The sequence below is a fragment of the Pseudoalteromonas sp. BSi20480 genome (assembly GCF_000241365.1).
GTDB classification, from domain to species: Bacteria; Pseudomonadota; Gammaproteobacteria; order Enterobacterales; family Alteromonadaceae; genus Pseudoalteromonas; species Pseudoalteromonas marina.
Genome location: NZ_BADX01000012.1, coordinates 1 through 57,671, shown reverse-complemented (window position 1 = coordinate 57,671; position 57,671 = coordinate 1). Strand labels below are relative to the sequence as shown.

51 protein-coding genes and 4 tRNA genes (1 of these 55 running past the window's edge) are annotated in these 57,671 nt (G+C 40.9%); 16 read left to right on the top strand and 39 right to left on the bottom strand.

Annotated features, from left to right (window positions below):
* Window positions 1–430, top strand: partial view of a GGDEF domain-containing protein gene (locus P20480_RS16230; RefSeq protein WP_006793611.1) — the 3' portion only. 467 nt of this gene lie to the left of the window's left edge; only the last 430 of its 897 coding nucleotides appear in the window; its start codon lies beyond the left edge, outside the window; the stop codon is at window positions 428–430.
* Window positions 431–496: 66 nt separating this feature from the next.
* Here P20480_RS16230 and P20480_RS16235 read toward each other — a convergent pair whose 3' ends face one another.
* The 6 genes from P20480_RS16235 to lpxB all read right to left on the bottom strand — a co-directional run bounded on the left by P20480_RS16235 (window position 497) and on the right by lpxB (window position 8,457).
* Window positions 497–844 carry a hypothetical protein gene (locus P20480_RS16235; RefSeq protein WP_008126693.1) on the bottom strand — a complete coding sequence of 116 codons (348 nt, stop codon included), beginning with the start codon at window positions 842–844 and terminating at the stop codon, window positions 497–499.
* On the bottom strand, window positions 845–2,149 hold the full coding sequence (gene tilS, locus P20480_RS16240; RefSeq protein WP_008126690.1) for a tRNA lysidine(34) synthetase TilS: 1,305 nt from the start codon (window positions 2,147–2,149) through the stop codon (window positions 845–847).
* Between the two features lie 91 nt (window positions 2,150–2,240).
* Window positions 2,241–3,197, bottom strand: a complete 957-nt coding sequence (gene accA, locus P20480_RS16245) for an acetyl-CoA carboxylase carboxyl transferase subunit alpha (RefSeq protein WP_006793614.1) — start codon at window positions 3,195–3,197, stop codon at window positions 2,241–2,243.
* 16 nt (window positions 3,198–3,213) lie between these two features.
* Window positions 3,214–6,705, bottom strand: coding sequence for a DNA polymerase III subunit alpha (dnaE, locus tag P20480_RS16250; RefSeq protein WP_008126688.1), 3,492 nt, complete (start codon window positions 6,703–6,705; stop codon window positions 3,214–3,216).
* Window positions 6,705–7,310: a ribonuclease HII gene (gene rnhB / locus P20480_RS16255; RefSeq protein ID WP_006793616.1), complete on the bottom strand. Its 606-nt coding sequence runs from the start codon at window positions 7,308–7,310 to the stop codon at window positions 6,705–6,707. The genes dnaE and rnhB overlap by 1 nt, the downstream gene beginning before the upstream one ends.
* The gene (gene lpxB, locus P20480_RS16260) at window positions 7,300–8,457 is read right to left on the bottom strand and encodes a lipid-A-disaccharide synthase (RefSeq protein ID WP_006793617.1); all 1,158 of its coding nucleotides are present in this window, start codon (window positions 8,455–8,457) and stop codon (window positions 7,300–7,302) included. The genes rnhB and lpxB overlap by 11 nt, the downstream gene beginning before the upstream one ends.
* A 299-nt stretch (window positions 8,458–8,756) precedes the next feature.
* Here lpxB and P20480_RS16265 point away from each other — a divergent pair, with 299 nt between their 5' ends.
* From P20480_RS16265 to cydC, 5 genes are read left to right on the top strand one after another with little or no spacing between them, the layout of a single operon-like run.
* On the top strand, window positions 8,757–10,331 hold the full coding sequence (locus P20480_RS16265; RefSeq protein WP_008126684.1) for a cytochrome ubiquinol oxidase subunit I: 1,575 nt from the start codon (window positions 8,757–8,759) through the stop codon (window positions 10,329–10,331).
* Window positions 10,332–10,333: 2 nt separating this feature from the next.
* The gene (gene cydB / locus P20480_RS16270; RefSeq protein WP_008126682.1) at window positions 10,334–11,473 is read left to right on the top strand and encodes a cytochrome d ubiquinol oxidase subunit II; all 1,140 of its coding nucleotides are present in this window, start codon (window positions 10,334–10,336) and stop codon (window positions 11,471–11,473) included.
* Window positions 11,474–11,485: 12 nt separating this feature from the next.
* Entirely contained in the window at window positions 11,486–11,650 is a 165-nt protein-coding gene (gene cydX, locus P20480_RS16275) for a cytochrome bd-I oxidase subunit CydX (protein ID WP_006793620.1), read from the top strand.
* Entirely contained in the window at window positions 11,640–13,427 is a 1,788-nt protein-coding gene (gene cydD, locus P20480_RS16280) for a thiol reductant ABC exporter subunit CydD (RefSeq protein ID WP_008126680.1), read from the top strand. The genes cydX and cydD overlap by 11 nt, the downstream gene beginning before the upstream one ends.
* Window positions 13,420–15,162: a thiol reductant ABC exporter subunit CydC gene (gene cydC, locus P20480_RS16285; protein ID WP_008126677.1), complete on the top strand. Its 1,743-nt coding sequence runs from the start codon at window positions 13,420–13,422 to the stop codon at window positions 15,160–15,162. The genes cydD and cydC overlap by 8 nt, the downstream gene beginning before the upstream one ends.
* Here cydC and P20480_RS16290 read toward each other — a convergent pair.
* The 14 genes from P20480_RS16290 to rpsB form a co-directional block, all read right to left on the bottom strand.
* Window positions 15,145–15,537 carry a septal ring lytic transglycosylase RlpA family protein gene (locus P20480_RS16290; protein ID WP_006793623.1) on the bottom strand — a complete coding sequence of 131 codons (393 nt, stop codon included), beginning with the start codon at window positions 15,535–15,537 and terminating at the stop codon, window positions 15,145–15,147. The two genes, cydC and P20480_RS16290, sit on opposite strands and share 18 nt — an antisense overlap.
* Window positions 15,538–15,675: 138 nt before the next feature.
* Window positions 15,676–16,446 carry an acyl-ACP--UDP-N-acetylglucosamine O-acyltransferase gene (lpxA, locus tag P20480_RS16295; protein WP_008126674.1) on the bottom strand — a complete coding sequence of 257 codons (771 nt, stop codon included), beginning with the start codon at window positions 16,444–16,446 and terminating at the stop codon, window positions 15,676–15,678.
* A gap of 2 nt (window positions 16,447–16,448) precedes the next feature.
* Window positions 16,449–16,901 (bottom strand): 3-hydroxyacyl-ACP dehydratase FabZ, encoded by a 453-nt coding sequence (fabZ, locus tag P20480_RS16300; protein ID WP_006793625.1) that lies wholly within the window; start codon window positions 16,899–16,901, stop codon window positions 16,449–16,451.
* Window positions 16,902–16,928: 27 nt separating this feature from the next.
* Window positions 16,929–17,951 carry a UDP-3-O-(3-hydroxymyristoyl)glucosamine N-acyltransferase gene (gene lpxD / locus P20480_RS16305; protein ID WP_006793626.1) on the bottom strand — a complete coding sequence of 341 codons (1,023 nt, stop codon included), beginning with the start codon at window positions 17,949–17,951 and terminating at the stop codon, window positions 16,929–16,931.
* A 7-nt stretch (window positions 17,952–17,958) separates the two neighbouring features.
* A complete protein-coding gene (locus P20480_RS16310; protein ID WP_006793627.1) occupies window positions 17,959–18,477 on the bottom strand; it encodes an OmpH/Skp family outer membrane protein in 519 nt (172 codons plus the stop codon).
* A gap of 11 nt (window positions 18,478–18,488) precedes the next feature.
* The gene (gene bamA, locus P20480_RS16315) at window positions 18,489–20,960 is read right to left on the bottom strand and encodes an outer membrane protein assembly factor BamA (protein ID WP_008126671.1); all 2,472 of its coding nucleotides are present in this window, start codon (window positions 20,958–20,960) and stop codon (window positions 18,489–18,491) included.
* 96 nt (window positions 20,961–21,056) lie between these two features.
* Window positions 21,057–22,409, bottom strand: a complete 1,353-nt coding sequence (rseP, locus tag P20480_RS16320) for a sigma E protease regulator RseP (protein WP_008126669.1) — start codon at window positions 22,407–22,409, stop codon at window positions 21,057–21,059.
* A gap of 1 nt (window position 22,410) precedes the next feature.
* The gene (ispC, locus tag P20480_RS16325) at window positions 22,411–23,616 is read right to left on the bottom strand and encodes a 1-deoxy-D-xylulose-5-phosphate reductoisomerase (protein ID WP_033024913.1); all 1,206 of its coding nucleotides are present in this window, start codon (window positions 23,614–23,616) and stop codon (window positions 22,411–22,413) included.
* Entirely contained in the window at window positions 23,613–24,479 is an 867-nt protein-coding gene (locus tag P20480_RS16330; protein WP_006793631.1) for a phosphatidate cytidylyltransferase, read from the bottom strand. The genes ispC and P20480_RS16330 overlap by 4 nt, the downstream gene beginning before the upstream one ends.
* Before the next feature lie 20 nt (window positions 24,480–24,499).
* A complete protein-coding gene (locus P20480_RS16335; RefSeq protein WP_008126663.1) occupies window positions 24,500–25,279 on the bottom strand; it encodes an isoprenyl transferase in 780 nt (259 codons plus the stop codon).
* Between the two features lie 81 nt (window positions 25,280–25,360).
* On the bottom strand, window positions 25,361–25,882 hold the full coding sequence (gene frr, locus P20480_RS16340) for a ribosome recycling factor (protein ID WP_282447153.1): 522 nt from the start codon (window positions 25,880–25,882) through the stop codon (window positions 25,361–25,363).
* 49 nt (window positions 25,883–25,931) lie between these two features.
* Window positions 25,932–26,681 carry a UMP kinase gene (gene pyrH / locus P20480_RS16345; RefSeq protein WP_006793634.1) on the bottom strand — a complete coding sequence of 250 codons (750 nt, stop codon included), beginning with the start codon at window positions 26,679–26,681 and terminating at the stop codon, window positions 25,932–25,934.
* A 158-nt stretch (window positions 26,682–26,839) separates the two neighbouring features.
* On the bottom strand, window positions 26,840–27,691 hold the full coding sequence (tsf, locus tag P20480_RS16350; RefSeq protein WP_006793635.1) for a translation elongation factor Ts: 852 nt from the start codon (window positions 27,689–27,691) through the stop codon (window positions 26,840–26,842).
* Window positions 27,692–27,795: 104 nt separating this feature from the next.
* Complete coding sequence (gene rpsB / locus P20480_RS16355; protein WP_006793636.1) at window positions 27,796–28,524, bottom strand: 30S ribosomal protein S2; 729 nt, start codon at window positions 28,522–28,524, stop codon at window positions 27,796–27,798.
* A 272-nt stretch (window positions 28,525–28,796) separates the two neighbouring features.
* On the opposite strand from rpsB, the gene map reads away from it, so the two are divergent.
* From map to dapD, 3 genes are all read left to right on the top strand, one after another.
* Window positions 28,797–29,582, top strand: a complete 786-nt coding sequence (gene map / locus P20480_RS16360; RefSeq protein WP_006793637.1) for a type I methionyl aminopeptidase — start codon at window positions 28,797–28,799, stop codon at window positions 29,580–29,582.
* 62 nt (window positions 29,583–29,644) lie between these two features.
* Complete coding sequence (gene glnD, locus P20480_RS16365; RefSeq protein ID WP_008126657.1) at window positions 29,645–32,263, top strand: [protein-PII] uridylyltransferase; 2,619 nt, start codon at window positions 29,645–29,647, stop codon at window positions 32,261–32,263.
* A 10-nt stretch (window positions 32,264–32,273) separates the two neighbouring features.
* On the top strand, window positions 32,274–33,101 hold the full coding sequence (dapD, locus tag P20480_RS16370) for a 2,3,4,5-tetrahydropyridine-2,6-dicarboxylate N-succinyltransferase (RefSeq protein ID WP_008126654.1): 828 nt from the start codon (window positions 32,274–32,276) through the stop codon (window positions 33,099–33,101).
* A gap of 124 nt (window positions 33,102–33,225) precedes the next feature.
* Here dapD and P20480_RS16375 read toward each other — a convergent pair whose 3' ends face one another.
* The 9 genes from P20480_RS16375 to pspA all read right to left on the bottom strand — a co-directional run bounded on the left by P20480_RS16375 (window position 33,226) and on the right by pspA (window position 41,062).
* Window positions 33,226–34,257, bottom strand: coding sequence for a DUF2804 domain-containing protein (locus tag P20480_RS16375; RefSeq protein ID WP_008126652.1), 1,032 nt, complete (start codon window positions 34,255–34,257; stop codon window positions 33,226–33,228).
* 203 nt (window positions 34,258–34,460) lie between these two features.
* Window positions 34,461–34,805 (bottom strand): 4a-hydroxytetrahydrobiopterin dehydratase, encoded by a 345-nt coding sequence (locus tag P20480_RS16380; RefSeq protein WP_008126650.1) that lies wholly within the window; start codon window positions 34,803–34,805, stop codon window positions 34,461–34,463.
* Between the two features lie 37 nt (window positions 34,806–34,842).
* Window positions 34,843–35,640 (bottom strand): phenylalanine 4-monooxygenase, encoded by a 798-nt coding sequence (phhA, locus tag P20480_RS16385; protein WP_008126648.1) that lies wholly within the window; start codon window positions 35,638–35,640, stop codon window positions 34,843–34,845.
* Window positions 35,641–35,877: 237 nt separating this feature from the next.
* Window positions 35,878–37,059 (bottom strand): methionine gamma-lyase, encoded by a 1,182-nt coding sequence (gene megL, locus P20480_RS16390; protein ID WP_008126646.1) that lies wholly within the window; start codon window positions 37,057–37,059, stop codon window positions 35,878–35,880.
* Window positions 37,060–37,199: 140 nt separating this feature from the next.
* Window positions 37,200–38,228: a TIGR01620 family protein gene (locus tag P20480_RS16395; protein ID WP_008126644.1), complete on the bottom strand. Its 1,029-nt coding sequence runs from the start codon at window positions 38,226–38,228 to the stop codon at window positions 37,200–37,202.
* A complete protein-coding gene (locus P20480_RS16400; protein WP_008126642.1) occupies window positions 38,225–39,649 on the bottom strand; it encodes a YcjX family GTP-binding protein in 1,425 nt (474 codons plus the stop codon). The genes P20480_RS16395 and P20480_RS16400 overlap by 4 nt, the downstream gene beginning before the upstream one ends.
* 55 nt (window positions 39,650–39,704) lie before the next feature.
* Window positions 39,705–40,106: an envelope stress response membrane protein PspC gene (gene pspC / locus P20480_RS16405; protein ID WP_006793646.1), complete on the bottom strand. Its 402-nt coding sequence runs from the start codon at window positions 40,104–40,106 to the stop codon at window positions 39,705–39,707.
* Window positions 40,103–40,336, bottom strand: a complete 234-nt coding sequence (pspB, locus tag P20480_RS16410) for an envelope stress response membrane protein PspB (RefSeq protein ID WP_006793647.1) — start codon at window positions 40,334–40,336, stop codon at window positions 40,103–40,105. The genes pspC and pspB overlap by 4 nt, the downstream gene beginning before the upstream one ends.
* 66 nt (window positions 40,337–40,402) lie before the next feature.
* Window positions 40,403–41,062 (bottom strand): phage shock protein PspA, encoded by a 660-nt coding sequence (pspA, locus tag P20480_RS16415; RefSeq protein ID WP_006793648.1) that lies wholly within the window; start codon window positions 41,060–41,062, stop codon window positions 40,403–40,405.
* A 186-nt stretch (window positions 41,063–41,248) separates the two neighbouring features.
* Here pspA and pspF point away from each other — a divergent pair, with 186 nt between their 5' ends.
* The 7 genes from pspF (at window position 41,249) to P20480_RS16450 (ending at window position 48,160) form a co-directional block, all read left to right on the top strand.
* Window positions 41,249–42,313: a phage shock protein operon transcriptional activator gene (gene pspF / locus P20480_RS16420; RefSeq protein WP_008126638.1), complete on the top strand. Its 1,065-nt coding sequence runs from the start codon at window positions 41,249–41,251 to the stop codon at window positions 42,311–42,313.
* A 15-nt stretch (window positions 42,314–42,328) separates the two neighbouring features.
* Window positions 42,329–43,936 carry an ABC transporter substrate-binding protein gene (locus tag P20480_RS16425; RefSeq protein ID WP_008126635.1) on the top strand — a complete coding sequence of 536 codons (1,608 nt, stop codon included), beginning with the start codon at window positions 42,329–42,331 and terminating at the stop codon, window positions 43,934–43,936.
* Window positions 43,936–44,970 carry an ABC transporter permease gene (locus P20480_RS16430; protein WP_008126634.1) on the top strand — a complete coding sequence of 345 codons (1,035 nt, stop codon included), beginning with the start codon at window positions 43,936–43,938 and terminating at the stop codon, window positions 44,968–44,970. Before P20480_RS16425 ends, P20480_RS16430 begins: the two co-directional genes overlap by 1 nt.
* Complete coding sequence (locus P20480_RS16435) at window positions 44,957–45,850, top strand: ABC transporter permease subunit (protein WP_006793652.1); 894 nt, start codon at window positions 44,957–44,959, stop codon at window positions 45,848–45,850. The genes P20480_RS16430 and P20480_RS16435 overlap by 14 nt, the downstream gene beginning before the upstream one ends.
* Window positions 45,851–46,843 carry a peptide ABC transporter ATP-binding protein gene (locus tag P20480_RS16440; protein ID WP_006793653.1) on the top strand — a complete coding sequence of 331 codons (993 nt, stop codon included), beginning with the start codon at window positions 45,851–45,853 and terminating at the stop codon, window positions 46,841–46,843.
* Entirely contained in the window at window positions 46,843–47,604 is a 762-nt protein-coding gene (locus P20480_RS16445; RefSeq protein WP_008126631.1) for an ATP-binding cassette domain-containing protein, read from the top strand. The genes P20480_RS16440 and P20480_RS16445 overlap by 1 nt, the downstream gene beginning before the upstream one ends.
* 73 nt (window positions 47,605–47,677) lie before the next feature.
* Window positions 47,678–48,160, top strand: a complete 483-nt coding sequence (locus tag P20480_RS16450; RefSeq protein WP_008126630.1) for a VOC family protein — start codon at window positions 47,678–47,680, stop codon at window positions 48,158–48,160.
* Window positions 48,161–48,264: 104 nt separating this feature from the next.
* On the opposite strand, the gene P20480_RS16455 is transcribed toward P20480_RS16450, so the two are convergent.
* The 10 genes from P20480_RS16455 to P20480_RS16500 form a co-directional block, all read right to left on the bottom strand.
* Window positions 48,265–50,166, bottom strand: a complete 1,902-nt coding sequence (locus P20480_RS16455) for a SurA N-terminal domain-containing protein (protein ID WP_008126628.1) — start codon at window positions 50,164–50,166, stop codon at window positions 48,265–48,267.
* 171 nt (window positions 50,167–50,337) lie between these two features.
* Complete coding sequence (locus P20480_RS16460; RefSeq protein WP_286364811.1) at window positions 50,338–50,634, bottom strand: HU family DNA-binding protein; 297 nt, start codon at window positions 50,632–50,634, stop codon at window positions 50,338–50,340.
* Between the two features lie 186 nt (window positions 50,635–50,820).
* Window positions 50,821–53,181 (bottom strand): endopeptidase La, encoded by a 2,361-nt coding sequence (lon, locus tag P20480_RS16465; RefSeq protein ID WP_008126626.1) that lies wholly within the window; start codon window positions 53,179–53,181, stop codon window positions 50,821–50,823.
* Window positions 53,182–53,330: 149 nt separating this feature from the next.
* Entirely contained in the window at window positions 53,331–54,614 is a 1,284-nt protein-coding gene (gene clpX / locus P20480_RS16470; protein ID WP_006794855.1) for an ATP-dependent protease ATP-binding subunit ClpX, read from the bottom strand.
* 133 nt (window positions 54,615–54,747) lie between these two features.
* The gene (gene clpP / locus P20480_RS16475; protein WP_008126622.1) at window positions 54,748–55,365 is read right to left on the bottom strand and encodes an ATP-dependent Clp endopeptidase proteolytic subunit ClpP; all 618 of its coding nucleotides are present in this window, start codon (window positions 55,363–55,365) and stop codon (window positions 54,748–54,750) included.
* Between the two features lie 165 nt (window positions 55,366–55,530).
* Entirely contained in the window at window positions 55,531–56,835 is a 1,305-nt protein-coding gene (gene tig / locus P20480_RS16480) for a trigger factor (protein WP_008126620.1), read from the bottom strand.
* 357 nt (window positions 56,836–57,192) lie between these two features.
* Window positions 57,193–57,269: transfer RNA gene (locus P20480_RS16485), tRNA-Pro, on the bottom strand.
* A gap of 70 nt (window positions 57,270–57,339) precedes the next feature.
* Window positions 57,340–57,416 (bottom strand) — tRNA-Pro (locus P20480_RS16490).
* Between the two features lie 13 nt (window positions 57,417–57,429).
* Window positions 57,430–57,505: transfer RNA gene (locus tag P20480_RS16495), tRNA-His, on the bottom strand.
* 23 nt (window positions 57,506–57,528) lie between these two features.
* A tRNA-Arg gene (locus tag P20480_RS16500) sits at window positions 57,529–57,605 on the bottom strand.
* Window positions 57,606–57,671 lie beyond the last annotated feature (66 nt).

The window sequence follows — 57,671 nt, the reverse complement described above, 5'->3', positions numbered from 1 at the left end:
TGACATTTTATCTCAAAAGCTTGAAAATTGTCGCCGTTATCAGCGCCCTTTTAGCCTAATGTTACTTGACCTAGATAATTTTAAGCAGGTAAATGACAAATTTGGCCACAAAATTGGCGACGATACACTTAAAGAATTTGCAACTGTATTAAATTCAAGTATACGCGCTACAGATACCGTATTTAGGTTTGGTGGCGATGAATTCGCAATACTAATAGAAGACCCTGAATTCAAAACTAATCAGGTTGTATCTGAACGTATAATGCAATTTGTAAAGCAATCTAGCTTAATGTCAAAGCATGAAGTTACGGTTAGTATTGGCTATACCTTAGCAATGAGTAATGACTGCGATATAGAAATCTTTTCTCGCGCAGATAAAGGCTTGTACAAAGCAAAAGCGTCTGGCAGAAACTGCGCTAAAGCATATTGATTATAAGGCTTTTTTAAAAGGCTTAGCTTCCCCCGCTAAGCCTTTTTTATGTAAACCCTTGCCCTATTACTCAATAGACTTTGCAGGTAAAAATTTATAAATTGTCAGTGTTACACAAAAACCTAAAAAGTAACCACTCACTAAATTTATTAAGGCTGTGACGGTATCAAGAGGCGTAAATAACACTAAAACGAGTGGTAAACTCACCCCCAATATAAAAAATATGCCTCCTTTACCTAACCAATAAGCCATTAATATAACCGCTGATACAGCACCGCCCAAAATAGCACACGCTAAAGTGAGAATGTTCAAATCAAGCAACACATTAGCAACTATCGCTATTAGGGCTGTTAATAGTATGCCTAGTGGCGCTTTATTGACTAGCGATAATCCAACATGTGGCTGTTTACTCATTTATTTACACTCCCAATAAACACCATTTTCATCATAATGTTTTTCACTTATAAAATAGCCAACCACTTGTACTAGCTCGTCATTATAAAAAATAAGCGGCACTTGACTTCGAAGCCAAGGCGCTATTTTTGCGTCCTTAAACCAGTGCTTTACGCTGTTACTTCCGGGCTTTTTAAGAGGCTTTATACGGGCGCTGTTATAATTAAATCTTACTGAAACCTGCTCATTGGCATGCGGTGTTCTTATTCCTGCACCTCTTTGCTTTGTTAATACGCGGCCATCGTTGAGAGTGAGTTCATGAGTGATTAACTCATCATCATTCACAATGTTTTTTTGAGTTACAAAGTATAAATACCCTTGGTGGCGCCTAACCTGTCCATCAACTAAGTCAATTTGAATTTTAGCATCGGCCTGAGCGTTTATTGCCTGATTAATAATTTGTGACAACTGCTTTTGAGATGGCATTACTTGGGTAAATAAGCTAAGCCACGCACGAACCACATTTGTTATGCGCACGTCGCTATAATCAATTATTTGGCTAATACACAATGCTTGCTGGTCATTTAAACTTTGGCTTAGATCAATTTGAGTGTACTCATCAAGTAGCGCTTGTTGTTGCTGCAATAACTCAATGCTGCGCCCAGCACACTGTTCAAAACCTTTAAACCGCTTAGCCAGTTCAGGCACTACACGTGCACGCAAAAAGTTACGATCAAAACGCTCATCGGTATTTGAGTCATCAGTAATGTGCGCAATATTAAACGCTGTGGCAAAGTGCTCTATATCACTGCGCGTAATGTTTAAAAGCGGCCTGTAGCATATTCGCCCGCTTTGAAGTTCACGCATTGCTTGCATTGCACCTAACCCTTTTAAGCCCGAGCCACGCTTTAAACGCAGTAAAAACGTTTCTATTTGGTCGTTTAAATGCTGGCCTAATAAAATAACACTTTGCGGTGCGCTTAGTTCATCAAGTGCTTTATAACGTGCCTCACGTGCCTGCGCTTCAAGGCTTGTTCGTGTTTGCCGGCTTATTGTTACCTGCGCGGTATTAAACGGTATATCTAGCTCAACGCATAGGTTTTGGCAAAAAGCCTGCCAGTCATTAGCGTATTCGCTTAAGCCATGATTAACGTATATTGCACTTACCTTTAGCTTTGGCATTTCTTGCTTTAGCACGTGCATTACATGTAACAATACAACTGAGTCGACCCCACCCGAAAGCGCAACAGTAAAATTAAACTGTTGTTGCTTAAAAAAGTGCTCTAGAGCGTGTTTAACGTGTTGATAAATGGCTGATGATTGCATGCAATACGCTATAAAATTTGTGTTAGAAGTATTTTAAAACAAAAAGCCGCATAAGCGGCTTTTTTTAACATTTAATGTAATAGCTACTTTATTAGCAGTAACCAAACGACATTAAACGTTTGTAACGTTGATCAAGCATATCTTCAAGCGAAAGCGCTTGTAAGTCTGCTAAATCACGTTTTAAACGGGTTTTTAAGTTACGCGCCATCGCATCGTAATTACGATGTGCACCACCTAAAGGCTCATCAACTAAATTGTTGATTAAATCTAGCTCTTTAACGCGCTCAGCGGTTACGCCCATAGCCTCTGCAGCAAGTGGCGCTTTGTCTGCGCTTTTCCATAAAATTGAAGCACAGCCTTCTGGCGAAATCACCGAGTACGTGCTGTATTGCAACATATTAACTCTGTCGCCAACACCAATCGCTAATGCACCACCTGAGCCGCCCTCACCAATAACCGTACAAATAGTTGGCACTTTAAGCGCCGCCATTACTTTAAGGTTACGTGCAATTGCTTCAGACTGACCACGCTCTTCAGCTCCAACACCAGGGTATGCACCTGGCGTGTCGATAAAGGTCATAATTGGCATTTTAAAACGCTCGGCCATTTCCATTAAGCGAAGTGCTTTACGGTAGCCTTCTGGTTTTGGCATACCAAAGTTGCGTTTAATTTTTTCAGCTGTGTCGCGGCCTTTTTGTTGGCCAATAACCATAACGGGTTCGCCATCTAAACGTGCAACACCGCCTAAAATAGCCGGATCGTTAGCAAAAGTACGATCGCCTGCAAACTCGTCAAATTCCGTGAAAATGCGCTCGATATAATCTCGAGTATAAGGACGCAACGGATGACGCGCTAACTGCGATACTTGCCAAGCGCCTAAATTTGAGAAAATTTCCTCTTTTTGCTTAGCACTTTTTTCTTTTAATTTGCTGACTTCCTCTTCTAGCTCAAGGTCTAATTCGCCAGCGCGGCTTATGCTTTGTAATTCTTCAATTTTTGCTTCTAATTCTGCAATCGGAAGCTCAAAATCAAGATAATTGAGGCTCATGCTCTAAACTACCTAATCAGTTAAATTCTAGTTCTACATCTTGTGCCGCCATGAGTGATAACTTGTGAATCAAGTCGTCGCTCGGCGTGACACACCATTCGATCCCTAGGGTTAATTGCGCCAACGCATCTGGGCGTTGGTAATAAACCTTGATCGGACACGTTCCCATTTTATAAGGTTCGAGTACTTTTTGTAATTTATCGAAGAAACCTGCCTCGATTTGCACCATGTTCAGCGTCATTTTAATCGCTTTAATACGTTTTTCACGCGCTTGAGCAATGGTGTTTATTTCTCTGGCGGTCATTGTAATGCCACCGGAGAAGTTATCAAAGCTGACCTGTCCAGATATTACCAAGATATTGTTAACTTGAAGCATTTCTTGGTACATTTCAAACTGTTCTGGAAACAAGCGTACATCAATACGGGCGCTCTTGTCATCTAAAGTTATTAAGCCCCAACGGTTGCCTTTTTTATTAATTAAGGTCCGCGCTGAAATAACTAGACCAGCGGCAGTAGAGAGTACATCACGATTAGTTGGTTGTAAATCCACCAGCTTTCCGCTGGTGTAATACCTAAGCTCCTTGCGATACTGATTTATCGGATGCCCAGTTAAATAAAGGCCTAGGGTATCTTTTTCACCTTCAAGCCATTCATTGTCGGTCAGGCCCGTGGCCTTAATAAAGGCTTGCTCTACTTCGTCTGGCTCGGTAGCCAATAAACCAAATAAATCGCTTTGTCCAAGTTGCTCTGCCTTGTTGTGCTGATCGGCCGCGCGCATAGCGTCTTTTAAACTTGCCAGTAATGTTGCACGCCCTGCTTGGGTTTTCTCTGGCCCAAGCTTATCAAGTGCACCGGCATAAATTAATTTTTCGGTGACACGTTTATTGAGACGTTTTAAGTCAACGCGAGCACAAAAATCAAATAAATCCTTAAACGGGCCGCCCTTTGCGCGCGCTTCTAAAATAGCGTCTACTGGCGCTTCACCTACACCCTTAATTGCGCCAATGCCATAAACAATTTCGCCTTGCAGGTTTACCGTAAACTTAAACTCACCGGCGTTTACATCGGGCGGTAATAAGGTAAGTTTCATGTTTTCACATTCATCCACCAAAATCACTATTTTGTCGGTGTTATCCATATCGGCCGACATTACCGCAGCCATAAACTCAGCTGGGTGGTGCGTTTTCATCCACAAGGTTTGGTACGAAACCAGTGCATAAGCTGCTGAGTGAGATTTATTAAAACCATAACCTGCGAACTTTTCTACCAAGTCGAAGATTTTTATCGCCAGTTCGCCATCAATACCATTATTACGCGCGCCATCTTCAAACGTTGAACGCTGCTTTGCCATTTCTTCAGGTTTTTTCTTACCCATAGCACGGCGTAACATATCTGCACCACCCAGCGTATAGCCTGCGAGTACCTGCGCTATTTGCATTACTTGTTCTTGATACAAAATAATGCCGTAAGTGGGATCGAGTATTGGTTTTAAGCTTTCGTGTTGGTACTGCGCATCTGGGTATGAAATTTCCTCTCTACCCAGTTTTCGGTCGATAAAGTTATCTACCATGCCTGATTGCAATGGACCTGGGCGGAACAAGGCTACTAATGCAATCATATCTTCAAAGCAATCGGGCTTAAGGCGGCGTACTAAATCTTTCATGCCGCGCGATTCTAGCTGAAACACCGCGGTTGTTTCGGCGCGCAGTAATAGCTCTATGCTTTTTTTATCATCCAGTGGAATAGTGTTTATATCAACAGGGTCTTTGCCTTCGCGCTGCATACGCACGTTGGTCATATCCACTGCCCACTGCAAAATGGTCAAGGTACGTAAACCCAAGAAATCGAACTTAACAAGGCCCGCGGTTTCTACGTCGTTTTTATCAAACTGTGTTACCGGAAATTTACCTTCATCGTCACAGTAAAGTGCAGCAAAGTCGGTAATGGTGGTCGGCGATATTACAACACCACCGGCGTGTTTACCGGCATTACGCGTACACCCTTCTAGGATGCGACACATATCGATTAAATCTTTTACCTCTGAGTCACCATCGTAGGCTTCTTGCAAACGCGGCTCTACTTCAAAGGCTTTGGCAAGGGTCATCCCCGGATCGCCTGGGATCAGTTTCGAAATACGATCAACAAAACCATAAGGATGACCAAGTACACGACCTACATCGCGTATTACCGCTTTTGCGGCCATAGTACCAAAAGTAATAATTTGTGATACCGCGTCACGCCCATACAATGCCGATACGTGATCAATTACTTCGTCGCGCCTGTCCATACAAAAATCGACGTCGAAATCGGGCATTGATACACGTTCTGGATTCAAAAATCGCTCAAAAAGCAAGTCGAACTCAAGGGGATCCAAATCGGTAATTTTAAGTGCGTATGCTACTAATGAACCTGCACCTGAACCACGACCTGGACCTACCGGTATATTGTTATCTTTACTCCACTGAATAAACTCCATTACGATTAAGAAGTAACCCGGAAAACCCATTTGGTTGATTACGCCAAGCTCTACCGCTAAACGTTCATCGTATTCAACACGTTTTACTTTTCTATCTTCTTCGTCAGGGAACAAAAACTGGAGTCGTTCTTCAAGGCCATCTTCTGACACTTTAACCAAAAACTCATCAATATTAAGAGAGCCTGTTGGATAATCTGGTAAAAAGTATTCGCCTAACTTTACAGTCACATTGCAGCGTTTAGCTATTTCTACCGTATTTTGCAGTGCTTCAGGTATATCACTAAATAGCTCAGCCATTTGCTCAGGCGTTTTTAGGTATTGCTCTTCTGAGAAACGTTTTGGACGGCGTTTGTCATCAAGTGTGTAGCCATCAAATATAGCTACACGAATTTCGTGCGCTTCAAAATTTTCAGGTTTTAGAAATACCACTTCGTTGGTTGCAACAACGGGCAGCTGCTCTTTAGCTGCAAGCTCTACCGCCATGTGCAGGTAGTCTTCTTCAAGCGGGCGGTTAGTTCGTACAAGCTCTAAATAGTAATGATCGCTAAAGTGCTGCTTGTAAAAGCTAATTACGCTTTCTATAACGCCGGGATTATTTTTTAATAATGCCTTACCTAAATCACCGTCTTTTGCGCCCGAAAGAATAATTAATCCTTCTTTATGATTAGCTAACCATTCTCTGTCAATTACTGGACGATGAAATACATGACCACGCTGATACGCCTCAGAAATTAATAGCGTTATATTTTTATAACCCACATTATCTTTAGCTAAAATTGTAATGCGACATGGCTCATCCGGAAATTCAGGGCTGCGCAGCCAAAAGTCAGCACCCACAATCGGCTTTATACCCGCATTATGGGTAGCGCCATAAAAGCGTACTAATCCACAAAAGTTCATTTGATCGGTAATAGCAATCGCGGGCATTTCTAGCTCTTGCGCCTTAGCGACTATTGGCTTGGTTTTAGCTAAGCCATCAACCATCGAAAAGTCTGAGTGGACCCTTAAATGTACAAAATCAGGTGCTGCCATTATTTTGCCTCGCCTTTTGCTTGCATAAGTACACGCTGCACGGGTTTAAAACTTTTACGATGTTCATCTATTGCGCCATACTGCTCAAGTGCTGCAAAGTGCGCCTTAGTTGGGTAACCTTTATGCCCTGCAAACCCGTATTGCGGGTGGCGTTTATCAAGTTCAAGCATTTCATCATCACGCGCTACTTTGGCTAAAATAGAGGCTGCTGATATTTCGGCAACTAGGCTATCGCCTTTAACAACCGCTTGAGCAGGCATAGCTAATTTAGGTAAGCGGTTCCCATCTATAAATACAAACTCAGGCTGTGTGCTTAACCCTTCCACTGCGCGGCTCATAGCAAGCATGGTAGCGTGTAAAATGTTTAAGTCATCAATTTCTGATGGACTACAACGGCCATAGGCATAGCATAATGCGTTTTCTTTTATCTCGGTGGCTAATGCTTGGCGCTTTTTATCTGTTAATTTTTTAGAGTCGGCTAGACCCGCTATTGGTTTAGTTGGGTCAAGTATTACCGCAGCGGTAACAACGTCGCCAACCAGCGGGCCTCGCCCTACTTCATCAACACCGGCAATTAAGGTTACGTTAGGTCGTTCAATTTGCATGTATTAACTCCGCCACAGCCTTGGCTGCTTGCTCGCTGGCATTTAATCTAATGTTTTCATGAATTGCTAAAAAACGTGCTTTTAATTGTCTATTGTCTGTTTCTAGCATTGGGGTAAGTGCTTGAGTTAAGTTTTTAACGTTACAGTCGCTTTGTAAAAACTCAGGCACAAGCTCTTCATCGGCCAATAAATTTGGCAACGAAAAATATTTAATGTTAAAGGTAAACAGGGTTTTAAAAATCCAGTAGCTTAATGGTTTTATTTTATACCCAACAACCATTGGCTTTTTATACAGCATGCCTTCGAGTGTGGCGGTGCCAGACGCAAGTAAAATGGCATCTGCCGCTTGCATTGCTAATTTAGATTGCCCATCTAGCAAGCTAATATTAAGGCTAGGCGCTGTAGCATTTAAAATATCAGTAAACTGCGCTTTGCGCTTTTCGTTGACCAGTGGAACCACAATTTTAAGGTCTGGGTTTTGAGCTTGAAGTTGCTGCGCTGTTTTTATATAGGTTTCACTCAGTAAGCCCACTTCAGAGCCTCGGCTACCTGGCAATAATGCCAGTACTTTGTCATCAAGACTTAAACCTAGTTTTGCACGTGCTTGGCTATCGTCGTGCTCAAGCGCTATGTCGTCTGCTAATGTGTGCCCTACAAACGTACACGGTACTTGGTGTTTGTCGTAAAATTCTTTTTCAAACGGCAATAGTGCAAGTACTAAGTTAGTAGCTGCGCTAATAGTATGAATACGTTTTTCTCGCCATGCCCAAACTGAAGGGCTTACGTATTGAACTGTTTTAATGCCTGCATCTTTTAAAGGTTTTTCAACGCGAAGATTAAAATCAGGGGCGTCTATTCCAATAAATACATCGGGTGGGTTATCTATAAAATGTTGAACCAATTGTTTACGGATTTTTAATAAACGCGGTAAACGCCCGAGTACTTCAACCAAGCCCATTACAGACAGCTCATCCATATCGTACAGAGTTTTACAACCTTGAGCTTGCATTTTTGGTCCTGCAATCCCCTCAAAGGTGGCATCTGGAAAATGTACTTTTAATGCTTTTATTAGGCCTTCGCCTAAAATATCGCCCGACAGTTCGCCTGCCACTATACCTATTCGTAGTTGTTTTTTTTCTTTCGTCATTTGCTTTTTAGTTCATATTTTAATCGGGCGCCATGAGTTTAGTTTACCGCGTTTTGGTATGTGTTTAAACGCTTTAAATAACTCGTTTTTTAACTGTAAATATAATCTCTATTGTTGTTTATTTTTAATACTGATGTAGCATATAAATTATATATTAAGTTTTACTAATATATATTGACAAGTATTGTGCAATTGTGAATAATATTGCAAACTTTCAGTAATTACTGAAAGTTCATTCAATCATTAACTCTGCCAATAACTCATTGCCCAGTTAATCCGTCACATTCAAGGAGCATAAAATGATAGATGAAACCTTTGTGGATCTATCGCGACTACAGTTTGCTGTTACCGCACTCTTTCACTTCATATTTGTACCGTTAACAATAGGTATGACTTGGATCTTAGTTATTATGGAATCAGTTTATGTTATGACTGGTCGCGAAATTTATCGTGATATGACTAAGTTTTGGGGTAAGTTATTTGGTATTAACTTTGCCATTGGTGTTGCCACAGGCCTCACTATGGAGTTTGAATTTGGCACTAACTGGTCTTATTACTCACACTATGTGGGTGATGTATTTGGTGCCCCTCTGGCTATTGAAGGGTTAATGGCATTCTTTTTAGAATCAACCTTTGTGGGTATGTTCTTCTTAGGATGGGATAGACTTTCTAAACGTCAACATTTAGGCGCTACCTTTTTAATGGCACTGGGTACAAACTTATCAGCATTATGGATATTAATTGCTAATGGTTGGATGCAAAACCCAGTAGGTGCTGAATTTAACTACCAAACTATGCGAATGGAAATGACCAGCTTTGCAGAGCTGGTATTTAATCCTGTTGCACAGGTTAAGTTTATTCACACGGTATCTGCAGGCTATGTCGCCGCGTCTATGTTTGTTTTAGGTATAAGTAGTTGGTACATACTAAAAGGTCGCGATTTAGCATTTGCTAAACGTTCATTTTCAGTGGCTTCAGGGTTTGGTTTAGCCTCAATTTTATGTGTTATTTTACTTGGTGATGAATCAGGCTATGAAGTAGGCGAAATTCAAAAAGTAAAATTAGCAACTATTGAAGCCGAGTGGCACACAGAAGAAGCGCCCGCTGCGTTTACTGCATTTGGTTTTCCTGACTCTGAAGAGCAAGTAACCCATGCCGCTGTAAAAATACCCTATGCACTGGGCATTATTGCTACACGCTCATTTGACGAAAAAGTTACGGGTATTTCTGATTTAGAGAAAAAGCATGAAATACGTATTCGTAACGGCATGATTGCCTATGGGTATCTCACTAAACTAAGAAACGGCGAAGATACGCCTGAAAACATTGCTAAATTTGACGCAGTAAAAGATGACTTAGGCTACGGTTTGTTGCTTAAACGATATACATCTGATGTTGTTGATGCCACAGAAGAGCAAATTCAAAAAGCAGTGAAAGATTCATTCCCAAAAGTAGGCCCCATGTTTTGGTCGTTTAGGATTATGGTTGCGTGTGGTGTCGCTATGCTTGCTGTGTTTGTATTAGCATTTTACTACAATGCACACCGTATTATTGAGCAAAAACGCTGGTTACTTTGGGCTACAGTGTTAAGTATTCCATTGCCATGGATTGCGATTGAATTTGGCTGGATTGTTGCAGAATACGGACGCCAACCTTGGGCTATTTCTGAAATACTACCGACTTTTTTAGCAACGTCGTCATTAACGGTCAATGACATTTTAATTAGCTTAACGGGCTTCATCATTTTTTACACTGGCCTTGCCATTGTTGAAGGCTGGTTAATGATTCACTTTATTAAAAAAGGCCCTAGCTCATTACATACTGGTAAATACCATTTTGAGCTGCCAAACAACACACAAGCAAAAGGAGAATAATCATGATTTTTGATTATGAAACATTAAAAATGTTGTGGTGGTTGATCATTGGTATCCTTTTAATCGGCTTTGCAATTACCGATGGTATGGACATGGGGGTTGCTATGCTCCTTCGCCTAGTTGGTAAAACAGATTTAGAACGACGCACTGTAATTAATACAATTGGCGCACACTGGGATGGTAACCAAGTTTGGTTTATCACCGCAGGCGGAGCATTATTTGCGGCTTGGCCAATGGTGTATGCGGCCGCTTTTTCGGGGTTTTACTTTGCCATGATGCTGGTGCTATTTGCACTCTTTTTTAGACCTCTTGGTTTTGATTACCGCTCTAAAATTGATTCTAAGCGCTGGCGTAATAACTGGGATTGGGGATTATTTGCAGGTAGCGCAATTCCGGCTTTAGTATTTGGTGTAGCATTTGGTAACTTGTTTTTAGGTGTACCATTCAATATTGATAATTTATTACGTGTAAGTTACCAAGGTTCGTTTTTTGGCTTGTTAAACCCATTTGCACTCCTCGCTGGTTTAATTAGTATAGCTATGCTTATTGCACATGCAGGTATGTGGTTACAACTTCGCACAGCAGATGCGGTTGCAGAACGCTCTGGCCAATACGGACGTTATGCATTGATTGCATTTATTGTTTTATTTGCCGCGGCCGGATTTTGGGTGGCTAATTTAAGCGGCTACCAAATTGTGTCTATGGGCGATACTCAAGGCCATTCTGATCCGCTCGCTAAAGTAGTTACCACAGCAAAAGGCGCTTGGCTAAATAATTACACTGAGCGCGCATGGACAGTAACCTTCCCTGTTCTAGCGTTTGCTATGGCATTGAGTGCATTAGTATTTTCAAAGCTCAATAAACCAGCGTTAGGGCTTATTTCGACTGCACTTATGTTAGTAGGTGTCATTATGACGGCGGGCGTTTCATTATTCCCATTTATTATGCCATCAATTAACAACCCAAATATTAGCTTAACAATTTGGGATGCCGTTTCGAGCCATAAAACGCTTAACATTATGCTTGTAGCCGTGGCCATTTTTGTACCATTAATTTTAGCCTACACCACGTGGTGTTATGTAAAAATGTGGCGCAGAGTAACCGTAGAAGAAATTGAAACTAACACTCACGGCAGCTACTAAGGAGACTGAACTATGTGGTATTTTGCTTGGATTTTAGGTGTACTTTTAGCCTGTACCTTAGGGGTAATAAATGTAATGTGGTACGAATTTCATCAAAATAAAAACAGCATTGCTGATGATGAACAACCGATGCATGATTTATTGAACGAGGCTAACTCGACCAACAATGACGACTAACCCCCGACCAAATCGCGCGCAGCAACAAACACTGCGCGCTTTTTTAAAAACACAAAGTAAACCCGCCTCATTATGGTTAAAGCTCAGTATTGCACTGGGTACTTTTAACGCTATTTTAATGATTGCCGGAGCATATTTACTCGCTCAGGCTATTCATAACGTAATGTTTGAAGGTAGTAGCTTAAGTGAAGTCACTCACTTGCTGTGGCCATTAGCAGGTATTGTTTTGCTTCGCGCTATTTTTTTAGCGCTAAGTGAAAGGCTAAGTGCTTTTGCTGCCCTTAAAATAAAGTCGGCTATGCGCCAAACACTGTTAACTAAATTAAGCTTGCTGGGCCCTAGTTATATTGAGCAACACGGTCAAGGTGCAACTTTAAATACATTGCACAATGGTGTAGAAGAACTTCACGACTATTACGCTAAATACCTGCCTGGTGTTGCTTACAGTGCCCTTATTCCACTAGCAATCTTGGTTGTTATTTTTCCGACCGATTATAAAGCGGGATTAATATTTTTATTAACAGCTCCGCTTATCCCTTTTTTTATGATTTTAGTTGGATCAAAAGCAGAAGCGTTAAATCAAAAGCGTTGGCAACAACTTGCTGTTCTTGGTAATTACTTTTTTGACAGAGTACAGGGATTAACCCAGCTAAAACTATTTAATGCAACGCAAACCGAATTAAAACAAATAGCTAAAATTTCTGATGACTTTAGGCATACCACGCTAGGCGTGTTAAAAATTGCGTTTTTATCATCTTTTGCCTTAGAGTTTTTAGCTACAATCAGTGTGGCTTTAGTGGCTGTAATTATTGGTTTTAGGCTTTTTTTTGGCACACTTGATTTTTCTACTGGCTTTGTTGTGCTGCTTTTAGCTCCCGAGTTTTATTTACCGCTTCGTCAATTAGGAAGCCATTATCATGCTCGCTTGCAAGGTATTAGCGCCGCTGCTGACATGGTGACTATTTTAAATGCCCCCTTACCCTATCAAGATACTGAACTAGTTAACAATACAACCGAATACAGCACGTCTGATACTATTGATTCAATAAACATTAAAAATTTAACCTACATTTACCCTGACAGTAACGAAGGCATTCACGATGTCACCTTAAGCCTACCAAAAAAAGGCTTGGTGGCAGTTGTGGGTAACAGTGGCTCAGGGAAAAGTACTTTATTTGATTGCCTGCTAGGTTTTCACCCCCAAGTAATACCTTGTATTTATATTAACGGATTGCCATTAGCAGCAAACGATATTACCCAACTACAGAATCAAGTTGCGTGGATACCACAAAATCCAACACTATTTTTCGATAGCATTGGCGCTAATATAAAATTAGCCAAACCAGACGCATCACAGCAAGAGCTAGAGCAAGCAGCGCAACAAGCTGGCGCCCTTGAGTTTATAAATACCCTATCCTCAGGTTTTGATACGTTAATAGGAGAGCAAGGTGAAGGGCTCTCTGGAGGGCAAAAACAACGCGTTGCACTTGCTCGGGCATTTTTAAAAAACGCTCCTATATTAATGCTTGATGAGCCAACAGCGCACCTTGATAGCCAAACAGAGCAACACATTCAACACGCCATTAATATGTACGCTAAAAACAATTTAGTACTGGTAATCGCACACAGATTAAACACTGTAAAACACGCCGACAATATTATTGTAATGGACCAGGGTAAGGTCACTGAGCAAGGTAGCTTTGAAAAACTAAGCACTCAACATGGCGTGTTTTATAATTTGATAAATGCCGCTAAGCAAGGAGGTTTCGATGAGTAACTTTATTAGATTGATAAAGCTCTGCCGCCCTCATTATAAAGCCATGCTACTGGGTACGCTGTTAGCAACAATTACGGTGCTTGCGAACGTTGGCCTACTGGCTATTTCAGGCTGGTTTTTAGCATCTATGGCAGCTGCAGGTATTGCTGGCGTGCAAATGAACTATTTTACACCCGCTGGCACAATACGTTTTTTAGCTATCGTAAGAACGGCTTCTCGTTATGCTGAGCGCTTAGTTACTCATAATGCGACTTTTTTATTGTTGAGTGAAATTCGCGTAAATATGTTTGCAACACTCAGTAAGCTCAACAATGTTGATTTAGCCATGAGCCGCAGCGCTGATTTACTGAATCGACTACAGAACGATGTTGACGCACTCGATAAATTTTATTTAAACGTGTTAATGCCCATGATGGTTGCTTTGTTAAGCGTGCCAATCATTTTGCTTTTCATGTCTGCTTATAATGCAAATGTAGCACTCATTTGCTTTATGGGAATTTTATTAATTGGCGTTGTCATACCTGCGCTTTTAAGTGCTTCACTTACAAAAAATAGTCACAAAGAAACACACCTTAGTGCACAGTTACGGGCCGAATTATCAGATACCTTAACAGGCCTCAGAGAGCTTAGTATTTATCAAGCCCGTACTGAGCAGTTAAATAAATGCGATAGATTAAACGAGCAGTACAACCAACAATTATTTGTTCGTCATAAGGCGTTAGCAAATGCAGATGGACTGACTCTACTAATAGTACAAATGGCCATGTTAGCTAGCATAGTGACGATAGCCCCATTGGTTTATACTAGTTCCATGGTTAACGTAGAACTTGCCATGTTAACGCTTTTTGTATTAGCAAGCTTTGAAAGCGTATTGCTACTGCCTAATGCATTTATAGAGCTGCCTAATGTACTAAAAGCCGCAGAGCGGTTATTTACCCTCCAAGATAAAGCATCTGATCAGAGCAATAATTGTAGCGCTTTAATTGATACTCAGTTTGATAAAAATAATATTGCGCTAACACTTAATAACATTAGCTATAAATACGATGAGCATAACGCATTAACTAATGTCAGTTTTATGCTTAAATCGCGGCAAAAAGTAGCCATTGTAGGTCGAAGCGGGAGCGGTAAAACCACCTTAGTTAATTTGCTAACCGGTTTATGGCCACTTCAGCAAGGTAGTATTACATTGGGTGACCATAATAACGCGCAAGACCTTCACTCACTTAGCAGTGACAGCCGAGCAAACGTTATAAATATATTAGCGCAGCAACATCATATTTTTGATGGTACATTAAGTGAAAACTTGCGTTATGCAAAGCCAAGCGCTACAAAAGAAGAAATGCTTGAAGCCATTAACCTTGCACAGCTAGAGCCTTGGTTTAATGAGCTACAAGAGGGTTTAAAAACACGTTTAGGGACAGGCGGCAGAAGCGTATCCCAAGGGCAATCAAGGCGTATAGCGATTGCGCAGGCTTTATTACAAAACCCCGCTATTTTAGTACTTGATGAACCCACTGAAGGGCTAGATAACCAATCTAAGCAAACTGTAATGAACGCCATTATGCACGTAATGAGTGACGCAAGCGTACTTACAATTACCCACGACCCTGCTCTTCTAGCGAAAATGGATAACATTATTTGGCTAGAAAATGGCAAACTTGTAGCGCAAGGTAGCCACAAAGAGCTTAGCGAAAAACATCAGGAGTATGTGTCGCTAACCACCCGTTTTTAACACGCTGATTGAGACATCAATAACGCCGACTTTAGGGTCGGCTATTTTTTTAAACATACCTAACGATAAATCAATAACCCGCCCTCTAACGTACGGGCCCCTATCGTTTATTCTTACGATTACCGATTTATTGTTAGCTAAATTAGTGACCTTTACCTTAGTACCAAAATCAAACTCTAAATGTGCAGCAGTGGCAGCGTTTTGATTAAAGGTTTCACCATTTGCCGTTGTGCGGCCATGGTATTTATTAGCGTAATAAGAGGCTTTCCCTAACTGAGTACGCTCTCCATTAGCTGTGGTAACGACAGGTTGACTACTACACGCAGCCAAGATAGACAAAAAACTGAGGGGTAAAATTAACTTCGTAAGAGACATAGCTGTGCTTTAAATATAGTAAATTTTCGCAAAGGTTAACCTTGCCTCGCTGAGTGCATACTGAATTAAAATATTTTAAAGGCAATAAAAAACCACCGTCGATTTCTCTAAGGTGGTTTATTTAAAAACAAAAAGTGCTTATCTTACGATCCCGCGCTCAGAGCTTTTAACAAAATCTATCATAGTTTGTACTGCAGGGTATTTAGCCGCATCTTCACTTAGTGATTCAATTGCTTCATCTACACCTAAACTCTTACGATAAAACGCTTTATACGCTCGGCGAACAGCCATTATTTCATCGCTTTCAAAGCCTCGGCGTTTCATACCTTCTTTATTGATTGCAGCAGGACCTGCTGGCATACCAATTGTGGTCACAAATGGTGGAACATCTTTGTTAACGCCAGAGTACATGCCAATAAACGCATGTGCCCCTATTTTACAAAACTGATGAACCCCAGAATTACCACCTAAGATAACCCAATCAGCAACATGAACATGGCCTGCAACACTGGCATTATTGGCAAAAATTACGTTATCGCCTATCACTGCGTCATGTGCCACGTGGGTATAAGCCATAAATAAGTTATTGCTACCAATTTTTGTTACGCCTTGGTCTTGAATAGTACCACGGTGAATGGTTGCACACTCACGGATAACATTATTGTCACCAATGATTAATGTAGTGGGTTCGTTGTTGTATTTTTTGTCTTGGCAAGCTTCACCGACAGACGCAAATTGAAAAATATGATTTCCAGAACCAATGGTAGACGGTCCTTTAACAACAACGTGAGATTCAATAATACAGTTATCACCGATAACAACATCATTGCCTATATAACTATATGGACCAACTGAGACATTGTTGCCTAGTTTAGCGCCAGGTTCGATTATTGCTGTAGAATGGATCACTATTAAAACTCTCTTCTCGCACACATAATTTCGGCACTACATACTACTTTGCCGTCAACTTTAGCTTCAGCAGCAAACTTCCATATATTGCGGCGCTCTTTTAAAAACTCTACATGCAAATGCAATGTATCACCAGGCACAACCGGTTGCTTAAAACGAGCGTTGTCTACTGCTGCAAATAAGTAAAGCTCGTCTTCGCTGCGATTTTCAACTGTTTTAAAACCAAGAAGACCTGTAGCTTGTGCCATAGCTTCTAATATTAGCACACCAGGAAAAATAGGCTGGTTTGGAAAATGGCCAGTAAAAATAGGCTCGTTTATAGATACATTTTTAATGGCATGCAATGTCTTACCCGGAGTAAAATCAATAACACGATCTATTAAAAGCATCGGGTAACGGTGTGGTAATAAAGCTAAGATTTCTTGAATATCAAGGCTATTTAATTCGTTTGCCAAAATAGCATCCTTTTATGTGTTCAACGTTTATGACTTAGCCAGTGCTTCAAGCGCTTTCAAACGAGACTTCATGTCTGATAGATTACGCAAGTGAGCAATTGATTTACGCCATTCTTTGTTAGTTGTATGGGGCATACCTGATGAATAAATACCGGGTTCGGTGATTGATTTTGTCACCATGCTCATACCCGTAATTATAACACCATCACATACTGACATGTGACCATTAATTGCAGTCATACCACCAATTTGGCAGTTTTTACCTATGGTAACACTACCTGCAAGAACAGAGCAGCCAGCAATTGCTGTGCCCGAGTTAACTTCAACGTTGTGTGCTATTTGACATTGATTATCAATAATCACATTGCTATGAATAATCGTATTATCAAGTGCACCACGGTCAATTGTAGTGCTGGCGCCTATTTCTACTTTATCGCCTATGATCACAGAGCCTAGCTGAGGAATTTTAAGCCACTGCCCACGCTCATTTGCATAACCGAACCCATCGCTACCAACAACACTATTTGCCTGGAACAAACAATCCGATCCAATTTCAACGTCATGGTAAATAGTCACACTAGGCCAAAGCTTTGTCCCAGCACCTATTTTAACACGTTCTCCGATAAAACTGTTCGGACCAATTTGCGCGTTATCACCAACAACTGCACCAGCCTCTATAACAGCATTAGCGCCTATAGCAGCACTTTTACTTATATTTGCACTAGGGTGAATTGTTGCACTTGGATGAATACCCAAAGAGGCAGAACGTGGTGTTGTATCCATAAATTGCGCAAGCTTTGCGTAACTGACATACGGATTTGAAACAATCACTTTATTACCATTAAAATGCGCTGCATCTGCTTGGTTAACGATAACAGCACTGGCTTGAGTGGCTTCAAGTTGAACACGATATTTTGAGTTCGCTAAAAATGCAATATGCCCAGTACGGGCATTTGCAAGTGTCGCTATTTTTGTTATTTCTAAAGCGCCATCACCCTGAAGTTCGGCGCCTAGAAGTTCCGCAATTTGCGAAAGCGTATAATTTTGCATAGAGTGATTATTTCTTGCTAACAGCTGTTACTACTTTAGATGAAAGGTCTGTTACTTCTTTAGGGTTGAAGTAAATTGTAGTGTCTTTTACTTTAACTTCATCAAAGTCACCGTCTTTAGCAATCTCTTCAATTGTTTTAATAATTAAGCCCTGAACTTTTGCAAGCTCTTGGTTTTGGCGAGCTTTGATTTCTTGCTCTAAAGGACGACCTACTTCAGCAAGGTTTTTTTGCATACCTTGAATTTTATCACGTAGTGCATCTTTTTGAGCTTGGCTCATCGTTGTGCTCTCACGCTTAAACTTCTCAGCTTCAAAGCGAATATCACCTTGTAACTTTTCAAGCTCTTGGCGACGCTCAGCAAATTCGCTTTGTAGTGACTGCTCAATTTTAGCCATTTGAGGAATTTGCTTGTAGATTTCTTGCATATCTACAACACCTACTTTGTGCGCAAGAGCGCTAGCAGAAGTACCCATCATTAACGTTGCTAAAACAGCCACTGCCGTTGATTTAAATAATTTAGTCATAAAAAACTCCTTTAGAAAGTGTTACTAATATTAAAACTGATGGTCTTCGTATCGTCATCTTCTTCTTTTTGCAATGGATACGCAAAACTAATCAGCATTGGACCCATTGGAGAGATCCACTGTAATGATAAACCGGTCGATACTCTAAAACGCATAGGATCTGAATAATCATCCAGCTTATTGCGTTGGTCTACGAGTAAGTTTTGATAACGGTCTACGCTAAACTCTGTGTCCCATACGTTCGCAGCATCAACAAAAAAGCTGGTACGCACTGAACTTGTGTTTTCTTCATCCAAAAACGGTGTAGGAACGATTAACTCCATACCTGCCACCGCTTTGGCGTTACCACCAATTCGACCTTGTGGTATTAACTGGTCAAACTCCGACGCACTATTGATAGGACCTGAGGTAGAACCATCTGGGTTTAGTGTCCCAGGAATCGTCGTTGCAATACGTGACACAGCTTGTGGCAATATTGTATTACGGTCAAAGCCACGTAGTTCCATTTCCGTAATACGGAAGAACTCTTGGAATGGAAGCGTTTGATCGTATCCATTTGTTGACCCATAACCATTACCATAACCAAGCGCCGCACGAGCCGAGAAAACCCAGCGATGGTCGTTAGATATTGGCCAATAAAAGCGTGAATCGTAATTAAGCTTGAAGAAAGTTAAATCTGAGTTCGGTGTAGTTCCCGTTAAATTTAACGTTTGGCGTGAACCCGCTGTCGGGAATAAACCACGGTTAACCGTTATACGTGACCAACCAACACTTAATTCATATTTGGTAAAGTCAAAGCCTGCATCAGGGTGTTCAGGGTCAAAAAATGTCTCACGTAATACACGCGTTTGCTCGTACTCGGCAATATCTGACAGCTCTTCTTTTATCCAACGAACACCAAAATTAACCCGGTTGATTGCATCAATTGGAAAACCAATATTTGTACCTAAACCATAACTTTTTGATTTGTAATCTACAAGACTAAACTTACTTGCGTCGTAGTTTCGGTAAAAAATACTGCTGCCTTGTGAAACACCATCTGGTGTAAAATAAGGGTCGGTATACGATAAACTGACACTTTCAGAGCCAGTAGAAGTATTTAAATTTAAACCAATTTGGTTACCTGTACCTAAGAAGTTAGATTCAGTCACACCAATATTAAACTGTAGACCTAGGTATGAACCATAAGCAAGGCCCGCATTAAAGCTACCGGCTGATTGTTCTTTTACTGTGAAATCTACGTCAACTTGATCGTCTACACCTGGCACGGGGACTACATTAAAATCAACAGTTTCCATGTACGGTAAACGTTGAATTTGTAGCTTTGAACGCTCGAGGTTTTGGTTTGATAACCATGCACCTTCTAGCTGCGTCATTTCACGGCGCAATACTTCGTCAGCGGTGTTTTGGTTACCACCAACAATTATACGACGAACATAAACACGCTTACCTGGGTTAACAGATAAAGTTAACTGAACTTCTTGCTTTTCGTCATCAATTTCTGGAATTGTGCGCACTTCAGCATTTGCATAACCAAAACGTGCTAAATAACTTTTAATAAACTCTTCTGAAGATGTTACAACAGAACCATTGTAAAGCTCACCAGCTCTGAGTGGGATAACACTTTTAATTAAATCTTCACGACCGAGTAAGTCACCAATAAAATCAAAGCCTTTAACCTTGTATTTAACGCCTTCGGTGAGGTTGGCCGTAACATATACAGACTCACGCTCTGGACTTACCGATACCTGCGTCGAATCAATATTAAAACGTAAGTAACCACGGTCTAAATAAAAGCTGCGGATTTTTTCTAAATCACCTTCAATGGTTTGTTTTTGGTAGCGGTCGCTACCCATAAATTGCCACCAAGGTAAATCTTGCTGAGACTCAGCAAGTTTTAATAATTCTTCGTTAGAAAAAAGCTCGTTACCCACTAAGTTAATTTGGCGGATAGACGCGGCATCACCTTCATCAAACTCCAGTTTAAGTTTTACGCGGTTACGTGGCAATTTAGTAACGCTGATATCAACCGTTGCATTGTATTTACCAATACTATGGAAAAACTCTACTAAGCCTTTTTCAATATTATCAATTACGGTTTTATCTAATGGTTCGCCTTGGCGAATATCTTGTTGATCAAGCGACTCGTTAAGTTGCTCATCTTTGATATCTTTATTGCCTTCAAACTCAATAAAGCTAATTGTTGGGCGCTCTGTTACTTTAAAAATAACGTTGTTGCCATCACGTAATGCTTTGATGTTGTCGAAGTGACCAGAACGATAAAGTGACTTTATTGTTTTTGAAATTGTGTAGTCATCTACATTATCGCCTACGTTAATAGGAATATGAGTCAATGCAGCACCAAGTGCTACGCGTTGTAAGCCTTCAACTTTCAAGTCTTCAACAATAAAGGAAGTTTGGCCTAGGGCGGCAAAGCTTGCACCCAATAAACTTGAAACTGCCAAATGTTTTTTTATAGCCATTTTATTATCTTTATCCTTTACAACTGTATTACCGCTTAACACCTAAAATACGGGTGCGTTACAATCGTGTTCTAATTAGTAAATGTTGCGCTGTAATTACAAACGCGATACATCATTGAACAAAGCGAAACATGTTAGAAAAATGAGTAGCAACGCTCCCACTTTAAAACCAAATTCTTGCGTCTTTTCAGAGACCGGCTTTTTACGAAAAAGTTCAATTATGTAATACATTAAGTGTCCACCATCAAGCACTGGCAGAGGTAATAAATTAAATACGCCCAAGTTAACGCTTATCAGGGCTAAAAAGCTTAAAAAAGCAACTAAACCATAGCTTACGCTAGTCCCCGCTCCCACTGCAATACCAACAGGACCACTTAAGTTTTTAACCGAAACCTGACCTGTAATTAAATTACCAATCATGTCAAAACTCAGCGTAATCAACCGCCAGGTTTCTTTTGTACCGCGAACAATACTATCAAGTGGTCCAAAACTTCGGGATTGTACATACCCCTCTGGCCATTGCTGAACAACAGGTGCTACACCTAAAAAACCTTGTTCTATACCATTGTTGCCAACACGCCCTTGTGGGGTCACTTTTATGCTTTTTATACTATCTTGTCTTTTTACACTAAATTGTAAAGATTTGTTAGCCGATTGCGTAATTACATTAACTAATTGCGGCCAATTGCTTATAGTTTCACCGTTTACAGCCAGAATAGTATCGTTAACTTGCAAATTTGCTTGTTCTGCTGCTGAATTTTTAGTCACCGCCGCAACCGTTAATGTGGCTTGTGGCCTAAAGGGTACAATACCCAAAGAGGTTAGTGGAGGAACATCTTGTTGGTCGAGCTTCCAACCATCAATATTGAGCGTTTTGACTCGTGTTTGTAAGTTTTCATCGCGAACTGTAATCTCTACGCGCTCTTCACCTAATCGCGACATAAAAGCAAACGTCGCGTCTTGCCACGTGGTTATATTATCATCACCAATTTTAATAATGTGTTGGCTCGGCATAAGCCCGGCTTGCTCTGCTCGGCTCCCTTCAGTAATGCTGCCTACGATTGGTTTTACCGATTGCACACCCACCATGTACATAACCGCTAACGCAAAAATAGCAAACAAAAAATTTGCCATAGGCCCAGCTGCAACAATGGCAATACGTGCTTGTACTGACTTTGAGTTAAACGATAAATGTCGCTGATTTGCTGGAACATCGTCCACACGCTCATCAAGCATTTTGACATATCCACCTAGTGGAATAGCTGCTATAACATATTCTGTATTGTATTTATCGTGCCATTTAATTAAGGGCTTACCAAAACCAATAGAAAAGCGTAGCACCTTAACACCCGCCTTTCGTGCTACCCAAAAATGGCCATACTCATGCACAGTAACTAAAATACCTAATGCCAAAATAAATGAGCCAAGATTCCAAATAAAATCAAACATACTAATGAGCCACTTTATTTATAAACTGAGTTGCGTTGACACGTGCAAGCTCATCGCATTGTAATATTTCATCTAAACTCTGTACGTTGGTGTATTGAGCCGACTCTAAGGTTTGCGCATTAATTTTATAAATATCTGTAAAACCAATTTTACCTTTTAAAAATGCAGCAACAGCTATCTCATTTGCAGCATTAACGGTCGTCGTTGCCCCCTGCCCCGCCGAACATGCATCAATAGCAAGTTGCAAATTAGGGTAACGGGTAAAGTCAGGTTTGGTAAACGAAAAATCACAAATATCAGAAAAATTAAGCGGTTTAACACCTGCGTCAATTCGTTTTGGGAACGCTAATGCATGGGCAATAGGCGTACGCATATCAGGATTACCCATTTGCGCTAAAATTGAGCCATCATGATACTGAACCATTGAGTGAATAATGCTTTGAGGGTGAATAACAACGTCAATATCATCGCTATTACAGTTAAATAGCCACTTGGCTTCAATAAACTCAAGGCCTTTGTTCATCATAGTTGCGGAGTCTACTGAGATTTTTTGACCCATAGACCAATTAGGATGAGCTACCGCTTCACTAACGGTGACATCTTTTAAAGTACGTATATCACGCGTTAAAAATGGACCGCCTGAACCGGTAAGTAAGATTTTACTGACACCATTATCTTGCAGGTTTTTATCACTTTGAGCATTTTGTAGTGAGTGAGGTAGACACTGAAAAATAGCGTTATGTTCGCTGTCGATTGGCAGTAAAGTTGCTTTGTGCTTTTTAACTTTATCAATAAACAATTGGCCCGACATAACCAGCGATTCTTTATTCGCAAGCAACACTTTTTTACCTGCTTCAACCGCACTGAGTGTAGGTAACAAGCCTGCGGCTCCAACAATGGCAGACATAACTATATCTACATCAGGGTGCGCACATAAATCACTCATTGCCTGTTGTGAATGCATAATCAGAGTTTGGCACGCTGTACCCTTTAAATGCAATGACAGTTCTTCTGCTGCACTTTGTGTTGCCATGACAGCATAAAGGGGTGAATGCTTAATGCAAAGCTCAGCCATTTTTTTTGCATTTTGACCCGCTGTTAAAGCAAATAAATCAAACAAATCACTGTTTTTTGCTACAACATCAAGTGTACTTAAACCAATTGACCCCGTAGCACCTAAAATAACTAGCTGCTGCTTATGACTCATAAACTTAAAGTCCATGCATAACACATTACAAACATAGGCGCGGCTGCTGTTAAGCTGTCAATGCGATCTAAAATACCGCCATGCCCAGGTAAGCATTTACCACTGTCTTTAAGGCCTGCTTCGCGTTTAAACATACTTTCAAGTAAATCGCCAATTGCTGAAAATAGCGCTATAAATGCCGTCATAATGGCGTAAATCGGCCATACGGCTAAATCCACGTCGGTAAAGTGACAAAACGCCATAACAAATAATACTGATGCAACAATACCACCGGCAAGGCCTTCAATTGTTTTATTTGGACTTACTTTTGGCATAAGCTTGTGTTTACCAAAACTTTTACCTGTAAAATACGCACCAATATCAGCGCTCCATACAATACCTAATACAACCAAAATCAGCATAGAGCCAAAGTGAGTAGATTCAAGGTATTGCGCACTACGAAGCGTATTGAGCGCAAGCCATAACGGCACTAAAGTCAGAAGCCCTGCAATGCCACGCATTACTAGCCCTTCATTCCACGCTTTTGCCATTGCTGGATAACGCCATACTAAGTAACTAGCAACAATCCACCATGCAAACGCCAAAGTAAATAAATAATTAGCATCGCCCACTAGCTGACCATTTTGCCAAAGCGACTCTATCGGCCAGTGTAAATTAAGCACAGCGAGTAAAGCTGCAACAAGCACAACAAAGGCGCCTCTTTTTATTTTGTCACATAGCCCCATAAAAGCAGACCACTCCCAAGCGCCCATTAAAACGATGGCGGCGGCAAAGTAACTAAATAACGTCAATGGTGTATAAAAAACCAAGGCAAGCGCTGCGGGTGCTAACACTAGCGAGGTTAAAATGCGTTGTTTTAACAAAATTGTGACCCTTAATCTATTTAGGTTTGAGCGAGTAATTGTTTTATTTGTTCGCCCGTACAACCAAATCGTCGCTCTCTAGCAACGTAACACGCAATGGCCTCAGCAAATGCTGCTTCATTAAAATCAGGCCAAAGTGTTTCGGTAAAGTAAAGTTCTGCGTAAGCTGCTTGCCATAGTAAAAAGTTACTAATGCGAACATCGCCCCCCGTTCGAATCAGTAAATCGGGTTCAGGTTGATCGGCCATGCTCATATGCTGCGCAATACGCTCTTCAGTAATATCTTGTGCGTCAATGTCACCGCTTGCAACTTGCATTGCGAGTTGTTTAGCCGCGTTTGCCATATCCCAACGGCCACCATAATTGGCAGCCACATTTAAACACAACCCTGTGTTATTTTCTGTCAGTTGCTGCGCACTATGTACTTTGTTTTGCAACCCTTCAGAAAACCGAGATAGGTCTCCAATGATGGTTAGTTTTACATTGTTTTTGTGAAGCTTTTTAACCTCTTTTGTTAATACAAACAAAAAAAGCTCCATTAACGTATTTACTTCGTCTTCAGGGCGGCGCCAGTTTTCACTGCTAAATGCAAATAAGGTTAACGATTGTACGCCTAATTTAGTACAAAACTGAACAGATTGACGAACAGCGTCCACGCCTTTTTTGTGCCCATACACACGAGGCCTATTTCTAGCTTGCGCCCAACGCCCGTTCCCGTCCATGATGATAGCAACATGCTTAGGTAAACATTGTTGTGAAATTGTATCAGCGTTTAAAGCCATAAATATCGAGTATTCCATAAAAAAACGCCGCCTAGTATAACCCAGACGGCGTTTCAAAACTAATATATTTGTATACACTAGCTCAGCTTATTTAGCTGTTTAGATTTCCATCAATTCAGCTTCTTTCGCTGTTAATTGAGTGTCCATTTCTTTGATAAATTTATCTGTTAACTTTTGGATTGCATCTTCGCCTTGGCGCGCTTCGTCCTCAGAGATATCTTTATCTTTTAATAGTGCTTTAATATCACCATTAGCATCACGGCGAATATTACGAACAGCAACACGGCCGCCTTCAACTTCGCCACGTACAATTTTAATTAAATCTTTACGGCGCTCTTCTGTAAGTGGAGGAAGTGGCACACGAATAACTGTACCAGCCGACATAGGGTTTAAACCTAAGTCAGACGCCATAATCGCTTTTTCAACGGCTTGTGCTAATGACTTATCAAAAACACCAATGGCAAGCGTACGTGAATCTTCAATTGTTACATTTGCAACTTGATTTAACGGTGTAGGAGCACCGTAGTAAGACACCATAATGCCATCTAAAATTGCAGGGTGAGCACGGCCAGTACGAATTTTAGAAAGTTGGCTACCTAGTGCTGTTACACTCTTTTGCATGCGCGCTTGCGCATCTTTTTGAATATCGTTAATCACGGTTCAATCCTAATTATTTGATTACTTCATCTGAGGCTTGTGAAGAGATAAGTGTTCCTTCTTCTTCACCCATAATTACGCGTTTTAACGCGCCTGATTTATTCATGTTAAATACGCTTAATGGCATATTGTGATCGCGGGCTAAAGTAAATGCCGCTAAATCCATAACTTTTAATTCTTTATCAATAATTTCATTGTAGCTTAAGTGACGGTAAAGTGTCGCTTCTGGGTTTTTCACAGGATCGTCACTGAATACGCCATCAACCTTTGTTGCTTTAATTACTGTATCAGCTTCAATCTCAATACCACGTAGACACGCAGCAGAATCTGTAGTGAAAAACGGGTTACCCGTACCCGCTGCAAAAATAACAACGCGGCCAGTTTTTAATAAGCTTATTGCTTCAGCCCAGTTGTATGCATCACATACACCATTAAGTGGAATAGCAGACATTAATCGACAGTTTACAAAAGCACGATGCAGCGCATCACGCATTGCAAGGCCATTCATTACCGTTGCAAGCATACCCATGTGATCGCCTACTACACGGTTCATACCCGCTTCAGCTAATGACCCACCGCGTAAAAAATTACCGCCGCCAATAACTAAACCCACTTCTACGTCGAGCTCTACTAACTCTTTAATTTCTTGTGCCATACGGTCTAAAACTTTAGGGTCGATGCCGAAGCCTTCGTCTCCCATTAAAGCTTCACCACTTAATTTGAGAAGAACACGTCTAAAAATAGGTTTGCGATTGATAGTCATAGTTTTGGGGCCAACTTTTATTGAATTATGGATAAAAAATAACCGCGCTTATGTTAAACATAAAAGCGCGGTTATTTTAAAGAATTTCTAAGCGTGAAGCAAAAGCAAATAGTACTTTAATTGCATCTAATTTCCTTGTCCTTCACAGTTAGTCAATCTTACTCACCTTTAGCAGCAGCAATTTGAGCAGCAACTTCAGCAGCAAAATCTTCTTCTTTTTTCTCGATACCTTCACCAACTTCTACACGTACGAAGCCAGTAACTGTTGCGTTTTTCTCTTTAAGAACATCGCCAACAGATTTTTTAGGTTCCATGATGAATGCTTGACCAGTAAGAGAAACCTCACCAGTAAACTTCTTCATGCGACCAACAACCATTTTTTCAGCGATTTCAGCAGGCTTGCCTTCGTTCATCGCGATATCGATTTGAACTTGCTTCTCTTTTTCTACAACATCTGCAGGAACATCAGCAGGTGTTAAGTACTCAGGGCTTGAAGCAGCAACGTGCATTGCAACGTGCTTAAGTGTTTCTTCATCAGCAACACCAGCAACAACAACACCAATACGCTCACCGTGACGGTACTCAACTAGGTTTTCACCAGCGATGTACTGTAGACGACGTACGTTGATGTTTTCACCAATTTTAGTTACTAGCTCAACACGGTCTTCTTCAAACTTAGCTTGTAAGTCTTCGATAGAAATTGTTTCAGCGATTGCAGCGTCAGCAACTTTGTTAGCAAATGCTAAGAAGCTTACATCTTTTGCAACGAAGTCTGTTTGACAGTTAACTTCAACAAGTACCGCAACACCTGCATTTTGCTTGATGATGATAGTACCTTCAGCAGCAATGTTACCTGCTTTTTTAGCAGCCTTTGCAGCACCGCTCTTACGCATGTTTTCAATCGCTAACTCGATGTCACCATCAGTCTCAGTTAACGCTTTTTTACAATCCATCATGCCAGCGCCTGTACGCTCGCGTAATTCTTTAACTAGGGCAGTAGTTACAGCCATTAGTAAATCCTCAAATCTGAAATCTGGTTTAGATAAGCGGGTTACCCGCTCTACAAGAATAGCAAGTCTTCATCCTATTAAGATGAAGACTTGATGACAGCTAATTACTCAGCTTCAACGAAATCGTCATTCTCAGCTTGAGCAACGATGTTATTCTCGCGACCTTCAGTGATAGCAGCTGCAACAGCGCTAGTGTAAAGGGTTACAGCACGGATAGCATCATCGTTACCAGGAACGATGAAATCAACGCCGTCTGGATTAGAGTTAGTATCTACGATTGCAACAACTGGAATACCTAGGTTGTTAGCTTCACGGATAGCAATGTGCTCGTGGTCAGCATCGATAACAAAGATCGCGTCTGGAAGACCGCCCATGTTTTTGATACCACCAAGGCTCTTTTCAAGCTTTTCCATTTCGCGGTTAAGCATTAACGTTTCTTTCTTAGTTAATTTCTCGAAAGTACCGTCTTGGCTTTGGATTTCAAGGTCTTTAAGACGCTTGATTGATTGACGTACTGTTTTCCAGTTAGTCAACATGCCACCTAACCAGCGGTGGTTAACGTAAAACTGATCGCTTGCGATAGCAGCTTCTTTAACTGCGTCGCTTGCTGCGCGCTTAGTACCAACGAAAAGAACTTTACCTTTGTTTGCAGCAGCGCCACTTAAAAACTTAAGTGCGTTGTTGAACATTGGTACAGTTTGCTCAAGGTTGATGATATGTACACGGTTACGAGTGCCGAAGATGAAAGGCTTCATCTTAGGGTTCCAGTAACGTGCTTGGTGACCAAAGTGAACACCAGCTTGAAGCATGTCGCGCATTGAAACGTTTGCCATTTTATAGATCCTCTATAGTTGTTTAGGGTTAGGCCTCCACATATCCCATAGCACCAACACCGAAGTATTTAAACTTCTAATGCACCCAAGTGTATGTGACGATACGTGTGTGTGTTAAAATCAAATTGTGTTTGCCTTAAATACAAAAAATCATTTAAGAATTTATTTGTAAAAAGACGGCGCGCTTTATACCATATTAAAATTAAATACTCAACATCGCGTGCAAAAATTATGCAGCGATAAAATGTTAGAAACGCAACTTTGGAGCCTCAATGAGCGCTATTATCAAGACCCCTGAAGAAATAGAGAAAATGCGTGTAGCTGGGCGTTTAGCAGCAGACGTACTTGAAATGATCGGCCCACATGTCGTGCCGGGGATCACCACTGATGAGCTAAATACTATTTGTCATGATTATATTGTTAACGAGCAAAAAGCAGTCCCTGCTCCTTTAAACTATCATGGTTTTCCAAAATCAATTTGCACCTCTGTTAACCATGTAATTTGTCATGGTATTCCTAACGACAAACCGTTAAAAGAAGGTGACAGCGTAAATATCGACATCACTGTTATCAAAGATGGCTACCACGGCGATACATCTAAAATGTTTCACGTAGGTAAACCAAACATTCAAGGCAAGCGTTTGGCTGAAGTAACACAAGAAAGCTTATATCTTGCCATTAAAATGGTAAAGCCGGGTGTACGTTTAGGTGATATTGGCGAAGCAATTCAAAAATACGCCGAGAGCTTCAACTACTCAATAGTACGTGAATATTGCGGCCATGGTATTGGTAGCGAATTTCACGAAGAACCACAGGTTATGCATTACGGTAAAGCCGGTACCGGTGAAACATTAAAAGCGGGTATGTGTTTAACTATTGAGCCAATGGTTAATGCGGGCAAGCGCCAATGTAAACTGCTTAAAGATGAGTGGACGGTTGTAACACGCGACCGCAGTTTGTCTGCACAGTGGGAACACACGTTATTAGTGACTGAAAATGGTGTTGAAATTTTAACGCTACGATCAGATGATACTATCGACAGGATTATCGAACACTAATAAACCTACGCAGTTGATAGTACGTTTATCAATGTGGAAGGTTCAATGAGGAGCCAGCCCACGTGGCATTACCCAACAAAGTAAAAAAGTTGCTTAGCGATGCTGAGCAACTAAGTGACTATCGCGATTGTTCCAGCTATTTTTACAAATGGTTGCATAACGAATTTTCAAAACAACCAGTTGGTAATTTAATTAATGCCCGGGCTGAGTTTATCGACCGCCTGTTGATCAAATTATTTCATGTTTATGATCTATCTCATGAGCCTGATTTAGCGCTGATTGCCGTAGGCGGTTACGGACGGGGTGAGCTTCACCCTTATTCAGATATCGACTTCTTACTGCTTGTAACAGAGCAACCAAATGAAGCGGTATGTGAAAAAATAGGTCAATTTGTCACTATGCTGTGGGATCTTAACTTAGAGATTGGCCACAGCGTTCGTACAATTGATCAAGCAATAGAGCAAAAACGCGAAGACGTCACTTTTGCCACCAGCTTACTCGAAAGCCGACTAATTTTTGGTAACCATATTGAGTTTGAAAAGCTTAAAAACTTTATACTCGAAACGCCAGTATGGGGCTCTAACGACTTTTTTGAAGCCAAAGTACAAGAGCAAAATTTGCGTCACCGTAAATGTCACGGAACAGCGTACAACTTAGAGCCAAACATAAAAGAAAACCCAGGCGGTCTTCGCGATTTACAAACTATTATTTGGGTAGCCAAAAAGCATTTTAGAGCCGAAACCCTCCAAGAGCTCATAAACCATGGCTACTTAACCCATGAAGAGTTTCAAGAGCTTTCAGAGTGTTTAGAAAACCTATGGAACATTCGCTTTGCCCTGCACTTAGCCGCAGGACGATCAGAAAACCGTTTACTATTTGATCACCAACCCCTCGCTGCAGAAATACTTGGCTTTGGTAGCGATGGTAAAGCGTCGGTTGAACGTATGATGAAGCGCTTATTTCGTATAATGAGCCGTGTACGCGAACTCAATCAGATGCTGCTTTCGTATTTTGAGCAAAGCATTTCGCCACTAAGCAGCGAAGCCGTTGTTGAGGTACTCGACAGAAATTTTGAGCGTGTTGGCCATCAAATTCGTGTTAAAGACCCATCTGTATTTTTTAGGCGCGATCAACTTTTTGTTCTGTTTGAGCACATTGCTGAAAATCCAGAAATTACCCATATTTACCCAAGCACTATACGCACTATTCGCCAAGTACGCCGTCGTTTGTTGGGTGACCTGCAAGATTACGCGGCCTGCCGTGAAGCTTTCTTACGCTTGGTAAAACACCCTAACGGTATGGGCCGCGCATTCACATTAATGCATAAGCACGGCATGCTGGCAGCATACTTACCGCAATGGCGTAATATTTTTGGGCAAATGCAGTTTGATTTATTTCATGCCTACACGGTAGACGAGCACACCCACAAGTTAATCAATAATATTTACCAATACTTTGATAAAACGGGCGTGAGTGAATTTCCAATTTGTAGTGAAATAGTCACCCGAATGGATAAACCCGAGCTTTTATATTTAGCCGGTATTTTTCATGATATTGCGAAAGGCCGTGGTGGCGATCACTCAGAGCTAGGGTCGGTCGATGCTATTGCATTTGCTAAGTTACATGGGTTCTCATCATCCGATGGCAAGCTTATCGCATGGCTTGTTGGTAATCACTTACTTATGTCGGTAACTGCACAAAGAAAAGACATAAACGACCCTACAGTAATCAAAGACTTTGCAACACGTGTAAAAACAGAGCGCCAACTCGATTACCTTTATTGTTTAACTGTGGCAGATATTCGTGCCACTAACGACAACCTATGGAACGATTGGAAAAACACCTTATTGCGCGAACTTTATTTGCACACACAACGTGCATTGCGTTTGGGCCTTGAAAACCCAATGGACCAACGCGACCAAATTCGTGATAAAAAGCACCAAGCAAAACAACGCCTGCTTAATTTAGGGTACCTTGAAGAAAAAATTGACTTAATTTGGAGCCGCTTTAAAGCAAACTACTTTACTGCATTTAGCGAGCAGCAAATATCGTGGCAAACCGAGCATTTAGTAAATAGCACCGATTTAAGTCAACCGAGTGTAATTGTGTCGAATGCGCCTATGCACGGCGGCACGCAAGTGTTTGTTTACAGTCCTTACTCGGGTGCCCTATTTGCCCGTTTAGTAAACATAATTGGTACTAAAAAGGCACAGATCCAACACGCACAAGTACTGACCACCAAAGACGGTTATGTACTGTTTAGCTTTGTTATTCTTGAAGTCAGCGGCGACCCTATCGCAAGTAGCCGCGCGCAATCGATTAAACGCGGCCTTGAGCAAGCACTTAATGACCCGCGTAAAAAAATTCGCTTTAAAAAGAGTCGCTCACAACGTTTTAAAGACTTTAATATCAAACCCAAAATTGTGCTGCGCCCACATGCCAGAAAAGATCGCAGCTTAATTGAAATACAAGCGGTTGATATACCCGGTCTACTAACCAAAATAGCCGAAGTTTTCCAAGCACATTTACTCCATATTCATGCAGCCCGCATAACAACGGTAGGTGAACGTGCAGAGGATTTCTTTGTCGTATCAAATAACGAATACCAAGCCCTGACTGATGAAGAACAAGCAAAAATTCATCAGGCATTACGTAAAAAATTCAACGCCGAAACAGAATAAGAGGACACACATGTCAGATTTAAAAACAATGATCGAAAACGCATGGGATAACCGCGACAACATTAGCCCAAGCACTGTATCTAACGATGTAAAACAAGCTATTATTGACGCGCTAGAACTACTTGATAGCGGTGCCGCGCGTGTTGCTGAAAAAATATCAGGCGAATGGGTTGTACACCAATGGCTTAAAAAAGCAGTTTTACTATCTTTTCGTATTCGCGACAACCAACCAATGAACGACGGCGTTAATCAGTTTTACGACAAAGTACCGCTTAAATTTAGCGACTACACGCCAGAGCAATTTCAACAAGGCGGCATGCGCGTAGTGCCTAACGCAGTAGCACGTAAAGGCAGCTTTGTAGGTAAAAACGTCGTACTTATGCCCTCGTACGTAAACATTGGCGCATACGTTGACGAGGGCACCATGGTTGATACATGGGCCACTGTTGGCTCATGTGCACAAATTGGTAAGAACGTACACTTATCTGGCGGCGTTGGCATAGGCGGCGTTTTAGAGCCACTACAAGCTAACCCAACCATCATTGAAGACAATTGTTTTATTGGCGCACGTTCTGAAATTGTTGAAGGTGTGGTAGTAGAAGAAGGCGCTGTTATTTCAATGGGGGTTTATATCAGCCAAAGCACTCGTATTTACGACCGTGAAACCGGCGAAATTCACTACGGCCGCGTACCTGCAGGCGCAGTAGTTGTACCAGGTGCACTACCATCAAAAGATGGCACACACAGCCTTTACGCTGCAATCATTGTGAAAAAAGTAGATCAACAAACACGCGAAAAAGTAGGCATCAACGCCCTACTTCGCTCGATTGATGATTAAATAGAAAACAATGGCATTAGTATAAATTATTGATGAAAAAATAAGGCTCTGAACCTTTTTAGATTTAGAGCCTTACATTCTTTTAAAGCGTTCGTTTATATACGTTAATTCCCAAAAGCTACATCTACCATTTTGAATAGTGATCTTCTGCTAAGCCCCACTGCCCGTTGAGTGTTATCACTTCATTAGGAAGCGTTATTTGACCGAAATAACGACCGATTTTTTGTGTGAAATTCGTGGCCACAATGAGTAAATTAGTTTTATCAAAACGTTGGCTTACAGGTTCAAAAGTAAGATTAATCAGGCCGTCGTTTGAGTGGAGTTCCCACTTGTCACAATCAATTTCGTTACCATAACGATTAAACTTAAAATCAACCATATCAATTTTGTATAGCTTTCCGTCAAGCCAAATAGCATTTTCAGTAAATCCTGTTTCAATTACACCTGCTGAAAGGTTTAATCCCAAGTAGCGTCCATCAGGTAATTTGCAGGCAAGGCTTGCCCAATTCCAAAATGTTTCACGACGCATATAGCCTGCACTCCAATCTACACAGGCCAATGCGTTCATATGGCTAAAATCGTAGCGGGTATTTTTTAATAGAAGCGTGCCAGAGCAATTTAGCGCGGCTGATTTTTGGGTGAAATGAAAACCAACATAACCAGCTCGAGCACATACACTCAAAGGAAGGTAATTATCTGACTCGTTAATTATTGCATCAAGGATCAGCGTGGTACTTATTTTAACTGTTACCTTTCGTTCACCGGGTCTATCTGTGGTATTAACGTAAACGCTGTTATCACCCTTTTTAAAATAACTATTGCCAGAATTTGGCAGCGGCTCAATTAATGTGTTTTTAGAAAATAAATTTACAAAGCTGTGCTCGTCTAACTGCTCTGTTTTTAAATTGTAAACATAAACAAAACAGTTGCTGGCAATTTTTAAATCAACGATTGCAAGCCCAATAACTAATTCATCGCAAGTAATGCTTATAAACTGAAACTGGTTAAACTTAAATTTTTTTGCAAGTTTACCGCATGGCTTATCCATTGCGTTTCTTAAATCAAAATCTAAGTAATTAATATGCTCAATCCCCTGTGGGAATAAACCAAAGTTAGCCTGTCCATCAGGGTTAATCAGCTGCAGTTTTTTTGGCATGTAACTATCCTTTCATTTACAGCCTATATTATTCTCGGACACAAAACAATCAACCTAAGAAGATAATTACATGGTAAATATTCGTTTTGTTATCCATATGCTTTTGTCGTAACAATTTTAATAAAGGGTGATAGTTTACCAACACCAATAAAAAAGCGCTTATAAAAATAAGTGCTTTTAGGTTTGCTCAATTAATTTTTTAATTACAGCGCGTTAAATACGTCGTCTGTTTTAGCTGCGCAAATAAAGTCGTTTTTGTGCAAGCCTTTAATTGAATGGCTCCACCACGTTACAGTTACTTTGCCCCACTCGGTTAATAAACCAGGGTGATGGCCTTCGTCTTCTGCCATGTCGCCTACTTTGTTAGTAAACGCGATAGCTTGTTTAAAGTTTTTAAATTTATAAACACGCTCTAGCTGCATAATGCTGTCGCGTACTTCTGGTACCCAGTCTGGTATTTTTGTAATAAGCTGTGCAAGCTCTTCGTCAGACACTTTTGGTGCATCTACGTGGCAAGCTTCGCATTTTTGTTCACTTAATGAAGACATTTTAAATCCTTACTTTAGCGTTTCTTTTAAATTAAAGTTAACTGGCTAATTTTTCTTTTGGTGGAAATTTTGGGTCATGCAAGCCAAGCTCTTTAGCTTGCTCAACCAAAGTCATAATATCCATTTGCGATATATCAAACAGATCATGAATCGAATTAATGGTGTAGTACTGCGGTTGCATAATATCAATGCGATAAGGCGTTCGCAGTACATCAATTACGCTCATAGGCGTTATTTCTGGTGTATCTGAATACACATACTGCGTTTCACCCGGGCTTGATAAAATTCCGCCACCGTAAATACGCAGGCCGTTTTCGGTTTGCATTAAACCAAACTCAACGGTAAACCAGTACATGCGTGCTAGGTAAACACGATCTTTTTTCTGCGCTGCATACCCTAATTGCCCGTATTTGTGTGTGAACTCGGCAAAATCAGGGTTTGTTAGCATAGCGCAGTGGCCAAATATTTCATGAAAAATATCTGGCTCTTGAAGATAGTCAAACTCTTCACGGCTTCGAATAAACGTGGCAACCGGAAACTGCTTATTTGCTAACAACCTAAAAAACTCATCAAAATCGATAAGTGCAGGCACAGGCGCTACTTGCCAACCGGTGGTGGCAAGAAGTACCTCGTTAAGCTCGCTTAGTTGCGGTATACGGTCGTGTGGAAGATTTATTTTTTTAAGTCCTTCCATATACTCATCGCAGGCCTTGCCCTCTATGCACGCAAGTTGGCGTGCTACAAGCTCAGACCAAATTTTATTTTCTTCATCACTCCAATGTATAACACCATTTTCGTCTGGTGTTTTGGATGTGTATTTACTTGCTTTAGCCATAAGTACCTTCTGGGTTGTGAGCCCTAAATCGGTGTCAGTGTGATACTCAAACCTATTGAATATCGAGTGACCCCATACTATGTAAAAGTGAAGAAAAGTTTAATAGACAAGCTAACATCTGTACTTGGCGCGATTACCTCATTCGTAAAGTTAAAATTACACATGTGACACATTAAAGTTACAACCTCACATTTAAAGGCTTTAAGTGCAGCATTAAGTGTAAACAAATAAATACAGCTAAAAGATTTGAGTAAACGCCTGGTCTAAATCACTAATAATGTCGTTAACATCTTCAAGCCCAACAGAGAGCCTGATCAACCCGTCACTGATACCAGCGGCAGCTCTCTCTTCTGGTGAATAAGGAGAATGGGTCATAGACGCAGGATGCTGAATCAGTGTTTCGGCATCGCCTAGGCTTACAGCAAGTGTACAAAGCTTCATGCTATCAATAAATTGCGCACCTTGTTGTAAAGTGCCTTTTATTTCAAACGCAATCACGCCACCTGCAGCTTTCATTTGATTACCAATAAATTTATTTCCTGGGTGTGATTTAAGCCCGGGGTAATAAACAATATTAACTTTATGATGCGCCTCTAGGTATTCAGCCACTGTTTGTGCACTCTGACAGTGACGCTCCATGCGTATGGCTAAGGTTTTTAATCCGCGATTTATAAGCCATGCATCGTGTGGGCTTATGGTTGCACCAATGTCTTTTAGTACGGTCATTTTTATCAAGGTAATATGCTCAAGCGATCCACACACAAGTCCTGCCACCACATCGCCATGGCCATTTATGTATTTGGTTGCACTGTGCATAATGATATCAATGCCATATTGTTTTGGTGATTGCAGCAATGGCGTTAAAAAGGTGTTGTCTACCACGCTAATTAAGCTGTGCTGTTTAGCAATAGCGCCAATAAGTGCTAAATCAATCACAGCCATTGTTGGGTTTATTGGTGTTTCTACAAATATCATTTTGGAATTAGGTTTAATGGCAGCCCGTAGCTCGTCCTCGCAGGTCATATCAACAAAAGTAACTTCAATTCCCCAACGCGGTAACATGTGTGCAAAAAACGCGAACGTACAACCATATAATGCACTTGATGCTACAAGATGGTCGCCCTGTGATAAAAAGCTCAATACCGATGCCGACACAGCGCCCATGCCTGTAGCCGTTGCCGCAGCGGCTTCGCAGCCCTCTAGCTGTGCTATCTTTTGTTCAAGTTCGGTGGTCGTTGGGTTACCTAAACGGGTGTAAATATAACCAGGTTCATCACCTGCAAAACGTGCGGCACCTTGTGCTGCATTTTCAAAATGAAAGGTTGAGGTTTGATACAAAGGCGACGTAAGTGCGCCATGCGGGTCGTTTGCTTTTTGCGGGCCATGGATACATTGTGTATGAAGATGATGCTTGGTCATTATCTTTGTGCTCATTTTTATTATGTGTTGTTAGTGACATAGATAAAAACGTACCACAGTTTAAATCACAAGCATGCCGGATGCTCAGATGGCTATTTGTGCAAAGTTTACCCATTTACCTGTACACAAATATTTCCATGTTATTGTGTGGGCTCTGTTTTTCCTCGTTTTAAAATTTTACCTGCAATGCTCTGAACGGTCCCTTTCAACAGGCTGCGCTTGTGTTCTAGTTTTGGCAGTGGGCGACTTAACTCCATTGCTTTATAGCCAATTCGCGCTGTAAAAATCCCTGCACTCACACCTTGTGCGGCTCGCCCAGATAGCTTACCAAGCAATTCTGCGCTGAGAGCAGTGGCTGCTAAATCAGAGATAAGCTCTGCACTGCCTACAAACATAACTTGTTTTATAAGCATACGGTAAAGCTTAATGCGGCTTGCGTAACCAAAACCAATGCCATAAATTTTACCTATTTGCTCAATTAACTTAGTACCACGCCAAAGCACAGCCATCATATCCACCAGCGCAAGGGGGCTCAGTGCAACTAATAAAGCTGACTCTGTTGCAAAACGGTTTATAAGCTTTTTAGCTTGCGTGTCTTGCGTTATAAGCAAGCTATTTGCGTAAAGGGTCATTATTTCTTTATCACTGTGATGCAGTGCAACTTGCTTTTTAAAGCTGTCAAAATTATTAAGCTTTTGGTGCTTGTTTAGTTTTTTAAGCCACGGTAATGCGCCGCCTACTTGCTCGCTATTTAAGAGCCTGTCGGCTTCTTGGCGGTGTAACTGATTGCGCTTAAGGCTGCGCAACATTCTATATTCGCGCCATAACATGCGCCCAATAAGAAGCACACCACTTACCACTGCGGTTAAATACACACCGCCTAAAACAATCGACTGTTGAAATGCAAATACTAATGAATAAGCAAATTCAAGTAACACCAGTACTAAAAAGCTTATGGCAAACACACCTTTAAGCGTTTGCCATTTTGACTTTTTATATACCGGCTCTAGGTCTATTTCATCTTCAATAAACTCTTCATCAGGCTCTTCAATGTATTCACTTTGACCCTGAGTAATTATTTTTGCAGGAGCAAGCGTAGGCTCAACCTGCTCATCTGCTTGGGTATCAATTCGCCTACCTGCTTGAAAAGTTTGCTGTGTGTCGCTCATGATAATTTGTCTCCTAATAGATACTGCATCACATGATCAAGGCGAATATGTTTAAGTTGCTTGTCGGGGGTTGGCATAGGCGCAAACGACAAAAACTCAAAACCCTGCGCTGGCCACTCATTTTTATTAAGCATGCGGTTAGGTGGTTGTGGGGGTAAGTAGGTTAGCCAATCTTGCTCGTTAAGTGGCTTGCCGTAAATACACTCTAGTGTTTGGCCTTTATCGGTAACTTGGCGCGGCTGCGTTGCAGTAATTGACGACATAGCCATGGTTTCTATTTGTACGCCATCAAATTTTAAATAGTTAGTTTGCTCATGCACTAGCGAATCAAGTAGAAGTGCTAAGTCTTTGTGGTGCTTGGCACTTATGTGATCTGACTTATTAGCCGCGAAGAGTATTTTATCTATGTTGGGTTTAAATAAACGCTTAAAAAAGCCCGATTCGCCGTAATTAAAGTGAGCGAGTAATTGGTTGATTACGCTACTTTGCTCTTGTAGTGTTTCGTGGCCTTCGTTTAAAGCACTTAATACATCAACTAACACAATTTGGCGGTCAAAATGTTTAAAGTGCTCGTTATAAAAAGGCTTAACCACTTCTTTTACATAGGCATTAAAGCGCTTAATGAGATGCTCTAAATTTGACCCAGCAATAATATCATCGCTATTAACCTGCTTAAAATTAACAGGGAAAAACAATAATAGCGGCGCGCCTTTTAAATCACCAGGCATAAGCATTCGCCCAGGTTGTAACATAGCTAGTTTGGTGTCTTTCTTGAGACCCACAAGCATATGTTGATAAAGTTCAGCAATTTTCGCAAGTACGCTCTCATCCACAGGCGCGTTTAAATCAAGCTGATCAAGCGCATTTAAAAATTCACTAGAGGTGTTCACACGCGGGTGCTGTAATAACAGCGGATATTGTTGCTCGCACCACTGGCTATAGCTTTGCTCAAGCATAGGTAAATCAAGTAGCCATTCACCAGGGTAGTCAATAATATCTAAATACAACGTAGATTGTGGCGAAAAATGCCCACGTAACCCTGAGGCACTTTGGTATTTAATAGCCAAACGCAAGGTGTTAATACGCTCGGTTGATGCAGGCCATGTAGGCATCCCATCACTTGGGAGTAAAGCATTGAGTGCTCGCGGATAGTCAAAAGTTGGGACCTTTAACGCCTCTTGCGGTACAACTTTAGTGGCTATGTGGCGCTGCTCTCGCATTACATCAAAAAAAGGAAGGTTTTTATCGTTAGCCTGTGTAGTTAACTGCTTGACTAGAGCTGTAATAAAGGCGGTTTTACCGCTACCGCTTAACCCAGTTACAGCCAATTTTACATGCTGATCTAAACTACGGTGAAGGGCTTTTTGGGCATTGCCTTTAATACTTTTAAAGGTCTTTTTAGCAAATGAAGTACGACTCATAATGGGCTAGCACTTCATTGATGCTTAATCACCGAACAAAGTGCTATTAAATCCTTTAAAGTTTGTTGATTTCACGGCTTACCGTAAACTCGCTTGAGGTAACATGGCGTTCCATATCCTGAAGGCGTGTATCTACTCGCGCTAAACGCTCTTTTAAATCTTGTAAAGCGCGGCGCGGTGGCTCACCCTTTTGCCATACTTTAAATTTTACCTCTAACGGATCGTCAGCTTTTGTTGAGCTGCTCGCATGTGCAGTCGTTGGCTCTTTTTTGTCTAATATAAACCACGCTGCAATATACGCTACCACAAACAATGGGCCACCTGCTAGCAGTACCGCACTAACAAATATAATGCGAACTAACCATAACTCCATATTAAAGTAGTCACTTAATCCCGCACATACTCCGGCTATTTTACCGCGTTGTGGGTCTCTTAATAATTCGCGTTTGGCATTCATACTTTGCGTCTCCATTGTGGTGACTCTTGGTCTAGCAATGCTTCAAGTGTTTCGACTCTATCAGCCATACGTTCAGCTTTGTGTGCTAGTTCTAATAACTGGCGATGTTCGTGTTCACTTAACCCTTGGCTTACTTGTTTTTTGCTACGGTAGTGTAAAATTAACCACAGTGGCGCAACAAAAATCATAAACAAGATAAATGGTGCAACTAGTATCTCTGGATCAAACATAACCCTCTCCTGACAATCCGTTCAAATTTGTTAAGCAGTGGGGCACATTACATGCCCCTGCGTAAATTACTTATCAGCAAGCTTCTTTTTAAGTTCAGCTAGCTCATCATCAATTTTTTCATTTTTTTGTAAATCAGCAATTTCGTCTGCTAACGTTTGCTTACCTAAATCGTAAGACTCTATTTGAGATTCTAGTCCATCAATTTTAGTTTCGTAACGTTCAAAGCGATTAAGTGCATCTTCTACCTTCGAGCTATCAAGTGCTTTTTTCACTTCTAGGCGCGACTCAGCTGAACGCTGACGAAGAATTATTGCCTTTTGACGTGATTTAGCATCAGCTAACTTTTCTTGTAACGTGGTCACTTCTTGCTGAAGCTTCTCAATATGAGACTCTACATGCTCAAGTTCACCTTCAACAGCCGTCACTGCATCTGCCGACTTTTGCTTTTCGAGCAATGCTGAACGAGCTAAATCTTCGCGGTCTTTACTAAGTGCTAACTCAGCTTTTTCTTGCCAGTCACTTACTTGAACTTTAAGTGTATCTAGGCGGCGAACAATTTCTTTTTTCTCTGCCAGAGTTTTAGCTGACGTAGAGCGAACCTCTACTAGTGTATCTTCCATTTCTTGGATAATCAGACGCACCATTTTCTCTGGGTCTTCTGCTTTATCTAAAATGGCATTGATATTAGAATTAACAATATCTGCAAAACGTGAAAAAATTCCCATAACATTTACCTCTGTAATTAAAACTTAGTTAGTCTGCTTTAACTAGTATCAATATGCTTGCCAACTTTTTAAAAACTAAAATACACTGTATTTTCATTAAGTTAAACTAAATATACAAATTACTTTAGTTATTCATAATTATGAAATACACTAACAGTTAGTAAAAATGACTAAGACTTAGGGAATATGAGCCAATATCGCCAACAAGACAATTTACTGGGCCAATCAGACAGCTTTTTATCTGTTTTGGATCAAGTATCGCAACTAGCTAATCTAGATAAGCCGGTGCTTATTATTGGCGAACGAGGCACAGGTAAAGAGCTTATAGCTGCCCGCCTGCATTTTTTATCTAAACGTTGGGATCAAAACTACGTAAAACTAAATTGTGCTGCATTGAACGAGAACCTGCTCGAAAGTGAATTGTTTGGTCATGAAAGCGGCGCATTTACGGGGGCCAGTAAACGTCACGAAGGCCGTTTTGAACGAGCTAACAGCGGTACACTATTTTTGGATGAATTAGCAAATACATCCGCCATGGTGCAAGAAAAACTCCTACGCGTTATAGAGTATGGTGAGTTTGAACGTGTTGGCGGCAAGCAAACTGTAAAAGTAGATACTCGCCTAGTATGCGCCACCAATGAAGACTTACCACACCTTGCTGAACAAGGTGAGTTTAGAAGTGATTTACTTGATAGATTAGCATTTGATGTAATAACGCTTCCCCCACTGCGTGAACGTCAAGACGATATTATGCTGCTTGCAGAGCAATTTGCGATGAACATGGCACGCGATTTAGAGTGGGAGCTATTCAGCGGGTTTACTCGAAGCGCTACAGAAACGCTTTTATCGTATAACTGGCCTGGTAATATTCGTGAGCTTAAAAATGTGGTTGAACGTAGCTTATATCGCCACGGAAGTGAACATATTCCCGTTCACCAGATTATTTTAGACCCATTCGAAAGTCCATTTAGACCTAAAGCGCGTATTAAAGCACCAATAACCACTCAACATGTTAGTGCTGAGCCTGTTTCTGTTGCAGCGCCTGTAAACGTTTCTGAGCAAAAAGTTGAAGCCAATATTCAATTTCCTTGTAGCTTAAAAGAACGCTCAAATGAATTTGAAATAAATATGATTAACAAAGCGCTTGAGCACAGCCAATTTAATCAAAAGAAAACTGCAGAAGTCCTTGGTTTAACGTATCATCAATTACGTGGGTATCTAAAAAAATACAATTTGTTGGATCAACAATAGTTAGAGGTTATGCGTGTGCATAAATTTTTACTTGCTTTACTAGCAGGCACTTTAGTTGGCTGCTTAGATAGTGAAGAACGCGTTATTGAAGAAAAAAACCAAGGCTTGGTCTATTGCGCCGAGGCAAACCCTGTGTCGTTTAACCCACAAGTGACAACCACAGGCTCAACTATTGATATTATTGCCAATCAGCTTTATGACCGCTTAATAAGTATTGATCCGGTTACTGCTGAGTTTCAGAGCGAACTCGCAACAGATTGGAAAGTAAGTAAAGATGGTAAATCGGTCACCTTTACGCTTCGCAAAGACGTACCATTTCATACCACCGCGTACTTTACACCTAGCCGGACTTTTAACGCCGATGACGTAATTTTTACCTTTAGCCGCTTATTTGATGTGTACAACCCTTATCATTTTGTGGGTGATGCCAGTTACCCTTATTTTCAAAGTGTAGGCGTTGATCAGCTTATTCGTAAAATTGTTCGCGTGTCTGACCACCAAGTTAGATTTGAATTATTTAATGCTGAAAGTAGTTTTTTAGCTAACATGGCCACTGACTTTGCGGTTGTTTTATCGGCCGAGTATGCAATGAAACGTAAAGCTGCAGAGCAAGAAGAATTTTTTGATCAATACCCTGTAGGCACTGGTCCTTATATTTATCGTGAATATCGCCGTGATAATTTAGTCCGCTTTTACCGTAACCCCGATTATTGGAAACACGACGTTGCCCTTGAACAACTCGTTTACGACATTACCCCTAATGGCACAGCCCGAATCGCAAAACTCCTTACTAAAGAGTGCGACTTAGCCGCTCATCCTAGTAGTGCTCAGTTGAGTATTTTAGCTCAGCGTGAAGATATTAATATTGAAAAAGAAACCAACCTCAATGTTGGATACTGGGCTTTTAACACAGAACGCCCACCTTTTGACGACATTCGAGTTCGCAAGGCGCTTGCACATGCAATTGATACAGATAAAATAATGCAAGCGGTATATTACGGTAATGGAACACGTGCCGAATCGATGTTACCACCAACCTCATGGGCTTTTAACGCTCAAACAAGTATGCCATCATTTGACCCTGACCTTGCTAAAAAGCTACTCGCTGAAGCCGGCTTTTCTGATGGGTTTGATATGAATATTTGGGCCATGCCAGTGAGTCGTATTTATAACCCCAATGCACGTAAAATGGCTGAATTAATGCAAAGTGACTTACGCAAAGTAGGTGTTAACGTCAGTATTGTAGAATACGAGTGGAATACGTTTATTCAGCGAATTGGAGAGCACAGACACGATAGCGTGCTCCTCGGCTGGGCAGCAGATACGCCAGACCCCGATAACTTCTTTAGCCCGTTATTAAGCTGCTCAGCAACATTTAGTGGCAAAAACCCAGCCAATTGGTGCAACCCTAAATTTGATCTATTACTGGCGCAAGCACTCGATACGACAGACTTAAATATGCGAAAAAAATACTACGCAGATGTGCAGTCGCTTATCATGGATGAATTACCCTTGTTGCCCATTGCTCATGGGTTACGGTTTCAAGCAAGCAGTGCCGATGTAGACGGCATAGAGCTTGGCCCATTTGGGGCTATTTCGTTAGCCAATGCGAGGAAAAAGTAATGATCCTCGATTATATTTTACGCCGTCTTGGTTTATTACTTTTTATGTTGCTCATGCTCAGCATTTTTACATTTTCGTTGGCGTACTTATTCCCTGGTGATCCATTAAGTAATTTAAGTGGCGTTCCGAGTAATAATTTTTCTCAAAATACGCAATTAGAAGATAAATACTTTTATAACAGTAATTATTTTATGCAATACCTCGCCTTTTTAGGGCGAGTTTTTCAGGGTGATTGGGGATTATCGTTTGCCTCTGGCGACAATGTTTTTTCACATATCCTTGATTTATTACCAGCCACATTAGAGCTTAGTGTGTATGCACTTATTGTGTCTATATTTGTTGGCGTGCCTGCAGGTATTATAGGCTCAGCGTATTACAATCGCTGGCCAGATAAGCTTATTAATTCAACCACTATTGTGGGCTATTCTATGCCTGTATTCTGGTTAGCTTTATTACTAATTATGATTTTTTCGCTCAAATTGGGGTGGTTTCCTATGTCGGGTAGAATGGGGCTTCTTTATGAAATTCCAGCAGCCAGCGGGTTTATGCTCATTGATATCATGCTTGCCGGCTTTCCGTATAAAGGAATGGCATTTGTAGATGCATTACACCACTTAACACTGCCCACAATTGTGCTTGCCACATACCCAACCACCGTGCTTGTAAGATTTACCCGCGAATCAATGTTGAAAATAATGGATCAGAATTTTATTAAAACAGCACGCGCGAAGGGATTAAACAGACGCCAATTAATCATGCATCATGCACTGCGCAATGCGCTTTTACCGGTAATTAAAAAAATTGGCTTGCAATTCAGTACACTAATAACACTTGCTATGATCACCGAAGTTATTTTTTCGTGGCCTGGTATTGGCCGCTGGTTGATAGACAGTATTTACCAGCGCGACTTTCCTGCAATTCAGGGAGGCCTAATGGCTGTATCCTTATTTGTTATTTTAGCCACTATAACAACCGAACTTCTTTATAGTTTATTCGACCCACTCTCACGGAACCAAGCCCATGGCAAAGTTTAAGGTATTTTCTGAAGAGTCGAATAAATCGCCACTGGCGCGATTTTGGCGAAAATTTAAAAACAACCACCCTGCCCTTGTTGGTTTATGGGTGTTTTTGGCATTTGCCTTACTCGCTGCCAGCGCACCATTTTTAGCGCCTTATGGGGTAAACCAGCAGCACAGTGATGCGCTACTTATTCCACCCTCGTGGCGAGAAATGGGCGATGTGCGTTTTATTTTAGGCACTGATGATTTAGGACGCGATGTGTTGTCGCGTTTAATGAACGGCGCAACCTATACATTTGGTTTATCGGTCGTCGCTGCATTATTGACCACCATAATTGGTGTATTAGTCGGCACATTTGCTGGCATTAGTCGAGGTATGCGTTCAAGCTTTTTAAACCACTTACTTGATATCACTCTTTCAATACCGTCTTTATTATTGGCTATTATCATTATTGCAGTATTAGGCCCGGGCTTGATGAATACAGTATGGGCTATTATTTTAGCCTTACTACCGCAGTTTATTCACTCGATTAGAAACCTAATAGTAGAAGAGCTAAGCAAAGATTACATTACGGCGTTTAAGCTCGACGGCGCTTCAAATTGGCATATTATATCGCGCGGTATTTTTCCTAATATTTATGAACACATAGTGGTTATTTTTACTATGGCACTGTCTACGGCCATACTAGATATTTCTGCGTTGGGTTTTTTAAAGTTAGGCGCACAACCCCCAACCACTGAATGGGGTGCCATATTGGCAGAAAACCTTGGCCTAATTTATTTAGCACCTTGGACGGTTGCCTTACCAGGCGTATTATTATTTTTAGCGGTATTATCGACCAATTTAGTAGGCGATGGACTTAGACAAGTGCTAAAAGAGCGCAAGGCCGATTAAATGCAATTATTAGATGTTAGAAATTTAACCATTGAACTGCGCACTTCAGAAACAGTTATAAGAGCAGTTGACAGGGTCAGCTTTAGCTTAAAAGAAGGTGAAGTGCATGCGCTTGTAGGTGAGTCAGGCTCAGGTAAAAGCCTAATCGCAAAAGCAATCGTTGGTGTATTAAACGAACGCTGGAATATAACCGCTGATAGAATTCACTGGCGTGGTGTTGACCTAATGCGCCTCACTCCGGAGCAACGCAGACAAACGGTTAGCAAAGATATTGCAATGATCTATCAAGATCCTAGCCGTTGCCTTGACCCTACAGCGAAAATTTTTAATCAAATTGCTGAAACCTTACCTGAAGTCGCTCGCAAGGGGTTCTTTTTAAAACGAAATCGCGAACGAAAAGACCGCGTTAAAGCACTTATCCATAAAGTTGGTATCAAAAACCATGAAGCGGTACTAGACAGCTACCCTCATGAGCTCTCAGAAGGTGTGTGCCAAAAGGTAATGATTGCAATGGCAATTGCCCGAACACCTAAGCTATTGATTGCTGATGAGCCGACTACAGCACTTGAGAGTACTACCCGTGCGCAAGTGTTTAGGTTATTAAAAAGCCTTAATCAACTCAAGAATATGTCTATTTTAATGATTTCACACGAGCTTGAAGAGATTGCTGATTGGTCTCATGGGATTCATGTTTTATATTGCGGGCAAATGGTTGAAGCAGGTCCAACTCATAAAATATTTAAGCAACCTCGCCATCCATACACACAAGCACTTTTGAAAAGCTTGCCAGATTACGAGCAGGGCTTGGCTCATAAAGAACCGTTTTATGCGCTTAAAGGTACTATTCCTACTTTACAACATTTACCAATTGGTTGCCGACTTGGGCCACGTTGCCCACAAGCACAAAAAGATTGTGTAGTTACACCTGTCCTCACTAAACACAGTGGGCACAGCTACGCTTGTCACTTTCCGCTTATAAAGGAGGTGAAGTAATGCAGCCTACTCTTAAAGTACAAGCGCTATCTAAAACATTTGATGTGCGAGCGGGTTTATTTAAACGCAAAAAATTTGAAGTGCTAAAAAACATTTCTTTTTGTATTGGTAAAGGTGAAACCATTGCCGTAATTGGTGAAACAGGCTCGGGGAAAAGTACGTTAGCTAAGTTACTTGCCGGTGCCGATAACGCAAACACTGGGCAAATATTACTTGAAGGCAATGTAATAGAAGATAACGGTATTCGTGATAACCAATGTCGTCACATTAGAATGATTTTTCAAGACTCAGGGGCGTCGTTAAACCCAGGTTTAACTATTGGCGACATGCTTGATGATTGCTTGCAATACAATACGGACTTTGATGAAGAAGAGCGCTCAGAAAAAATAAATACAACACTCTCTAAAGTTGGATTGCTAGTCGATCACCAACATTACTATCCACATATGTTCAGTGTTGGACAATTACAACGTGTGGCTTTTGCCAGGGCGCTTATTTTAGATCCTAAGGTGATGGTACTCGATGAAGCCGTATCGTCTTTAGACCCATCTATACGAGCCCAAATAGTAAATTTATTACTCAAGTTACAACGTGAAACGGGTTTAACTTATGTCATGATCACCCATCACCTTAGTTTAGTACGCCATATTAGTGATCAAGTCATAGTGCTAGATAAAGGCGAGGTGGTTGAGTATGGTTTAACAGAAAATGTATTTAATAACCCTCAGTCAAAAATAACGCAGCGTCTATTAAGCTGTTAATGCAATTTTTTGTTATGTAAGTGCATTTTAGAAGGTCTTGTTATTAACTTTTACTTTTTAACAAGGCCACTCCATGCTCAAACACACACTACTTAGTATTACTCCCCTACTGATTTTATCAGCCTCTGCTATTGCCGAGCCCTCTAACAAAGTTAAAAACTGGGTTGGCGGAATTGATCATTTAGGTTTAACTGTTTCAGATTTAAATTCATCTAAAGCGTTTTTTAGTGATGTGCTTGGTTTTAAAGTGCTGGGAAATGATCCAACTTATCCTGCGTACTTTTTATCTAATAAAAAAACAACCATTACATTGTGGCGAATTAAGAATAATGAAAAACGTGTAGAGTTTAATCGAGCAAAAAATGTGGGCCTGCACCATTTAGCACTCAGTGTTGAGAGTATTGAAAAGTTAAGCAAGCTGCATAAGCACTTAAAAATGCAAAATAATATTACTATAGAATTTGCACCAGAGAATTTGGGTAAAGGCCCTGCGCAGCACATGATGATAAGAGAGCCTAGCGGTAACCGTATTGAATTTATTGCAAGGCCTATCTAGCGCCCTAAAATGATTAGTATTATGACGCAGTGGTATAAGCACACCCGAATTTAAAGCAATAAAAAAGGCGCTCAGAGGCGCCTTTTTTAATAACCAAAATTAACTTATTCAGCAGCTTGTTCAACTACTGGTAAATTAAGTTCAGCTTTAGCTTTAAGCGACTCTATGAAAACCATATAGTTTTTGTTTGCTTGAGCCATTGTAATGCTTTGTTTAGCTTGTGGGTCAATATCAGCGGTTACTGTAGCATCTGTCACTGAGTTAAGTGCAACAATCGCTGCATCACCGTTATTTAAGTCAACAACATCTATCACTGCAGTGTCTGCTGGGTGAGCCATTTTAAATGCCTGAGTAACAATCGCAGGCGACACAGCAAAACTTTGACGATTTAGTTGTGACTCTTGACGAAGCGTTAAGTCTTGCTCAGTTGCAATATCATTCAAACTTTTACCTGCTTGAATTTCAGCAAACAAACTACGCGCTTTATCTTTGGCAAGCTCAGAGGTCTTGTCATTTACCAAGCGTGTTTTAATCTGTTCACTTACATCACTTAAAGGTTTGGTTGACGCTGGCTGATGCTCGTTAATACGCACGATAACAATGTGCTCATCGCCCAACTCAATAACTTCAGAGTTAACTCTGTCTTCAAGTAAGTCAACAGATGTTAGTGCAGTAATAACAGCCGGTGTATTTAACGGCTCAGGTAAAGCGTTCAATGCTAAAAGAGGGGTTGACTGAACTTCTAGTTCAGCAACTTCTGCTGCATCATCTAAACGATCTGAAATTTCAAACGCGATTGCACCCATTTCGGTTTGCTTATCGTAAAACGCATCAATTTTTTCAGCACGCTCTAATTCAGCACGTAAGTCCGCTTTTACATCATCAAATGGTTTAACTTGTTGTGGCTGAATATCAGTCAGTTTAATGATGTGATAACCGAACTCTGACGCAACCACTTCTGAAAAATCACCTTTCGCTTCAAGTGAAAATGCTGCATCTTCAAATGCAGGATCCATTACATCACGTTCAATCCAATCAATGTCACCGCCCATCTCTGCGCTAACGATATCATCAGATGAAGACTCTGCGAGTTCAGCAAAGTCTGCACCTTGTTGAAGCTCAGCATAAAGCGCATCGACTTTAGCTTTAGCTGCATCATCGTCTTCACTATTATCTATTAATATGTGTGACACACGGCGTTTTTCAGGCTCAACATATTGCGCCTTATTTTGCTCATAAGACGCTTTCACATCTTCTTCAGTCACTGAACCAACAACAATATTTTCAGCTTTCAATTCGACATAGTTCACCGAGATAAGTTCTGGTGATAAAAACTGCGATGCATTTAGATCATAGTAATCTGAAACTTCTTGCTCTGATACTTCGACATTATCTGCAAGTGACTCTTTATTAATTACTAAGTAATCAATGCTACGAGTTTGTTGTTGAAGAGCAATAGCACTTTTAAGCTCGCTTTCAAGCGCAAAGTCTGTGCCTGCAACTGCTGATACTAACTGACTGCGCGTCATATCTTCGCGAAGGTATTCACGAAAAGTATCTGGTTGGAAGTTCATTTGACGAATTACTTGTAAATAACGATCGTTATTAAATTTATCGCCAAGTTGGAAGTAAGGCAATTCTAAAATTGTTTTACGAACTGTATCATCGCTTACGCGAAGGCCTAATTCTGCCGCTAACTGTGATTGCAATTCTTGTTGTACTAAGCGGTCAATTACACCTTGACGAATTTGTGCCATATAATTTGGATCTGCAGCAATTTGTGTAAAGTACTCACCAAATTGTTGCTCTAAACGATTACGTTCGTTTTGGTACGCGCGGTTAAATTCCGTTTGGCTAATTTTAACTCCGTTTACTTCAGCAACAGGTTGTTCCGTGGTTTGACCTAGGTAACTACCGATCCCTGCTAAAGCAAAAGATAAAATCACCGCGCCTAAAATTATTTTGGCTACAGGTCCTTGCGAACCTTCTCTGATTTTCTCAAGCATTTGTTTATCTCTTTTTGATCAAGGCTCAATACCTTGTCACATGTAAAAAAAGCGTATCTTACCAGATACGCTTTTTCACTTGAAGTAACTAGCGGTAAAGTTACTCAATTCAACTGTTAGGCTGATTAAGTAACTTTACTTTCGCCATAACTAATCTGTTTAAACTATTGATTAGTTTACTGCGTCTTTAAGCGCTTTACCGGCTTTGAAAGCTGGAATATTTGCAGCAGCGATTTGAATAGTTTCACCAGTTTGTGGGTTACGGCCAGCTCGTGCAGCACGTTCACGTACTGAGAAAGTACCAAAACCAACAAGTGCAACTGAGTCGCCATCTTTAAGCGCGCCAGATACAGATTCGATGAATGAATCAAGTGCACGACCTGCAGCCGCTTTAGAAATGTCAGCATCAGCTGCGATTTGATCGATTAATTGAGATTTATTCACAATATCATCCTCTTTCATTGTTATTATCAAGAGCGATGGTTTTTTAAACTAACATCACTTTTTTGAAAATTTTAGAGCAAACTTGTAATGCTCACATGATTATATTTTTCTTGAGCCTAGGCCACATAAGGCCTAGGCTTGAAAACCAGTGCTTAACTTATCATACCGTTTAGATTTGAAAAGCCCTAAAAAGCACTTTTTTTACGTTTTTTACTGCTTTTTCTCTGTTTCGACTGAAAAACTCTCAACAGGATGTACCAAAGCAAGTTTTAACACCTCATCAATCCATGTCACTGGGTGAATATCAAGACCTGCCAGTACGTTATCTGGGATCTCTTTTAAGTCACGTTCGTTAATTTTTGGAATAATAACGGTTTTTATTCCACCACGGTGCGCAGCTAGTAACTTCTCTTTTAAGCCACCAATAGGCAGAACTTCACCACGAAGCGTTATTTCGCCAGTCATAGCAACATCAGCTTTAACTGGGTTACCTGTTAAACTCGATACCAGACCAGTCACCATGGCTGCACCAGCACTTGGGCCATCTTTTGGTGTTGCACCTTCAGGAACGTGAACATGAATGTCACGCTTTTCATAAAAATCACTGTTGATGCGAAAAGTATCAGCACGATTACGCACAACGGTCATTGCTGCTTGAATCGACTCTTGCATTACATCGCCAAGTGAACCGGTGTAGGTCAATTTACCTTTTCCTGGCACGGCTGCACATTCGATTGTCAGTAAATCACCACCAACCTCAGTCCATGCAAGACCTGTAACTTGACCAATACGATCACCGTCTTCTGCTTTACCATAGTCAAAACGTTGAACGCCTAAGTACTCTTCTAAATTATCTTGATTAATAGTCACCGTTTTAGTGTCTTTTTCAATCAGAATATTTTTAACAGCTTTACGGCACAACTTAGAAATTTCTCGCTCTAGATTACGGACACCCGCTTCACGTGTGTAATAGCGAATAATGCCGATAATTGCACTATCGTCTATTTCAATCTCGTTGTCTTTTAAGCCGTTGCGCTTTACTTGCTTAGTGATCAGGTGCTCTTTTGCAATATTAAGCTTTTCGTCTTCTGTATATCCTGACAAACGAATAACTTCCATACGGTCTAAAAGAGGACCAGGGATGTTAAAACTATTCGAAGTAGCGACAAACATAACATCCGATAAATCAAAATCTACTTCAAGATAATGATCGGCAAAATGGCTGTTTTGCTCAGGATCCAGTACTTCTAACAATGCTGAAGCTGGGTCGCCACGCATATCTGAAGACATTTTGTCGATTTCATCTAATAAAAATAGTGGGTTTTTGACCCCTACTTTTGTCATGTTTTGAATTAGCTTACCTGGCATAGAACCAATATACGTTCTACGATGGCCTCGGATTTCGGCTTCATCACGAACACCGCCTAACGCCATACGAATATACTTACGGCCAGTAGAACGGGCAATCGACTGACCAAGTGATGTTTTACCGACACCTGGAGGTCCTACAAGGCACAAAATTGGACCTTTAAGCTTGTTAGTACGCTGTTGTACCGCTAGGTACTCTAAAATACGTTCTTTTACTTTATCAAGACCATGGTGTTCGCTGTCTAATATTTTTTGTGCACCAGCCAAATCTTTTTTAACTTTTGAACGTTTTTTCCATGGCACGTTAATTAATGTGTCGATGTAAGAACGTACAACCGTTGCCTCAGCGGACATTGGCGACATCATCTTAAGTTTATTAAGTTCTGTCGTGGCTTTTTCTTGTGCTTCTGATGACATACCCGATTCTTCAATACGCTTTTTGAGCGCTTCAAACTCATCAGGAACATCATCAAGTTCACCAAGCTCTTTTTGAATGGCTTTCATCTGCTCGTTGAGGTAATACTCGCGCTGAGATTTTTCCATCTGCTTTTTAACGCGGGTACGGATCTTCTTCTCAACCTGCAATAAGTCGATTTCACCTTCCATCAGGGCCATTAGGTATTCTAAGCGCTCAGTCACGCTTGAAATTTCTAACACTTTTTGTTTTTCAGGCACTTTTAACGGCATATGCGCAGCCATTGTGTCTGCAAGTCGCGCTGGTTCATCAATACCTGATACCGAAGTGAGCACTTCTGGTGGAATTTTTTTATTGAGCTTTACATAGCCTTCAAATTGGCTAATTGCGCTTCGAATAAATACATCTTGCTCTTGTTCATCAATTAAATCTGATTCAATAAATTGAGCATCGGCAACAAAAAACTCGTCGTTATCAACGAAGTCTTTGATTTCAGCGCGCTGTGTGCCTTCTACCAATACTTTTACTGTTCCGTCAGGGAGTTTTAATAATTGAAGTACAGTTGCAATAGTACCAATGCGATAAATATCATCTTGCTCTGGTTCGTCTACAGTTGCATCTTTTTGTGCAACCAAGAAAATTTGTTTGTCTTTATCCATTGCCGCTTCAAGGCATTTTATTGATTTTTCACGGCCTACAAAAAGCGGGATCACCATGTGTGGATACACCACAACATCGCGCAGTGCTAGCACTGGGATTTCGACTTGGTCGGTTCTCTCAAGCGTCATTATATTTCTCTTCGCACTTCATTTATTTAAAAGATTACTCAAGTATATGGGGATAACCACATTAAAGTTCAACAATTTTCCCCGACTCGTTTAAATTAATTATAAAAAAAGGAGCCCTAGGCTCCTTTTTAATGCAAATAGCTTAAAAACTATTCAGATGCTGCTTTATCTTGATTATTATTTTCATATATCAAGATTGGATCAGACTCACCTTTAATTACCGTTTCGTCAATAACTACTTTGCTGACATCATCCATAGATGGAAGTTCGTACATGGTATCTAGTAAAATACCTTCTACGATAGAGCGAAGACCACGTGCACCGGTTTTACGAACCATCGCTTTGTGAGCGATAGCAGATAAAGCATCATCACGGAACTCAAGCTCTACATCTTCCATACCAAATAACACTGAGAACTGTTTAGTAATCGCGTTTTTAGGCTCACTTAGAATCTGTACGAGTGCAGCTTCATCTAACTCTGTGAGTGTAGCAACTACAGGTAAACGGCCAATAAATTCAGGTATTAAACCGTACTTTACTAAATCTTCAGGCTCTACGTCTTTAAACGTCTCGCTTAAAGAACGCGTTTCTGCAGACTCTTTAACACTAACGCCAAAACCAATGCCAGTATTTTTATGGCTACGTTGCTCAATGACTTTATCAAGCCCTGAAAACGCACCACCACAAATAAACAAGATTTTAGACGTATCTACTTGTAAAAATTCTTGCTGTGGGTGTTTGCGTCCACCTTGAGGAGGCACAGAAGCAATCGTACCCTCAATCAGCTTAAGTAATGCTTGTTGCACACCTTCACCCGACACATCGCGCGTGATTGATGGGTTATCTGATTTGCGAGAAATTTTGTCTATTTCATCAATGTATACAATGCCACGCTGTGCTTTTTCCACATCGTAGTCGCATTTTTGCAATAGTTTTTGGATGATATTTTCTACATCCTCGCCCACGTAACCGGCTTCGGTAAGTGTCGTTGCATCAGCCATTGTAAACGGTACGTCAAGTAAACGAGCCAGCGTCTCTGCTAATAATGTTTTACCACTACCAGTCGGACCTATTAGCAAAATATTACTTTTGCTAAGCTCAATATCTTGCTTGGTTGATTGATTACGAAGACGTTTGTAATGGTTGTAAACAGCAACAGACAATACTTTTTTCGCATGGTCTTGGCCGATAACGTAGTCGTCTAGGTGTTTTCGAATTTCTTTTGGAACAGGTAGTTTATCAGACGAGTCATGCTTAGGAGCAATATCTTTGATCTCTTCCCTGATAATATCGTTACACAACTCTACACATTCATCACAAACGTATACTGAAGGGCCTGCAATTAATTTGCGTACTTCGTGCTGGCTTTTGCCACAAAAAGAGCAGTATAACAATTTATTACTTTTGTCGCCGTCTGTAGGAGTGTCAGACATTCAGCTACCTCATCTTATTACGTTGGCCACCAAGGTTTATGGTGGCTATTTCAATACGCTTAACTATAACAAAATTTATTGTTTTTCGCATAGTAACTAAAAGTGATTAACAGGTCCCCTGCTCACCAAGCGCTTACTTTTTATCGCGATTTGCAAATACTGAGTCAACTAAGCCATACTCTACAGCTTCTGAAGCGCTCATGAAGTTGTCACGATCAGTATCTTTTGAAATCACATCTAACGGCTGACCCGTGTGTTCTGCCATTAAGCGATTTAGCTTATCTTTAATAGATAGTATTTCTTTGGCGTGTATTTCAAAGTCAGACGCCTGACCTTGGAAACCACCTAAAGGTTGGTGGATCATTACACGTGAGTTAGGTAAGCAAAAACGTTTACCTTTAGCACCAGCGGTAAGCAAAAATGCCCCCATGCTCGCTGCTTGTCCTACACAAATAGTACTCACATCAGGTTTGATAAAGTTCATTGTGTCGTAAATTGCCATACCAGCAGTTACTGAGCCACCCGGTGAATTTATGTATAAGAAAATATCTTTATCAGGGTTCTCTGATTCTAAAAATAGCATTTGCGCTAAAATTAGGTTTGCCATGTTGTCTTCAACTTGGCCTGTTAAAAAAATAATACGCTCTTTTAAAAGTCGCGAATAAATATCATACGAGCGCTCACCTTTTGGTGTTTGCTCAACAACCATAGGGACCAATGCATTTAGGGGATCTGTAATACCAGTATTCATACTTATTTAATTCCTTATGCGCTTATACTTATCCTTATTATAAGGAAGCATAGTTATCGTTTTTCGCAAATTAAGAGCCAAAAACTAAAAATGGCCCGGGCACGCTGTTTAAACAGTGTAACACGAGCCATTTAATCGTTAGCGAGAGCTTAAGTCAATGACTTATTAAGCACCTTGCTGCGGATTCATGATGTCATCAAATGCTTTTTCAACGTCTGAAACATTTGCTTTAGCTAAAATAGCTTCAACAGCTTGCTCTTCCATTGCAACATTACGCATTTGTTGCATAAGTTGATCATTTGCTTTGTAGTATTCTACTACTTCAGTTGGATCTTCGTATGCAGAAGCCACTGTTGCAATTAATGCTTCAACTTTAGCATCATCAACTTTAATGTCGTTAGCTTTGATTACTTCGCCTAATAAAAGACCAGTTTTAACGCGTGTTACAGCTTGCTCATGGAACAATTCAGCTGGAAGCTCAGGCATGTTTTTAGCGTCGCCGCCAAAACGTTGAGCTGCTTGCTGACGCAATGCGTCAACTTCTTGATCAACAAGTGCTTTTGGCACTTCAATTTCGTTGTTTTCTAAAAGACCTTTGATTGCTTGGTCTTTAACGTTAGCTTTAACCGCTTGGTCAAGTTCACGCGTCATGTTCTTTTTAACTTCTTCTTTAAGCGCGTCTACGCCGCCTTCGGTAACACCGAATTTAGTTGCAAACTCTTCGCTTAATTCAGGAAGCTCTTGCGCTTCTACTTTTTTCACTGTGATAGTGAATTGAGCTGCTTTACCTTTAAGGTTTTCAGCATGGTAATCTTCAGGGAATGTTACATCTGCAACAACTTCTTCGCCTGCTTTCTTACCAACGATGTTATCTTCAAAACCTGGGATCATACGACCTTGACCAAGCTCTAATGGGAAGTCATCAGCTTTACCGCCTTCAAATACTTCACCGTCGATAGTACCTACGAAATCAACTGTTACACGGTCACTTTCGCCAGCAGCTGTATCAACTTCAGCCCATTCTGCGTGTTGCTTACGAAGAGTTTCTAGCATGTTAGCTAAATCTTCGTCAGTTACTGTTACCGCTGGTTTTTCAACAGCAATTTTGTCTAAACCTTGAACTTCAACTTCAGGGTAAACTTCAAATGTAGCTGAGAATTCTAAATCTTTACCTGCTTCAAGTGATTTAGGAGCGAATGAAGGCGCGCCAGCAGGGTTAATTTTTTCAGCAACGATTGCTTCAATGTAGTTACGTTGCATTACTTCGCCAGCAACTTCTTGACGAACTGCAGCGCCAAAACGCTTGTTAATTACAGATACAGGTACCTTACCAGCACGGAAACCATCTATACGCTGTGTTTTTGACAGTTGTTGTAGGCGTTTTTTTACTTCGGTCTCAACGTTCTCTGCAGGAACGGTGATAGTTATACGGCGCTCAAGGCCTTGGGTCGTCTCAACAGAAACTTGCATGATTTACCTCAATATTCAATTTTGGCGACTGTTCGCCTTCCTTACAAACAAAGTGATCTGCATGAGTCTTGATAAAGTTTAAGCGATTTTTCACACTTAAAAGCATCCGTCGCTACCATGAGATACCATTGCTGCTTTGCCCTTAGGGCACTATGTTAAACAATAGACGCGGCATTATAACCTAATATTTATGATAGTCGAGTATGGGGGGCAATTATTTGGGATAGATTGGGTACTACAGCACCTAACCGAGTAAAAAACAGGCTAACTGTTATTTTCAGTTGTTTAATTGAGTTTTATTTATTGCAATAGGAAAATAGATTTTAAAAAAATACTGAGGAGTTATAAATAAGAAAATGGTCGGCGATGCAGGATTTGAACCTGCGACCCCTTGGACCCAAACCAAGTGCGCTACCAAACTGCGCTAATCGCCGACATTGAAGGCTAAGCTTCTTTTTTCATACTGAACAATTAAACAGAGCGTTTAAAACCACTTTGAGAAAGTGGTCGGCGATGCAGGATTTGAACCTGCGACCCCTTGGACCCAAACCAAGTGCGCTACCAAACTGCGCTAATCGCCGATATTCTTGTAAATGGGGTGACTGATGGGGCTCGAACCCACGACAACCGGAATCACAATCCGGGGCTCTACCAACTGAGCTACAATCACCGCTATATTTACATGTTTTCAAATGGCGCACCCAGAAGGATTCGAACCTTCGACCGACGCCTTAGAAGGGCGTTGCTCTATCCAGCTGAGCTATGGGCGCATCGAAAACTTCATAGTTTACCAATAAGCTATTCGATTATAATTAAATTATAAAAAATGGTCGGCG

Coding starts and splice junctions, on each gene's coding strand:
- pspC (WP_006793646.1), bottom strand. CDS start 40,106: ATGAATGCCAAACGCGAATTATTAAGAGACCCACAACGCGGTAAAATA.
- lpxD (WP_006793626.1), bottom strand. CDS start 17,951: ATGCAAAATTATACGCTTTCGCAAATTGCGGAACTTCTAGGCGCCGAA.
- tilS (WP_008126690.1), bottom strand. CDS start 2,149: ATGCAATCATCAGCCATTTATCAACACGTTAAACACGCTCTAGAGCAC.
- cydB (WP_008126682.1), top strand. CDS start 10,334: ATGATTTTTGATTATGAAACATTAAAAATGTTGTGGTGGTTGATCATT.
- dapD (WP_008126654.1), top strand. CDS start 32,274: ATGTCAGATTTAAAAACAATGATCGAAAACGCATGGGATAACCGCGAC.
- P20480_RS16395 (WP_008126644.1), bottom strand. CDS start 38,228: ATGAGCGACACACAGCAAACTTTTCAAGCAGGTAGGCGAATTGATACC.
- pspF (WP_008126638.1), top strand. CDS start 41,249: ATGAGCCAATATCGCCAACAAGACAATTTACTGGGCCAATCAGACAGC.
- phhA (WP_008126648.1), bottom strand. CDS start 35,640: ATGGCTAAAGCAAGTAAATACACATCCAAAACACCAGACGAAAATGGT.
- P20480_RS16430 (WP_008126634.1), top strand. CDS start 43,936: ATGATCCTCGATTATATTTTACGCCGTCTTGGTTTATTACTTTTTATG.
- P20480_RS16445 (WP_008126631.1), top strand. CDS start 46,843: ATGCAGCCTACTCTTAAAGTACAAGCGCTATCTAAAACATTTGATGTG.
- P20480_RS16265 (WP_008126684.1), top strand. CDS start 8,757: ATGATAGATGAAACCTTTGTGGATCTATCGCGACTACAGTTTGCTGTT.
- megL (WP_008126646.1), bottom strand. CDS start 37,059: ATGACCAAGCATCATCTTCATACACAATGTATCCATGGCCCGCAAAAA.
- tsf (WP_006793635.1), bottom strand. CDS start 27,691: ATGGCTGTAACTACTGCCCTAGTTAAAGAATTACGCGAGCGTACAGGC.
- clpX (WP_006794855.1), bottom strand. CDS start 54,614: ATGTCTGACACTCCTACAGACGGCGACAAAAGTAATAAATTGTTATAC.
- tig (WP_008126620.1), bottom strand. CDS start 56,835: ATGCAAGTTTCTGTTGAGACGACCCAAGGCCTTGAGCGCCGTATAACT.
- cydD (WP_008126680.1), top strand. CDS start 11,640: ATGACGACTAACCCCCGACCAAATCGCGCGCAGCAACAAACACTGCGC.
- P20480_RS16380 (WP_008126650.1), bottom strand. CDS start 34,805: ATGTCTTCATTAAGTGAACAAAAATGCGAAGCTTGCCACGTAGATGCA.
- rnhB (WP_006793616.1), bottom strand. CDS start 7,310: ATGCAAATTGAACGACCTAACGTAACCTTAATTGCCGGTGTTGATGAA.
- P20480_RS16440 (WP_006793653.1), top strand. CDS start 45,851: ATGCAATTATTAGATGTTAGAAATTTAACCATTGAACTGCGCACTTCA.
- lon (WP_008126626.1), bottom strand. CDS start 53,181: ATGACGCTTGAGAGAACCGACCAAGTCGAAATCCCAGTGCTAGCACTG.
- P20480_RS16435 (WP_006793652.1), top strand. CDS start 44,957: ATGGCAAAGTTTAAGGTATTTTCTGAAGAGTCGAATAAATCGCCACTG.
- dnaE (WP_008126688.1), bottom strand. CDS start 6,705: ATGGCAGCACCTGATTTTGTACATTTAAGGGTCCACTCAGACTTTTCG.
- rpsB (WP_006793636.1), bottom strand. CDS start 28,524: ATGGCAAACGTTTCAATGCGCGACATGCTTCAAGCTGGTGTTCACTTT.
- rseP (WP_008126669.1), bottom strand. CDS start 22,409: ATGTTTGATTTTATTTGGAATCTTGGCTCATTTATTTTGGCATTAGGT.
- pyrH (WP_006793634.1), bottom strand. CDS start 26,681: ATGACTATCAATCGCAAACCTATTTTTAGACGTGTTCTTCTCAAATTA.
- cydC (WP_008126677.1), top strand. CDS start 13,420: ATGAGTAACTTTATTAGATTGATAAAGCTCTGCCGCCCTCATTATAAA.
- pspA (WP_006793648.1), bottom strand. CDS start 41,062: ATGGGAATTTTTTCACGTTTTGCAGATATTGTTAATTCTAATATCAAT.
- accA (WP_006793614.1), bottom strand. CDS start 3,197: ATGAGCCTCAATTATCTTGATTTTGAGCTTCCGATTGCAGAATTAGAA.
- P20480_RS16400 (WP_008126642.1), bottom strand. CDS start 39,649: ATGAGTCGTACTTCATTTGCTAAAAAGACCTTTAAAAGTATTAAAGGC.
- P20480_RS16455 (WP_008126628.1), bottom strand. CDS start 50,166: ATGCTTGAGAAAATCAGAGAAGGTTCGCAAGGACCTGTAGCCAAAATA.
- frr (WP_282447153.1), bottom strand. CDS start 25,882: ATGCAAAAGAGTGTAACAGCACTAGGTAGCCAACTTTCTAAAATTCGT.
- bamA (WP_008126671.1), bottom strand. CDS start 20,960: ATGGCTATAAAAAAACATTTGGCAGTTTCAAGTTTATTGGGTGCAAGC.
- cydX (WP_006793620.1), top strand. CDS start 11,486: ATGTGGTATTTTGCTTGGATTTTAGGTGTACTTTTAGCCTGTACCTTA.
- pspB (WP_006793647.1), bottom strand. CDS start 40,336: ATGTTTGATCCAGAGATACTAGTTGCACCATTTATCTTGTTTATGATT.
- lpxB (WP_006793617.1), bottom strand. CDS start 8,457: ATGACGAAAGAAAAAAAACAACTACGAATAGGTATAGTGGCAGGCGAA.
- map (WP_006793637.1), top strand. CDS start 28,797: ATGAGCGCTATTATCAAGACCCCTGAAGAAATAGAGAAAATGCGTGTA.
- P20480_RS16310 (WP_006793627.1), bottom strand. CDS start 18,477: ATGACTAAATTATTTAAATCAACGGCAGTGGCTGTTTTAGCAACGTTA.
- P20480_RS16290 (WP_006793623.1), bottom strand. CDS start 15,537: ATGTCTCTTACGAAGTTAATTTTACCCCTCAGTTTTTTGTCTATCTTG.
- clpP (WP_008126622.1), bottom strand. CDS start 55,365: ATGAATACTGGTATTACAGATCCCCTAAATGCATTGGTCCCTATGGTT.
- P20480_RS16450 (WP_008126630.1), top strand. CDS start 47,678: ATGCTCAAACACACACTACTTAGTATTACTCCCCTACTGATTTTATCA.
- P20480_RS16335 (WP_008126663.1), bottom strand. CDS start 25,279: ATGGAATACTCGATATTTATGGCTTTAAACGCTGATACAATTTCACAA.
- ispC (WP_033024913.1), bottom strand. CDS start 23,616: ATGAGTCATAAGCAGCAGCTAGTTATTTTAGGTGCTACGGGGTCAATT.
- P20480_RS16235 (WP_008126693.1), bottom strand. CDS start 844: ATGAGTAAACAGCCACATGTTGGATTATCGCTAGTCAATAAAGCGCCA.
- P20480_RS16375 (WP_008126652.1), bottom strand. CDS start 34,257: ATGCCAAAAAAACTGCAGCTGATTAACCCTGATGGACAGGCTAACTTT.